At 56.9% G+C, this 57,671-nt stretch carries 53 protein-coding genes, 1 tRNA gene and 1 pseudogene (1 of these 55 cut by a window edge); 37 read left to right on the forward strand and 18 right to left on the reverse strand.

The window, feature by feature from the left end:
* Positions 1-247 precede the first annotated feature (247 nt).
* On the forward strand, positions 248-1,009 hold the full coding sequence (locus ACR0ER_RS09070; RefSeq protein WP_480768632.1) for a hypothetical protein: 762 nt from the start codon (positions 248-250) through the stop codon (positions 1,007-1,009).
* Here ACR0ER_RS09070 and uvrB read toward each other — a convergent pair whose 3' ends face one another.
* Complete coding sequence (uvrB, locus tag ACR0ER_RS09075) at positions 1,010-3,196, reverse strand: excinuclease ABC subunit UvrB (RefSeq protein WP_480768633.1); 2,187 nt, start codon at positions 3,194-3,196, stop codon at positions 1,010-1,012.
* 153 nt (positions 3,197-3,349) lie between these two features.
* Between uvrB and ACR0ER_RS09080 the strand changes: the two genes are divergently transcribed.
* The 5 genes from ACR0ER_RS09080 to ACR0ER_RS09100 all read left to right on the forward strand — a co-directional run bounded on the left by ACR0ER_RS09080 (position 3,350) and on the right by ACR0ER_RS09100 (position 6,046).
* Positions 3,350-3,661, forward strand: coding sequence for an ETC complex I subunit (locus ACR0ER_RS09080; protein WP_480768634.1), 312 nt, complete (start codon positions 3,350-3,352; stop codon positions 3,659-3,661).
* A 1-nt stretch (position 3,662) separates the two neighbouring features.
* Positions 3,663-4,139, forward strand: coding sequence for a GNAT family N-acetyltransferase (locus tag ACR0ER_RS09085; RefSeq protein ID WP_480768635.1), 477 nt, complete (start codon positions 3,663-3,665; stop codon positions 4,137-4,139).
* 181 nt (positions 4,140-4,320) lie between these two features.
* Positions 4,321-4,398 (forward strand) — tRNA-Arg (locus ACR0ER_RS09090).
* Positions 4,399-4,613: 215 nt separating this feature from the next.
* Complete coding sequence (locus ACR0ER_RS09095) at positions 4,614-5,006, forward strand: sugar phosphate isomerase/epimerase family protein (RefSeq protein ID WP_480768707.1); 393 nt, start codon at positions 4,614-4,616, stop codon at positions 5,004-5,006.
* A 65-nt stretch (positions 5,007-5,071) separates the two neighbouring features.
* Complete coding sequence (locus ACR0ER_RS09100; RefSeq protein ID WP_480768636.1) at positions 5,072-6,046, forward strand: Gfo/Idh/MocA family protein; 975 nt, start codon at positions 5,072-5,074, stop codon at positions 6,044-6,046.
* Between the two features lie 450 nt (positions 6,047-6,496).
* On the opposite strand, the gene ACR0ER_RS09105 is transcribed toward ACR0ER_RS09100, so the two are convergent.
* From ACR0ER_RS09105 to ACR0ER_RS09115, 3 genes are read right to left on the reverse strand one after another with little or no spacing between them, the layout of a single operon-like run.
* Positions 6,497-7,519, reverse strand: a complete 1,023-nt coding sequence (locus ACR0ER_RS09105; RefSeq protein WP_480768637.1) for a CobW family GTP-binding protein — start codon at positions 7,517-7,519, stop codon at positions 6,497-6,499.
* Positions 7,482-8,954, reverse strand: a complete 1,473-nt coding sequence (gene gntH / locus ACR0ER_RS09110; RefSeq protein ID WP_480768638.1) for a guanitoxin biosynthesis MBL fold metallo-hydrolase GntH — start codon at positions 8,952-8,954, stop codon at positions 7,482-7,484. The genes ACR0ER_RS09105 and gntH overlap by 38 nt, the downstream gene beginning before the upstream one ends.
* 10 nt (positions 8,955-8,964) lie before the next feature.
* Positions 8,965-9,198 carry a hypothetical protein gene (locus tag ACR0ER_RS09115; protein ID WP_480768639.1) on the reverse strand — a complete coding sequence of 78 codons (234 nt, stop codon included), beginning with the start codon at positions 9,196-9,198 and terminating at the stop codon, positions 8,965-8,967.
* A 46-nt stretch (positions 9,199-9,244) separates the two neighbouring features.
* Between ACR0ER_RS09115 and ACR0ER_RS09120 the strand changes: the two genes are divergently transcribed.
* The gene (locus ACR0ER_RS09120; RefSeq protein WP_480768640.1) at positions 9,245-10,633 is read left to right on the forward strand and encodes a tetratricopeptide repeat protein; all 1,389 of its coding nucleotides are present in this window, start codon (positions 9,245-9,247) and stop codon (positions 10,631-10,633) included.
* Positions 10,634-10,872: 239 nt separating this feature from the next.
* On the opposite strand, the gene ACR0ER_RS09125 is transcribed toward ACR0ER_RS09120, so the two are convergent.
* From ACR0ER_RS09125 to ACR0ER_RS09135, 3 genes and pseudogenes are all read right to left on the reverse strand, one after another.
* The gene (locus tag ACR0ER_RS09125) at positions 10,873-11,148 is read right to left on the reverse strand and encodes an antitoxin VbhA family protein (protein WP_480768641.1); all 276 of its coding nucleotides are present in this window, start codon (positions 11,146-11,148) and stop codon (positions 10,873-10,875) included.
* Between the two features lie 314 nt (positions 11,149-11,462).
* Positions 11,463-12,155, reverse strand: coding sequence for a substrate-binding domain-containing protein (locus ACR0ER_RS09130; RefSeq protein ID WP_480768708.1), 693 nt, complete (start codon positions 12,153-12,155; stop codon positions 11,463-11,465).
* A gap of 15 nt (positions 12,156-12,170) precedes the next feature.
* Positions 12,171-12,329, reverse strand: a pseudogene (locus ACR0ER_RS09135) (helix-turn-helix domain-containing protein); the annotation flags it as partial.
* Between the two features lie 120 nt (positions 12,330-12,449).
* Between ACR0ER_RS09135 and ACR0ER_RS09140 the strand changes: the two are divergent.
* The 6 genes from ACR0ER_RS09140 to ACR0ER_RS09165 all read left to right on the forward strand — a co-directional run bounded on the left by ACR0ER_RS09140 (position 12,450) and on the right by ACR0ER_RS09165 (position 20,093).
* A complete protein-coding gene (locus tag ACR0ER_RS09140) occupies positions 12,450-13,892 on the forward strand; it encodes an aldehyde dehydrogenase family protein (RefSeq protein ID WP_480768642.1) in 1,443 nt (480 codons plus the stop codon).
* Entirely contained in the window at positions 13,892-14,869 is a 978-nt protein-coding gene (locus ACR0ER_RS09145; protein ID WP_480768643.1) for a membrane dipeptidase, read from the forward strand. Before ACR0ER_RS09140 ends, ACR0ER_RS09145 begins: the two co-directional genes overlap by 1 nt.
* On the forward strand, positions 14,866-16,551 hold the full coding sequence (locus ACR0ER_RS09150) for a hypothetical protein (protein WP_480768644.1): 1,686 nt from the start codon (positions 14,866-14,868) through the stop codon (positions 16,549-16,551). Before ACR0ER_RS09145 ends, ACR0ER_RS09150 begins: the two co-directional genes overlap by 4 nt.
* Positions 16,548-17,177: a DUF3726 domain-containing protein gene (locus ACR0ER_RS09155; RefSeq protein WP_480768645.1), complete on the forward strand. Its 630-nt coding sequence runs from the start codon at positions 16,548-16,550 to the stop codon at positions 17,175-17,177. Before ACR0ER_RS09150 ends, ACR0ER_RS09155 begins: the two co-directional genes overlap by 4 nt.
* A gap of 12 nt (positions 17,178-17,189) precedes the next feature.
* Positions 17,190-18,200, forward strand: coding sequence for an Ldh family oxidoreductase (locus ACR0ER_RS09160; protein WP_480768646.1), 1,011 nt, complete (start codon positions 17,190-17,192; stop codon positions 18,198-18,200).
* Positions 18,201-18,278: 78 nt separating this feature from the next.
* Complete coding sequence (locus tag ACR0ER_RS09165; protein ID WP_480768647.1) at positions 18,279-20,093, forward strand: BCCT family transporter; 1,815 nt, start codon at positions 18,279-18,281, stop codon at positions 20,091-20,093.
* A 368-nt stretch (positions 20,094-20,461) separates the two neighbouring features.
* On the opposite strand, the gene ACR0ER_RS09170 is transcribed toward ACR0ER_RS09165, so the two are convergent.
* Positions 20,462-21,115 (reverse strand): GntR family transcriptional regulator, encoded by a 654-nt coding sequence (locus ACR0ER_RS09170; protein ID WP_170328650.1) that lies wholly within the window; start codon positions 21,113-21,115, stop codon positions 20,462-20,464.
* Between ACR0ER_RS09170 and ACR0ER_RS09175 the strand changes: the two genes are divergently transcribed.
* From ACR0ER_RS09175 to ACR0ER_RS09280, 22 genes are all read left to right on the forward strand, one after another.
* Complete coding sequence (locus tag ACR0ER_RS09175; protein WP_480768648.1) at positions 21,114-22,415, forward strand: Gfo/Idh/MocA family protein; 1,302 nt, start codon at positions 21,114-21,116, stop codon at positions 22,413-22,415. The genes ACR0ER_RS09170 and ACR0ER_RS09175 overlap by 2 nt on opposite strands.
* 88 nt (positions 22,416-22,503) lie before the next feature.
* Entirely contained in the window at positions 22,504-23,514 is a 1,011-nt protein-coding gene (dctP, locus tag ACR0ER_RS09180) for a TRAP transporter substrate-binding protein DctP (RefSeq protein WP_480768649.1), read from the forward strand.
* 30 nt (positions 23,515-23,544) lie between these two features.
* A complete protein-coding gene (locus ACR0ER_RS09185) occupies positions 23,545-24,120 on the forward strand; it encodes a TRAP transporter small permease (RefSeq protein ID WP_480768650.1) in 576 nt (191 codons plus the stop codon).
* Complete coding sequence (locus ACR0ER_RS09190; protein ID WP_170400693.1) at positions 24,117-25,412, forward strand: TRAP transporter large permease; 1,296 nt, start codon at positions 24,117-24,119, stop codon at positions 25,410-25,412. The genes ACR0ER_RS09185 and ACR0ER_RS09190 overlap by 4 nt, the downstream gene beginning before the upstream one ends.
* The gene (locus ACR0ER_RS09195) at positions 25,412-27,304 is read left to right on the forward strand and encodes a bifunctional sugar phosphate isomerase/epimerase/4-hydroxyphenylpyruvate dioxygenase family protein (RefSeq protein WP_480768651.1); all 1,893 of its coding nucleotides are present in this window, start codon (positions 25,412-25,414) and stop codon (positions 27,302-27,304) included. The genes ACR0ER_RS09190 and ACR0ER_RS09195 overlap by 1 nt, the downstream gene beginning before the upstream one ends.
* Entirely contained in the window at positions 27,301-28,128 is an 828-nt protein-coding gene (locus tag ACR0ER_RS09200; RefSeq protein ID WP_480768652.1) for a citryl-CoA lyase, read from the forward strand. The genes ACR0ER_RS09195 and ACR0ER_RS09200 overlap by 4 nt, the downstream gene beginning before the upstream one ends.
* On the forward strand, positions 28,118-29,305 hold the full coding sequence (locus ACR0ER_RS09205; RefSeq protein ID WP_247748107.1) for a Gfo/Idh/MocA family protein: 1,188 nt from the start codon (positions 28,118-28,120) through the stop codon (positions 29,303-29,305). The genes ACR0ER_RS09200 and ACR0ER_RS09205 overlap by 11 nt, the downstream gene beginning before the upstream one ends.
* Complete coding sequence (locus tag ACR0ER_RS09210) at positions 29,295-29,969, forward strand: hypothetical protein (RefSeq protein WP_170353334.1); 675 nt, start codon at positions 29,295-29,297, stop codon at positions 29,967-29,969. Before ACR0ER_RS09205 ends, ACR0ER_RS09210 begins: the two co-directional genes overlap by 11 nt.
* Positions 29,962-31,152, forward strand: a complete 1,191-nt coding sequence (locus tag ACR0ER_RS09215; RefSeq protein WP_480768653.1) for a Gfo/Idh/MocA family protein — start codon at positions 29,962-29,964, stop codon at positions 31,150-31,152. Before ACR0ER_RS09210 ends, ACR0ER_RS09215 begins: the two co-directional genes overlap by 8 nt.
* A gap of 154 nt (positions 31,153-31,306) precedes the next feature.
* Positions 31,307-32,221: a sugar phosphate isomerase/epimerase family protein gene (locus tag ACR0ER_RS09220; protein WP_480768654.1), complete on the forward strand. Its 915-nt coding sequence runs from the start codon at positions 31,307-31,309 to the stop codon at positions 32,219-32,221.
* Positions 32,202-33,611 carry an aldehyde dehydrogenase family protein gene (locus ACR0ER_RS09225; RefSeq protein ID WP_480768655.1) on the forward strand — a complete coding sequence of 470 codons (1,410 nt, stop codon included), beginning with the start codon at positions 32,202-32,204 and terminating at the stop codon, positions 33,609-33,611. Before ACR0ER_RS09220 ends, ACR0ER_RS09225 begins: the two co-directional genes overlap by 20 nt.
* Positions 33,611-35,392 carry a thiamine pyrophosphate-binding protein gene (locus tag ACR0ER_RS09230; protein WP_480768656.1) on the forward strand — a complete coding sequence of 594 codons (1,782 nt, stop codon included), beginning with the start codon at positions 33,611-33,613 and terminating at the stop codon, positions 35,390-35,392. The genes ACR0ER_RS09225 and ACR0ER_RS09230 overlap by 1 nt, the downstream gene beginning before the upstream one ends.
* A gap of 1,369 nt (positions 35,393-36,761) precedes the next feature.
* On the forward strand, positions 36,762-37,775 hold the full coding sequence (gene iolG / locus ACR0ER_RS09235; protein WP_480768657.1) for an inositol 2-dehydrogenase: 1,014 nt from the start codon (positions 36,762-36,764) through the stop codon (positions 37,773-37,775).
* A 125-nt stretch (positions 37,776-37,900) separates the two neighbouring features.
* Complete coding sequence (locus tag ACR0ER_RS09240; RefSeq protein ID WP_480768658.1) at positions 37,901-38,821, forward strand: sugar ABC transporter substrate-binding protein; 921 nt, start codon at positions 37,901-37,903, stop codon at positions 38,819-38,821.
* A gap of 66 nt (positions 38,822-38,887) precedes the next feature.
* Entirely contained in the window at positions 38,888-39,994 is a 1,107-nt protein-coding gene (locus ACR0ER_RS09245) for an ABC transporter permease (protein WP_480768659.1), read from the forward strand.
* A gap of 1 nt (position 39,995) precedes the next feature.
* Positions 39,996-40,814 (forward strand): ATP-binding cassette domain-containing protein, encoded by an 819-nt coding sequence (locus ACR0ER_RS09250; protein ID WP_480768660.1) that lies wholly within the window; start codon positions 39,996-39,998, stop codon positions 40,812-40,814.
* Between the two features lie 87 nt (positions 40,815-40,901).
* The gene (iolD, locus tag ACR0ER_RS09255) at positions 40,902-42,734 is read left to right on the forward strand and encodes a 3D-(3,5/4)-trihydroxycyclohexane-1,2-dione acylhydrolase (decyclizing) (RefSeq protein WP_480768661.1); all 1,833 of its coding nucleotides are present in this window, start codon (positions 40,902-40,904) and stop codon (positions 42,732-42,734) included.
* Complete coding sequence (gene iolE / locus ACR0ER_RS09260) at positions 42,731-43,630, forward strand: myo-inosose-2 dehydratase (protein WP_480768662.1); 900 nt, start codon at positions 42,731-42,733, stop codon at positions 43,628-43,630. Before iolD ends, iolE begins: the two co-directional genes overlap by 4 nt.
* Positions 43,631-43,678: 48 nt before the next feature.
* Complete coding sequence (locus ACR0ER_RS09265; protein ID WP_480768663.1) at positions 43,679-44,860, forward strand: phytanoyl-CoA dioxygenase family protein; 1,182 nt, start codon at positions 43,679-43,681, stop codon at positions 44,858-44,860.
* Between the two features lie 48 nt (positions 44,861-44,908).
* The gene (gene iolB / locus ACR0ER_RS09270; protein WP_480768664.1) at positions 44,909-45,715 is read left to right on the forward strand and encodes a 5-deoxy-glucuronate isomerase; all 807 of its coding nucleotides are present in this window, start codon (positions 44,909-44,911) and stop codon (positions 45,713-45,715) included.
* Positions 45,712-46,470, forward strand: a complete 759-nt coding sequence (locus ACR0ER_RS09275; RefSeq protein WP_480768665.1) for an SDR family NAD(P)-dependent oxidoreductase — start codon at positions 45,712-45,714, stop codon at positions 46,468-46,470. Before iolB ends, ACR0ER_RS09275 begins: the two co-directional genes overlap by 4 nt.
* 24 nt (positions 46,471-46,494) lie before the next feature.
* Positions 46,495-47,274: a TIM barrel protein gene (locus ACR0ER_RS09280; protein ID WP_480768666.1), complete on the forward strand. Its 780-nt coding sequence runs from the start codon at positions 46,495-46,497 to the stop codon at positions 47,272-47,274.
* A gap of 9 nt (positions 47,275-47,283) precedes the next feature.
* On the opposite strand, the gene ACR0ER_RS09285 is transcribed toward ACR0ER_RS09280, so the two are convergent.
* From ACR0ER_RS09285 to iolC, 3 genes are read right to left on the reverse strand one after another with little or no spacing between them, the layout of a single operon-like run.
* Positions 47,284-48,123, reverse strand: a complete 840-nt coding sequence (locus tag ACR0ER_RS09285) for a class II fructose-bisphosphate aldolase (protein WP_480768667.1) — start codon at positions 48,121-48,123, stop codon at positions 47,284-47,286.
* Positions 48,120-48,956, reverse strand: coding sequence for a 5-deoxy-glucuronate isomerase (locus tag ACR0ER_RS09290; RefSeq protein ID WP_480768668.1), 837 nt, complete (start codon positions 48,954-48,956; stop codon positions 48,120-48,122). Before ACR0ER_RS09290 ends, ACR0ER_RS09285 begins: the two co-directional genes overlap by 4 nt.
* 9 nt (positions 48,957-48,965) lie before the next feature.
* Positions 48,966-49,946, reverse strand: a complete 981-nt coding sequence (gene iolC / locus ACR0ER_RS09295; RefSeq protein ID WP_480768669.1) for a 5-dehydro-2-deoxygluconokinase — start codon at positions 49,944-49,946, stop codon at positions 48,966-48,968.
* A 113-nt stretch (positions 49,947-50,059) separates the two neighbouring features.
* Between iolC and ACR0ER_RS09300 the strand changes: the two genes are divergently transcribed.
* The gene (locus tag ACR0ER_RS09300; protein ID WP_480768670.1) at positions 50,060-51,163 is read left to right on the forward strand and encodes a Gfo/Idh/MocA family protein; all 1,104 of its coding nucleotides are present in this window, start codon (positions 50,060-50,062) and stop codon (positions 51,161-51,163) included.
* Between the two features lie 36 nt (positions 51,164-51,199).
* Entirely contained in the window at positions 51,200-52,333 is a 1,134-nt protein-coding gene (locus ACR0ER_RS09305) for a Gfo/Idh/MocA family protein (RefSeq protein ID WP_480768671.1), read from the forward strand.
* On the opposite strand, the gene ACR0ER_RS09310 is transcribed toward ACR0ER_RS09305, so the two are convergent.
* The 7 genes from ACR0ER_RS09310 to ACR0ER_RS09340 all read right to left on the reverse strand — a co-directional run.
* Positions 52,334-53,332 carry a LacI family DNA-binding transcriptional regulator gene (locus ACR0ER_RS09310; RefSeq protein ID WP_480768672.1) on the reverse strand — a complete coding sequence of 333 codons (999 nt, stop codon included), beginning with the start codon at positions 53,330-53,332 and terminating at the stop codon, positions 52,334-52,336.
* A gap of 305 nt (positions 53,333-53,637) precedes the next feature.
* Positions 53,638-54,606: a DUF2971 domain-containing protein gene (locus tag ACR0ER_RS09315; RefSeq protein WP_480768673.1), complete on the reverse strand. Its 969-nt coding sequence runs from the start codon at positions 54,604-54,606 to the stop codon at positions 53,638-53,640.
* Between the two features lie 211 nt (positions 54,607-54,817).
* On the reverse strand, positions 54,818-56,362 hold the full coding sequence (locus tag ACR0ER_RS09320; protein WP_480768674.1) for a terminase large subunit: 1,545 nt from the start codon (positions 56,360-56,362) through the stop codon (positions 54,818-54,820).
* 2 nt (positions 56,363-56,364) lie between these two features.
* Complete coding sequence (locus ACR0ER_RS09325; RefSeq protein WP_480768675.1) at positions 56,365-56,754, reverse strand: P27 family phage terminase small subunit; 390 nt, start codon at positions 56,752-56,754, stop codon at positions 56,365-56,367.
* On the reverse strand, positions 56,751-57,071 hold the full coding sequence (locus tag ACR0ER_RS09330; RefSeq protein ID WP_480768709.1) for a phage head closure protein: 321 nt from the start codon (positions 57,069-57,071) through the stop codon (positions 56,751-56,753). The genes ACR0ER_RS09325 and ACR0ER_RS09330 overlap by 4 nt, the downstream gene beginning before the upstream one ends.
* 2 nt (positions 57,072-57,073) lie before the next feature.
* The gene (locus ACR0ER_RS09335; RefSeq protein ID WP_480768676.1) at positions 57,074-57,490 is read right to left on the reverse strand and encodes a DUF3168 domain-containing protein; all 417 of its coding nucleotides are present in this window, start codon (positions 57,488-57,490) and stop codon (positions 57,074-57,076) included.
* On the reverse strand, positions 57,487-57,671 hold the end of the coding sequence (locus tag ACR0ER_RS09340; RefSeq protein ID WP_480768677.1) for an HK97-gp10 family putative phage morphogenesis protein. The gene runs 250 nt beyond the window's last position; only the last 185 of its 435 coding nucleotides appear in the window; its start codon lies off the right edge, out of view; it ends in the stop codon at positions 57,487-57,489. The genes ACR0ER_RS09335 and ACR0ER_RS09340 overlap by 4 nt, the downstream gene beginning before the upstream one ends.

Raw genomic sequence — 57,671 nt, forward strand, 5'->3', positions numbered from 1 at the left:
TTAGGTCGCAAAGGATTTTTCATCATTCGCCACCCAAGTATGGTTGGCCTATTGGGGAGAAGCGGGTGGTGTTAATGCTTCTGTTACAGTACCTTTTTCCGATAAACATTCTATGGACGAGTACATTAGTGGTGCACCCGCAATAAGACTTGAACAAGAAGCGACTGTGAAAAAACGGTCGAAATTATAAATCTGCCACTAACTGTCCAAATTTCGAAGTCATGCAACTTAAATTATGGTTAGTGCAATGGAATCTAAAGATAAAATTTCCCTCGCATCGGTTGTAGTTTCCGTCGTTGGTGTTGTGGCCTCCTCAACAGCGGCCATCATGGCAACTAACGCTAAAAACACTGTGGACAGTGTCAGAAGTGAACTCAATAAAGTTGAATTGCGCGCTCAACTGTTAAGCGCCGCAACTGAACACTTAGAGCAACTTGATCCTCAGAACCCAACCTTCTTTGAAAAGTGCCGGATCGTCAGCGCTTACGCTCAGTTCGAAGCCCAGCTTTTGGGGACTGACCAGGTACCAGTGATTGCTCCTTTGCAGTTTGCGTTCTTGGGTATGGATGAAAATGATCCAGTCGTTACAATCTGCAATACCAGGTCGGCGGATGTTGTCTCAGCAACTGTAACGATTGAAGAACCTGTTGTTGAATCGGAAGTTGCAGCACCTGAGGACAACCAGCCAACAGCGTTACTGACAAATCCCGTTGTTGTGTTGGCATCCTACCGCCCGTCTAATTGCCCCATAGCTTTTGAGACAAAAGACCGTATCGCCGATCTATTGAATGACGTGGGAGTTAGCGGTTCCTTCGAAATAGCACTTTCAACAAGCAACCATTACGCTGTCACGTTTAGCCCCATAAACACGGAAGAAATTAGGCAGTTTCTTAGTGAGGCGCAACGCATAGGCTCCAATTCTGCCGATCCTACAATTTCAGCTATGCGCGGAGCGTATTTAGCGAACACAGAAGGGTGGCAGCATTTATTGTCTGTAAATGAGTGCTAATCACCTTTTTCTTCTCTTCACAATCCCACCCCGCTGCCCCGGCCTCCCAGCCGTTGACCGCCCGCGCGATTTCACCGCGTCTTCCGAGGCTTTCTCGACCGCCCATTGGCGCGCCATGGGGTCGTCGGCGACGGCCAGATCGACCGCTTCCAGACGCTTGATCTCATCCCGGATGTTGGCGGCCTCTTCGAATTCCAGGTTCTCGGCCGCTTTGCGCATTTGTTCGCGTAGGCCGTCCAGATGGGCCTCGAGGTTGGCGCCGTGCATCGGTTTGTCGATGGTGGCGGTGACGCGGTTCATGTCGACGTCGCCTTCGTAGAGACCGGCCAGAACGTCCTCGACATTCTTTTTCACCGTCTCGGGCGTGATGCCGTGTTCCTCGTTATAGGCGATCTGTTTGGCGCGGCGGCGGTTGGTTTCGTTCAACGCGCGCTCCATGGAGCCGGTGACCTTGTCGGCGTACATGATCACCCGGCCATCGGCGTTCCGCGCGGCGCGGCCGATGGTTTGGACCAGTGAGGTCTCGGACCGCAGGAAGCCTTCCTTATCCGCGTCCAGAATGGCGACCAGCCCGCATTCCGGGATGTCGAGCCCTTCGCGCAGCAGGTTGATGCCGACCAGCACGTCGAAGGCCCCCAGCCGCAGGTCGCGCAGGATTTCGATGCGTTCCAGCGTATCGATGTCCGAGTGCATGTAGCGGACCTTGATGCCCTGTTCGTGCAGGTATTCGGTCAGGTCCTCGGCCATGCGTTTGGTCAGGGTAGTGACCAGCGTGCGGAAGCCATTGGCTGCGACCTTGCGGACCTCGTCCAGCAGGTCGTCCACCTGCATCGACACCGGGCGGATTTCGACCTCGGGGTCCAGCAGGCCGGTGGGGCGGATCACCTGTTCGGTGAATACGCCGCCGGTCTGTTCGATCTCCCACTTCGCGGGGGTGGCCGAGACGAACACGGATTGCGGGCGCATGGCGTCCCATTCCTCGAACTTGAGAGGGCGGTTGTCCATGCAGGACGGCAGGCGGAACCCGTGTTCGGCCAGCGTGAATTTGCGCCGGTAGTCGCCCCGGTACATGCCGCCGATCTGCGGCACGCTGACGTGGCTTTCATCAGCAAACACGATGGCATTGTCGGGGATGAATTCGAACAGAGTTGGTGGCGGTTCGCCCGGCGCACGACCGGTCAGATAGCGCGAGTAGTTCTCGATCCCGTTGCAGACGCCGGTGGCCTCGAGCATTTCCAGATCGAAATTGGTGCGTTGTTCCAGACGCTGTGCTTCCAGCAATTTACCTTCGCCGACCAGTTGATCCAGCCGGATGCGGAGTTCCTTTTTTATCCCAATGATCGCCTGCTGCATCGTGGGTTTCGGCGTCACGTAGTGGGAATTCGCATAGACCCGAATCTGCTCCATCGTGTCGGTTTTTTCACCGGTCAGCGGGTCGAATTCGGTGATCTGCTCCAGTTCCTCGCCGAAGAAAGAAAGCTTCCACGCGCGATCCTCAAGGTGGGCGGGCCAGATTTCCAGTGAATCACCGCGCACCCGGAAAGACCCGCGCTGAAACGCCTGATCGTTGCGGCGGTACTGCTGGGCGACCAGATCGGCCATCACCTGCCGCTGGTCGTATTCATTGCCCACCTTCAGGTCCTGCGTCATTGCTCCGTAGGTCTCAACGGACCCGATACCATAGATACAGGACACCGAGGCGACGATGATCACATCATCGCGTTCCAGCAAGGCTCGCGTGGCCGAGTGGCGCATCCGGTCGATCTGTTCGTTGATCTGAGATTCTTTCTCGATGTAGGTGTCCGAGCGCGGCACATATGCCTCGGGCTGGTAATAGTCGTAGTAGGACACGAAGTATTCGACCGAGTTTTCGGGGAAGAAGCCTTTGAACTCTCCGTACAACTGCGCCGCCAGCGTCTTGTTGGGCGCAAGGATGATGGCAGGGCGCTGGGTTTCCTCGATCACCTTGGCCATGGTGAAGGTCTTCCCTGTCCCGGTCGCGCCCAGCAGAACCTGATCACGTTCACCGTCCAGAACGCCGCCGGCCAGTTCCTTGATCGCGGTCGGTTGGTCGCCCGCCGGATTAAAGTCGGTATGCATCACGAATTCTTTGCCGCCTTCCAATTTCAGACGGGCGCGCACGTCGTCGGCAGTCAGCTGGGTCTTGTCGGAATGAGCATAAGCCATAAGGGGAGATTCCTTTCGCGCCTGATTTTGATCTGTTTTTGTTCTTGTTCAAGGGGGCATTTCGAACGCTCTAAGTTGCGACAATTGCGGACTTGTCCACGCCGCGCGTCTGACGCATAAACATCCCCAGCCAAGTGAGTACGGAGAGGCGACATGCGCGCACGGATTTACCAGCCTTCGCGAAACGCGATGACCTCGGGGATGGCCAAAACCCGCAAGTGGGTGCTGGAATACGCCCCTGCCTCGTCGCGCGAGGTTGATCCGCTGATGGGCTGGACCTCGTCCAATGACACGCAGACCCAAGTGCGGCTGAAATTCGACACCAAGGAAGAGGCGTTGGATTACGCCAAGGACAACGGGATCGACGCACAGGTCAGCGAGCCGCACAAGCGCAAACCAAATCTGCGCGCTCGTGGCTATGGCGAGAATTTCGCCACCGATCGGCGCAGCCCCTGGACCCACTGAATTGATCGAAATCCGCGAGGCCGATCCTACATCGGACGCGCTGCGTCCGGTGGTTGAGGCGCATTTTGCCCATGGCGAAACCGCTGGCCCCGCGGAAAGCAATCACACGATGGATGCTGAGGCGCTGGCGGGGCCGGGGATTCGGTTCTGGGCGATGTTTGAAGCAGGCGAGCCCGTCGGCTGCGGTGCGCTCAAGGCGCTGCCGGATGGCACGGCCGAGGTGAAGTCGGTTCATATTCTGGCTCAGGTGCGCGGGCGTGGCCTGGCGCGCAGGATGATGGTTTATCTTGCCGATCTGGCCCGCTCCGAAGGGATTTCCGCATTGGTTCTGGAAACCGGCGCGGCTCATCTGCCGGAGTATGATGCAGCCCGAAAACTCTATGAGGCTCTGGGATATTCTTATTGTGGGCCAATTTACGGTTACACGGCCGATCCAAACAGTGCGTTCATGCGCTTGGGTCTTGAACCCCGCCCGTAAAAAACGCAAGAAGGGCGCAGCGGTCCCGTAGCTTAATTGGATAGAGCGCAAATAGCCCCCTAGATCCTACCAAGTCGCGATAAATTATTAAAATCGTTCCAAATAATTTGGGTATACCTCCTACTTCTGTACCAAGTTGACAATCGAAACGATTTCACCAATACAGCCTAGAGGCGCGAGTGGGCCGTTAGCTCAGCTGGATTAGAGCAGGGAACTTCTAATTCTCAGGTCGGGGGTTCGAGTCCTCCACGGCTCGCCATTTCTCCAGGCGGTTTCGAAACTAACTTGGTGTGACAGCCGTCCCTTTTGCGTTTTAATACCCTGTATAGAGTGTTCGCGAAAAGTGAAAACTATCCGAATGGTTGCTAAGGTGGCAGCGATCCATCCGCCGGAACTTAGAGCGTGAAATCGTAGAAGTTACTTGTGGTTTCATTTGCGCTGATCTGCCTCACATAATTGTTCAATTTTGATTGTTTGTGCTCGACCGGCATTTGGTCTGCCGGGACGACGGTTTCCAGTGCAGGTGAACGATACCAAACCCCAAAGCCGGTAGGCGCGGATTTCTGGCACTGCTATGTGTCGGGTGACACGCCCGAGACTGTGGCTCGGATTGACAAAGATCGTATCTATGGCGTGCATGTGTGCGATTCACTGCCATTCTCGGGGGGTATTCCGGACGAAACGGTCCTGCGAGATCTGCCCACCGGCAGTGGTGCTCTTGATCTGCGCGAAGGGTGCGACGCTGTGACGTCGACGGGATATGTGGGCTGGTGGAGCCCGGAGCTGTTCTGCCGAAAGCAACATCAGAGCAACAGCTTCCAAATGGCTGCAGAACTAAAATCACTTCTGGAAAACCTGATCCGATAGGATCAACACAAACGAAAAATGCCGTCACTTATGAGGTGATGAGGCAAACTACTAACGGGAATAACATGTCGAACACGGTCAATTGGGGTATTCTCGGTGCCGCGAACTTTGCGCTGAAACATATGGGCCCAGCAATTCACGCGGCAAGCAATGCCAAACTGGTGGCCTTGGCCACAGGCTCCAAGCACAAGGTCGCGCCATTTCAAGCCTTGTGTCCTGATCTGAAGATCCATGACAGCTATGACGCATTGTTGGCTGATCCGGACATCGACGCGGTCTATATCCCGCTACCAAATCACCTACATGTTGAGTGGTCTTCGAAGGCTCTGGAGGCTGGAAAACATGTCCTCTGTGAGAAACCGATGACCTTGCAGGCGGGCGAGTTTGATACTCTGATAGACGCTCGCGACCAAACTGGTTTGCTTGCTGCCGAGGCCTTCATGATCGTGCACCATCCGCAATGGCATTATGTACGCGAGTTGATCCAATCCGGAGAGATTGGGCGGCTGGTACATGTCAGCGGCATCTTTGCCTTCGACAGTCGGGAAGATGTCGAGAACATCCGGCATCGCCCTGAAACCGGCGGGGGAGCGTTGCGCGACATTGGCGTTTATGTGCTGGGATCGACCCGCTTTGTAACGGGTGAAGAACCTCAGGATATCTCGTCCCGCATCCGATGGGAAAATGGCGTGGACGCCTTCACCGACATCCGGGCGAGTTTCCCTGGCTTCACCAATTCGGCCTACGTGACCACGCGTCTCAACCTGTTCCAGGAAATGACTTTCCATGGTGAAGGGGGATTGATCCGTGTAACGGCGCCGTTCAACCCAAGGATCTATGGCGAGGCCAGTGTCGAGTTGCACAAAGGCGGTAGAGATGTCTCGCGTAGGCGTTTTCCGATCATTGATCAGTACAAATTGCAGGTCGAGGCATTCGGGGATTCGGTGACGACCGGGGCGCAATATCCGTGCCGGCTCGAGTTCTCGAAGGAAACGCAGGTTGCGATTGATCAAGCCTTCGAGAACAGTTGGGATATCTGAGCTGCGCAGGCGAGAGCCCTCATGCCGATGGGTTTACCCCTTGGTGATACCTGCCCCAATCCCCGTAAACCTTCTTCCGAAAAGCGATCCTGAGTATGCTGGGGGCTCGCATGGACGCATTGTATGTCCGGTTTGAGCTTTCCTTGCGATGGCCAATGGCTGCTATTCGCAGCCCGCATCCGTTCGGGAGAAGCGCAGCATTCGTTGAAATGGGCTCGCAAAAAACCTTACCTGCAGGGTACTCGGTCGACACTTCACGGACTTTACAGCTATACGAATCTTCGCTCCGGAGTGCCAAAACCTGACCGAAGCAGACCTTCACGACTGAACTTTGCAAGTCCCGCTAAGCAACAGCAATTTCCTCCTAACTTGATCTGGGGTTGTCTATCCGGGACGTGCAAACCGTAGATTCGAAGTGGTGCACAACACCGGGCTTTGCCAGCTTAACCGCTATGCTGACACCAATAACGTATCGGATAGAGCGTCTACTGAAAGGGCTCCCGGCGCGCCAATAGCGACAAGCCTTGTTTCAGGCTTTCGGTCCCCCCAAGCCCCGTCCTTCGCGATATCCATTCTTTTGCCGACGACCTGTACAAGAATACGATGATCTGGATCCTCTTCACTGAAGACAAAGCCCTTAAGACGATACACGTCTCCGGGCAGATTCCGAATTGCAGTCTTGAGAGAAGACAGGCTAATGGGGTGGTCGACTTTCATCATAGTCGTCGAAAAGCTGTCAGAGTGATCGGCGCTTTGGCAACCGCAACCGGGCCCATGTTCGTGATGATCCGGTTTTTTCGTTTCAAGTTGCTCGCTGGCAAAGCGTCCCACGGACAGCAAAATATCCAGCGGGACATCGGCATTTACGGCTTCGACCAGACGATATCGCCGGAAACGTGACCCAAGCCAATCATGAACCTTTTGAACCGTGGCCCTGTCGACAAGATCGACCTTGTTCAGAATAACCATGTCCGAAAACGCAATTTGGCGAAGCTTCAATTCCATTTGTTCAGGTGCTGCGAACAATTGCTCCGCATCGACTAAGCACATAAGGCTGTCCAAGCGGATCATGTCCCGAAACTTCTGATCGGTGAATGTCATTGCAATTGATGACGGGTCCGACACTCCGCTTGCTTCAAGGACGATGTATTCCGGTTTCTCAGGCCGGGCGAGAACAGCTTCTACCGTTTCGATCAGGTCATCTCGGATCGAGCAGCAAACGCAGCCATTCGCCAGGCTCATCACATCATCTTCCAGGCCAACAACAAGATCAGCATCGACATTAATGGACCCAAAGTCATTAACAAGAACCGCAACCCGCAACCCGTGATTGCCTGTCAGGATGCGGTTCAAAAGTGTTGTCTTACCGGCTCCGAGAAAGCCGGTAAGAATCGTTACGGGGATTGCGGATGACGACCCAAATTCGATCATGTCGTTACTCCGCCTTCTTCTTGCGGTTCGGGATGACGTCATCGACCTTGATTACGAAATCGCTGGGCCACTCGGGATCGGGAGCACGGAATACGTCAGCTGGATAGTATTCTTTAGGATCGATCTCCATATCGCGGTATTTCTGGTCCTGCTGTTCGGCACGTGATGACCGCGGTGCTGGCGGCTTGATTTCATCCGGCAACGTGATCTTGCCTTCTGCTTCCATCTTGCCCAATTCGCGGAATGGCGCGACCGAACCAGATTTTCCGGGAAGTGTCGCTTTCCGATACCAGATTGCATCTTTGGTGACGTTGACGACGGCGACGTCCAAACCCCAAGCGAACAGCCCATCATAGTGGGCGCGGATTCCCGCCAGCATTTCGGCATCGATGTCCTCGTCTTGCGTATAGTGGGTTACCATTGCAAGCCGCGGGCGCGCCTCAGCCATCATCTTACCGACCGCATAGTGCGATGTATGATGCGTATCGATTGTGTAGTTGAACAGCTCTTGCGGCAGACCGTATTTGTAGGTCATCAACTGACCGATATCCTGTCCGGACATTTCGGTCACAAACACATCGACGCCTTTTCCGTATTCAAGACTCAGTTCATCGGGGCGGCCGTCGCCGGTCCAAACAAAGCTCAGGCCATTCCAATCCAGCCGATACCCCACCGCACCGTCTTTGGCGTGGCTACGAGGCCAGGACCGAACAGTCACGCCATCTTGGTCATAAACAATGCCGCCTTCTTGGCGGAAATCGAATTCGTTAACTTCGATCTCGTAGCCGTCCCCAATCGGGAACACATCGAAGGCCTCAAGATGCCATTTGAGCATCTGCTGCATGCCTTTCACCATTCCGGCTGTCCCAAGCTCTGGTGTCCGACCAGAAGGACCGTGAATGCGTAGCGGCGTGTATCCACCAGACCAAGCCCGGAACGGGTAGATGTAAGGGATGTCTGCATAGTGATCGACATGCAGATGCGTGATGAAGATGTCGTTGATCAACTGACCTGGAACCTGCATCCCGATGATGTTGCGGACGCAGCCCGAGCCGAAATCGAAGAAGAACCGCTTTCCGTTGCCCAACTCGACCATAATACAGGTTCCAGCCTGATCTTCGCGGGGCGGAAATGGCGTCGAACCACAGAACGATATCCGCATTTCGTCGGGCCCGAGGTCCTCGGAAAGCGGGAAATAATTCGCGTTCGAGCCCGTCATGTATTTGGTAGGACGGAAGTACTCCGGCAGAGTGATGCCCCCGGCAGGCCGACCGCCGTAAGGGTTCTTTAGGCTTTCGCCCAGTGGCCCATCACCGGGGTGCGCCTGTGCAGTTCCTGTACCGTAGCTAACGGCACCGGTTGCGACCGCACCTGCTGCCAGTCCCTGCATAACGTGTCGCCGGGAAGGGTTTTTGATGTCGTCAGATTTCTGGATCTGTTCGTTCTTAAGTTCTTTGCCGTTGTCTTCTCTTGTCATGGCTGTGCCCTTAGTTGGAAATGCTACGAAGGTTGCGCTTCACCATCCGGCGAAGCTCGTTCACGAGTTCGGATCTGATGTGGGCCCATTCCGCGCGCTCTGTGGCTGTGATCGATGTGTCATCCAACAGCTCGGAAACTTTCTTCAGGTCTTCGATAACCTCTTTGAGCAACGCATCTGTTTGGATGCGCCCTGACAACGCCTCGGAAAGTTTTGGAATCTCTTCAATCAGATCCACCGTCACTGGATAAATCCCGGCTCCCACTATCTATTCTCACATCGAGATGAGTGTGGTTGACCGCGCCAGCCAAGTGAGTCACCGTGAGTGGGGGGGTGAGTTTGCCTTGAACAAAGCCAATGATTTGTCGACAGATCAAGATGTTGGACAGCCGTCGCCGGATCTTGTCCGGGAAGCACTCGAGCGCGTTGTATCGAGCGGTGAGTTCCAAGCTTCGCCCCGTCTCCAGCAGTTTCTTACATACATCGTCGAGGAAGCTATCGCGGGTCGCAGTCCCCAGATTCGAGGCAAAGCTATCGCTGTGGAGGTCTATGGGCGACGCATTGATGGCACTGGTGGTCAAAATCTCGTTCGCGTTGAAGCCAGGCGGCTGCGTCGGCTACTACATGAGTTTTATGAAGAAAAATGGGACGGCGAAGGTGTTCGTATTTTTGTTGATCCCGGCGGATACAAGCCGCGGTTTTCATACAAACCTACAATTGAAGACCGCACATCACGTGAGTGGAACAGCGATGAGCCTGAAGGGCGTCGGCATACGCTGCCACTGCTGTCAGCTGGACTGTGTGTCCTTGCAATAATCACTGTGCTTGGCATCTGGTTGAGCCAGGAAAACAGCAAGGCTTTGCCAACGACCCAATCCATCGAACAAGCCGAACGTGCAGCACTTGGTAAGCATTCGTTGTCCAGTTTGCAGGCAGCTAACCTCGCAGACCAAGCCCGCGGCATGTTTTTTCCAGTCTTTGACGCCAAACGTCAGCAAATGGCACTTGGCATGTTCCAGCATGCCACCGAGCTCGATCCAGCTTTGCCGGATGGGTACTCCGGCAAAGCTCAGGTTTTGGCGACCCTGGCTATGCTGTCCCGAGATGAAGCACAAGGAAAGAAACTCATAGGCCAGGCATCGGAAATGTCTGAACAGGCTTTGGATTTGTCCCCCACCGACGCATGGGCCAATGCCGCAAAAGGTTGGGTGTTGGCTGTCAGGGATGAGCCAGACGAGGCTTTGAAATACGCCAGAATGTCCATCACGCTTGCACCTTCGGATGGCCATTTATTGGATCTTGTTGGTATCACGGCCATTGTTGCCAATGCTCCTGACCTTGCCGCCGAAGTCAGCAACCCCCAAAGACCCAGAACAGGTTCCGGTCGATTTGGCTCAAGAAATATCTGGGGCGTCTCCCAACTGATGCTCGGGAACTACCAAGATGTCATAGACGCCTTTCAAGGAGCACCAGCTGCCGGTGCACCCGTCAGCTCTCCGTCACTACTGTTTCAAGCCGTTGCACAGGATCAGTTGGGCAATTCGGAAGCGGCAGAGCAACACGTTGACGAAATGCGAATGACTTGGCCCGATTTCCCGTCTGAGTATCTTGCCAACAGGATTTTTCACAACGACGGTAAAACGCAGAAAGCGATACTTGATACACTGACGAGATACTAAGGAAGCGAGTTTCCTTGATTTCTTACGCAAGCTTTCAAGATCGACGTCATACTCAAAGCAACAATGCCAAACCGAGTTCGAATGGTTGGTTTAGCTGCTTCGTGAGCCCAATGCGAGTACCTTTGATCGTTGGAATCTCGCCGAGGATATCGGGATTGCAGATGATGCGATCTTTCTGTGTCATGAAAAAGGTTCTTTCGAATGTGCCGCCGGTTCTTCTCGAATTACAATGTCTCATTCTACGTTAGCAGACTCTCGATCCATTGCTTCACATCTTTATCGCTGATCTCGCCGGTGATGTATCGTTCTTGAACAGCCAAAAACTCGTCGCTGATCTTTCCGCCGGAGAGTCGAACAGACGCATTCGCCTGGCGCCACACTTCGCGGCGCTTTGTTTGCTCTTGAGTATCAGGCGACGTTTCTGGGATAAAATCCGCGAAGCTTTTGCCAAGCTCTGTCAAGGCTTCGTTCGTCGCAGCCAAGGTTCTTTCAGAGTTTTCGATTTTTTTGTTCATGCGTGGTAGCATTGGTCAGAATAATGAAACTACATAGACGTTGAAGCAGAGCAAAACACTGTCCAAAATGCCGAGTCATGAACCGCATAAAGCTCGGGTGCCACTGATGCCGGGCGGCCATCTGTCCCAAAACCCCTGACGACAGACACTGGTGAGTGTGGGCGGAAAGCAGTCTTTCCCTGCAGGAGCAATTAACAAGGTCGCGATCTCACAAAGCAGACAATTACCCTGTCATCTGCGATGCCACTAATACGAGTACTTCGTTTCAAAAAGTCAGACTTTAGAGATTGCGACAGAACCAAAAAAGACTACAGCTACTCCGTTCGCCAATCATCTGTACATTCCAAAATGAATGACTTGCACGCATCGGTCTGTTCCCGAAATCGTGTTCTGTTTCTGACATATAGATAGACCTGCCTTTTGTCCGGCAGGTCCGACACGGAGCGAAACGCTGTGGTTTCCGGCATAAACCGCGAAACGGTTTGGGGCAGTATCGTGACCCATTTTCCGGTTTTGACCAATGCAATAAGCGTGTGGGTGTTGTGGAGTGTTATCGCCGCGCCCTCCATTGCGGTCACGAAGGCTTGGGATTGGATTTTGTCGCTTAGTGCGTTTCGCACGAACGGCGCAGCAACCACGTCCTCAATTGTCGGAGGGGCCGCTTGCGTGATCAGAGGATGATCTGCCGCGCATACCAATCCAAACCGATCCTCAAACAGAGCGATTGCTTCGACGCCGTTGATCGGATGGTGACCGGACGCGATCCCAATATCGGCCTCGCCTTCAGCAAGCGCATCCAGAACGTGTTGCGTGTCTGTATCGCGTATTTCGACTTTCAAGCGTGGATACCGGTTTGCCAAGTGATCAAGGACGGCCGGAAAAATCAGCGCGCCGACTGACGGAACCGATACGATCCGGATCAGGCCGTGCTCGGTCTTTGCGGCCTCTCCGATGCTACTTATGGTGTATTCGAACTGGCGGACCTGTTTCAGTGCCAGTTTAAACACTTCCTCTCCTAGCACCGTTAGCTGATTCTTGCGCTCGCCTTCGAACAGCGGCTTTCCAATGTGCTGTTCCAACTGCTTTAGAGACATTGAAACAGCAGATTGTGTGCGGCCAAGCCGTTCTGCCGCTTCCGCAAGGTTTCCGGTTTGCGCGACGATGCAGAAGCAGCGCAGCATTTCGATCTTGATTGCTATGCTTCAATTCCTCTGAAGTTCAGTCAATTTATTTGAATTTGACTGATGTGTATAAAAAAATCCATTCTTCTGTAACCCGAAATTCTGTTGGTGGGATCCAAAGTGACCAAATTGAACTTGATTGCAGGCGAGTGGCTGGCTGGTGAAAGCGAGATTGAAAATCGCAACCCGTCGGATTTGAGCGATCTGGTGGGCATGTTTGCCCAGGCCAGTGCCGATCAGCTGGACGCAACGCTGGATCAGGCCCGCATCGCACAGGCCGAATGGGCATCCTATGGGCTGGAGCGTAAACAAGCCGTGCTCATGAACATCGGTAATGAACTGATGGCGCGCGCCGAGGAACTGGGCACATTGCTCAGTCGCGAAGAGGGCAAACCGCTGGCAGAAGGCAAGGGCGAGGTTTTCCGCGCCGGTCAGTTCTTTACCTACTATGCCGCTGAATGCTTGCGTCAAATCGGTGAGAACGCTGATTCCGTCCGCCCTGACATCGAGATCGACGTGCGACGTGAGGCGGTTGGCGTTGTCGCGATCATCAGTCCATGGAACTTCCCTACTGCGACCGCCTCGTGGAAGATTGCGCCTGCGTTGTGTTATGGCAACGCGGTTGTGTGGAAGCCTGCTAACATCACGCCTGCCTCGGCTGTGGCGCTGACCGAAATCATCGAACGTCAGGATATTCCCAGGGGCCTGTTCAGCCTTGTGATGGGCTCGGGTCGTTCAATCGGGCAGCGACTGGTCGAAAGCCCGAAGGTCAACGCGATTTCCTTCACCGGCTCCGTACCGGTGGGCAAGGGTATCGCCGTTGCCGCCATTCAGAACCTGACCAAGGTACAGATGGAAATGGGCTCCAAGAACGCTCTGGCCGTCATGGATGACGCAGATCTGGATCTGGCAGTCACCTTGGCACTGGGTGGAGCCTTTGGTGGTACGGGCCAGAAATGCACGGCCTCGTCGCGCCTTGTGGTGCATGAAGGTATCCATGATGCCTTTGTCGAGAAGCTGGTCGCGGGTGCGCAGGCGATGAAAGTGGGTCATGCGTTGGAAAACGGCACCCAGATGGGACCCGTCGTCAGCCTTCAGCAACTGTCTGAGAACCTCGCCTATGCGGATCTGGGCAAATCCGAAGGTGCAGAGCTTGCCTGCGGCGGCCAGCGGCTTGAGATGCCACATGACGGGTTCTACATGTCTCCCGGCGTATTCCTGAATACTACCAATGATATGCGCATCAACCGCGAGGAAATGTTTGCGCCCCTGACCAGCGTCATCAAGGTCGGCAGCTATGACGAGGCGCTAAGCGTGGTCAATGACACTAACTTTGGTCTAACCTCGGGCATTGTGACCAAGTCGCTGGCCCGCGCCACCCATTTCCGCCGCAACGCGCGCACAGGTGTTGTCACAGTGAACCTGCCGACCGCAGGTACCGACTATCACGTGCCCTTCGGTGGCCGTGGTGACAGTTCCTATGGCCCGCGCGAGCAGGGCAAGGCTGCTGCCGAATTCTACACCACCGTCAAAACCGCCTATATCAGCGCAGGCCCGGTCTGATGCTGATCGATGGCCTGCAATATGCCAACTGGTCGGAAAAGATCTTCCGCCAACTGCGCGAAGGCGGCGTGGACGCGATCCACGTCACCATCGCCTATCATGAAAACTTCCGCGAAACTGTTCTGAACTTTGAGAAATGGAATCGCTGGTTCGAGCAATATCCGGACCTGATCATGAAAGGCCGCTGGGCCAGCGACATTGATTTAGCAAAGGAAACGGGCCGGACGGCTGTATTCTTCGGGTTCCAGAACCCGTCTCCGATAGAAGACGATATCGGGCTGGTCGAGATCCTGCACGATCTGGGTGCGCGGTTCATGCAGCTGACGTACAACAACCAGTCCCTACTGGCGACCGGCTGTTACGAGGCCGAAGACACCGGCATCACCCGCATGGGCAAGCAGGTTATCAAGGAAATGAACCGCGTCGGACTTGTGGTCGACATGAGCCATTCGGCAGACCGCTCGACCATCGAGGCGGTTGATATTTCCGAACGTCCTATCGCCATCACGCACGCCAACCCGCACGAATGGTCTCCCGCGCTGCGCAACAAGCGCGAGGATGTGATCCGCGCAGTGACACAAAACGGCGGTATGTTCGGCTTTTCGGTCTATCCGCATCACCTGAAGGGCAAATCTGACTGCACGCTGGAAAGTTTCTGCGAGATGATCGCCCGTACGGCCGACAAATATGGGGTAAAGCACCTGGGGATTGGTACGGACCTGTGTCAGGATCAATCCGACAGCGTGGTCGAATGGATGCGGGTTGGGCGCTGGACGAAAGAGATTGACTATGGCGAAGGCTCAGCCTCGGCGCCTGGCTTCCCTCCGATGCCGCACTGGTTCCGCGACAATCGCGACTTTGGCAACATCAAAGACGGGCTTTGCGCCGTTGGCATGAACGCCGAAGAGGTGGCGGGTATCATGGGTAGCAACTGGTATCGTTTCTTCGCCGATAACTTTGGATCGCAACAGCCATGACCACCACGCCACAAAATGTTGAACGTCGTGAGCCTGCCCGGGTGATGCGCCTTTCGCGTCTTGGGTCTTTGCACCAATGTCGGCTCAGCTTCATGCGCCAGCTCACCCGTCGTATGGCGGCTGAGAAATGGGTCTTTTCCCGGCCCGTTTTTGATATTGACACTAGCGGTGTGGGCCACGCGGTATATTCCGCGCAAGGACCCGATCGCACCTATTCACTGGTCGCCTTCGCCCATGACCTGCCGCCCGAGCAACGTTCGGATCGTGTGATAGCCGAGGCCTGGGATGCCACCTTTGCCTTGTTCGACGGTGTTCCCAGCAAGGACGATTTTCAACGTCTGTCCCGGAATGTACCGCTGCAAGAAGCTGGTCGAGTCAGCGAAAGCGAGTTGTCGCTGTCGCGTGCCAACCGCTCGGTTCGGTTGTGGGCCCATGTAGTAGACCGGCTGGCTGCGGGTCAGCAGCCGGATCTCGCGCAGATCTACAAGGTTGGGTATCTGATGCGCACCACAGCGGTTTACGGATCGGGCAAGTTCGGCGCGGCGGACCGGGAAAAGATCGCCGACCGGCCCGAGGTCAGCGGCCCGTTTCAGGCCGAGATGCTCTCCGTCTATCTGACCCGGATATTCGTACGTGATCTGGTGCAGCACATGGCAAAGGCCAAGGGTGGTGCACAGACCGCGCAGCTTGACCCGAATATCGCCCGCTGGCTGGGGATCGGCAACTCGACCGGGCTGGGCATGGCACCCTTCATCGTCAATCATCCGATCCTGTTCAACAATTGGATCATGGCACGTGAAGAGGCCATCGCGCGCGTTCGGTCCGTTGAGACCGCAACGGACGCCGAAGTGACCATGTTCCGCGAAGTATTCGAGCGCAGCAAATTGTCGATCTCGTGGTGGCGGTCTGAGCACCCGATCCAGATCGAAAAACTTGTCGCCCTGAATGCCGATCTGGACGCGATAGCCACGCATCTCGAACAGACAGATCTGACGAGAAGCCAGCCTTGGGAACACCTGATCCTATGGTCTCAGACCGCCCTTAGCGAAGAAGGGCAAGAGTTGCTGGCCTCTCTGATCCTTGAACCATATGGCGAACTGGTGGACGGGTTGAGCAGTTGTATGGCGGATGGCAACAGCGCGGCCTTTGCAATCGACGGTGCAATGCCGGTCAACCGGGTGCACGAGCTGATCCGCACGAGCTTTGGCTGGGCGCTTGATCTGGATTGGAACGCCGCTGAACATTGCGCGCGCGCCTGGTATGTTTCCGAAGAAAAGCTTGAACCCCGCCTGGGGGAACGGTTCGACGAACCAATTGCGGACTATGAGCAACCTCTCGCACCGGCGCGCGACGCGGCGCGTGCGTTTGACGCTCTGGACAAATGGTCGGGCGAAGACTCAGTCGCAGAGTTCCTGTTGCGCCACCCGGAACATCGCCACACGGTGCGCCGCGCGCAGATGAGCCGCGTCGCCCCCTATGGTGAAATTCGGGACAATACGATTGGCGCAGAGGTGATGCCCATCGACATGCTGCGCGCCAAACTCTCGTTTTTCGGCGCAACCCATTTCGATCCGCGCTCAGACCGATGGGTTCGCATCTGTATGTATGCAGGCGCGCCATATCCCGAAGAGCTGGGTCCGGACAATGCCGATTTGTGGGTCTATCCGGAGCTTGCGCAATGAGCTTTTCCCTTAATGAAGTCGAAGCCACCGCCAAACGTGCAACGCGCGGTGCAGGCTATGACTGGGGAGTGGCGGAAGAGGCCGGGAAGGCGACGCGCTGGCTCTGTGCACAGAGTCTTGACGGTGTAGCCGAACTAGCAGGCGTGTTGGAGCGCGGGTTTGCGAGTAATTTGGGTGAACACGTCCCTAAACATATGGAACCCGACTGGTCCGGGGGCATGGACTTATGCCCGCTGATGACCGGGGCGTTGCTGTCGGATTGCTCGCATTTTCTGCATTCCGGCCCGAACCGGATCAGAAATTTGGCCACGCCTGCTGTCTTGCTGCCATTTGCGGCCCAAGCCGCGCGTCGCCAATCCGCAATTGTTACTGTCATGGCGGGCGATTTCTTCGCAGCGACTGACGGGACGCAACTGGTACTGAAAAATGAGTGCCCAGCCCACGCGAGCGTAATCGAGGTTGCACTGGGTGATACCCTGACCAACCCGTGCGCGCAAAAGACCCGCGCGACGCCCGATCCGGCGGCATGGAACATGCTTAACCGCTTAGCGCACCGCACCTACGCCCCGGCAACGGAAGAATCCCGTTTACTCGGCGCTGGTGCCGGGCTTTCCGACAACGACTGAAAAGAGACCGCCATGATCCAAACCCGCACCCTGTCACTTGCTGAAATCGAAGAGCTGTCTTTCCGGGCACTGGTCGCTGCGGGCACAAGCGAGGAAAACGCGCGGCCTCTGGCGGTCGCAACCTCAGCGACCGAGGCAGACGGGGTTGCCAGTCATGGCCTGGCCTATATCCCGATCTACTGTGAGCACGTTCAATGCGGCAAGGTCGATGGGCAAGCCCGACCGGTTCTGGCGGAGCCACGCCCCGGTGTTATCACTGTCGATGCTGCCACCGGGTTTGCGCATGCAGCCATCGAGGCCGGCTTCAAAGCGCTGATACCGGCTGCCCGTACGCAGGGGATTGCCGCGCTGGCGATCCGCAACAGTTATAATTGCGGTGTTCTGGGGTATCACACTCACCGGCTGGCGCAGGCCGGGTTGGTCGGTCTGGGCTTCACCAACGCTCCGGCTTCAATTGCACCTTCGGGAGGCTCTAAGCCGGTGGTCGGAACCAACCCGTTCTCGATCGCTGCTCCAGGCACCGATGGGCAACCTGCACTGCTGATCGACCAGAGCGCCAGCACCATCGCAAAAAGCGAAGTTATGAAACATGCCCGGGAAGGCAAGTCGATCCCGGTTGGCTGGGCGCTGGACCCGGATGGCAACCCCACCACTGATCCGAATGTCGGGCTCAAGGGATCGATGGCCCCCTCGGGGGGCTATAAAGGCGTCGGCGTGGCCTTGCTGACTGAGGTTTTGGCTGCAGCGCTAACCGGTGCCACGCTTGGAATTCACGCCTCACCTTTTTCGGGAACGGCTGGAGGCCCACCTAAGACGGGCCAGTTCTTTATCGCGATTGACGCATCTGCAACCGCAGATGACGCTTTTTCTACCAGAATTGCCGATCTTGTTGAAGCGATCCGATATCAGGACGGCGCACATTTGCCCGGCGATGGTCGCCGGGCAAAGCGTTTGGCGGCAAATTCTGAAGGTGTAGCCGTCAACGTGGCAACGCTGGAGAAAATTGAGGCCCTACTCAAATAGGGCAGAAATGGTGAAGTTTCGGGACACCTGCAAATAATTTTCTGGAACTCAGGACACGTGCGAACAGGGAGGAAACACATGTCAATGAAGGATCCATTTACCGATCTGGAGATCAAGCGATCTTCGGGCGGCTTCTATGAAGGTCACAGCGTCGAAATTGCTTTGCTCAGCAAGTCGATCATGGTTGCGCTGGTCATCTGGGCACTGGTCTGGCCTGCAAACGCAAATGGAGTTCTGGGAAGCCTGAACTCGCGCCTACTGGAGGACTTCAACGCCTTCTATATCATCATCGTCGGCTTCTTTGCCTTTTTCCTGTTTGTCGTGGCTGCGCTGCCGCAAACTGGTAAACGACTCATGGGTCCGGAAGGTGAAAAACCAGAATTTTCGGATTTCTCGTGGTTTTCTATGATGTTCGGTGCCGGTCTGGGTGTCGGTCTGATGGTATTTGCCACCGCCGAGCCTCTGGGCCTTTGGGGTTCAAATCCGGTTGTGATCGCCGAGCAGGTTGTTGGTAATACCGAAGAGGCACTGCAGTCCGGGTATCGGTATACCTTCCTGCACTACGGGTTTCATGCCTGGGCGATTTATGTCGTGACTGGCTTGTCGCTGGCCTACTATGCCTACACGCGCAACATGCCCTTGACGATCCGCACTGCGCTGACACCGTTGTTTGGCAAGTTGATGAACGGTTTTCTTGGCCACGTCGTAGACGTTCTGGGTGTTGTTGCAACAATCCTGGGTGTCTCGGTAACGATCGGTTTTGGCGTTTCGCAGTTCATCGACGGGCTTTATGCAATTACCGGTATGGGATGGATCATGGATCTGAACGGAGAAGTTCCGACCCCAAGTACAGTTGGCCTGTTGGCGGGTCTGATCGTCATCATGGGCCTGTCGATCATATCGGCTGTTTCGGGCGTTGGACGTGGCGTTAAGTACCTGTCGAATCTGAATCTGGTGCTATCTCTAATACTGCTGCTGGTCTTTGTCGTATTCGGTTCGTTCCTGTTTGCAATGACCACCTATGCAACAGCGTTCATCGACTACATCCAGCATTTCATCTCGCTCAGTTTTGGCGCGTTCAACCCGCAGTCAGCGGCGGCATTTGAGGCAGCGTTGCCAAGCGAAGCCGCCCCATTTGCCGATGCCCTATACAGCGGTGCGACCAACCCCTGGGGTTCGTTTGACGGGTTCAAATCAGGGCTTGAAGGCGACGTCGCAGCCTTGCCCGAAACCGTTCTCGCTTCGGTCTATGCCGCTGGTGACCCGGGTCGTCAATTTGGTTGGCAGGCAGGTTGGACCACGTTCTACTGGGCCTGGTGGATCGCGTTCTCGCCCTTCGTGGGCCTGTTCCTGGCGCGGATTTCCAAAGGGCGTTCGGTTCGAGAGTTCATCGTTGGTTGTGTATTCGCACCAGCACTGGTCTGCTTTGCATGGATGACCATTCTGGGGGGCACCGCGATCGACCTTGAACTGAACGGCACGGCCGAGGGCGCCATCATCGGTGCGTCGAACACCGCCAAGCTGTTCGTCACCCTGCAAGAAATGATCTCGGGTGGGTTGCTGTCGGGTATAACAGTGATGTGTGTTGTCCTGATCATGACCTTCCTGGTCACATCGGCTGACTCGGGCATTCTGGTGATGAACACCATCATGTCTGGTGGCGATCAGAACATCGGCAACAAACACAAGATCATCTGGGGTCTGATCCTGACGGCTGTGATTGGCGCTCTGATTCTGGCTGCAGGCGAGAACAACCCAATGGATGCCTTGCGGAACGCGATGATCATCGGCGCACTGCCCTTCACGATGGTCATGGGGCTGATGTGCGTGGCTCTCGCCAAGGCCCTTTACCGCGACAGCCTACGCCAGAAACTGACTGCCCCGGCTGAGTAAGCTCGATTCCGGGCAGTTGTACCATGACTGCCCGGATTTCTGCCCAACGGGTTTTGTTCTCGAAATTTCGTGGGGCTCTCTTGCGAACACTTGGTTGAATGAAAAGCGCGCGCCGTAGCAGCGGGTCTACTCGTCGAAGATACAGTTTTTCCAATGACGGCTTGGTGCGGCCGAATCGACGTTGGGCACTTCCAGTACTGCGCGGGAGCCTAAATGACCGCTTTGACGGCCTGCATCGCAGCATTGTGACGACTCATTTAATGTCGGGAATGGGCCGTTCACTAACTTCTCGATTTAGATGCAGAATTTTGAGATATTCCCTGCCAAACCGACCTGAAGACGTCGAAGCACGCAATCAGCATTCCGCCTTACATAGCCTCCAACGTGTGGGTAAGGCCGTTTCGGATGTGATCTTCCAACAGTTTCTTGGCCGTGTCGGCGTCTCTGGCCAGCGCGGCATCGAACATGCCCTTGTGCTCCTTGACGGCCTCTTCGCCGCGATAGGTCAGCACGAGCATCTGATACCGCAGATACTTGTCGTAGATGATTGAGTGCAGAGACAGAAGGTTCTTGGAGTTGCAGGCCGCGATCATCGCCTGGTGAAACTCCCAATCATATCGTTTCCAGGTTTCTTTCTCGGACTCGTCGCCCTTGAGAAGCTGCTGTTCCATCAGGTGCAGTTTGTGGTGTGCGGCAACCAGGTTGCCTTCCCAGTCCGTGTCGCCGTTCGCAATGGACAACTCCAACGCGTGGCATTCCAACAGTACGCGCAGCTCTGAAATCTCGGTCAGGTCTTCTCGTGAAACCGGCGTGACCAGGAAACCCCGTTGCTCGGGAGCTTCGACAAACCCGTCGCTGGCGAGCCTGTTCAGCGTTTCACGAAGTGTCGAAAGGCTTGCCGAGTAGCGTTCCTTCAAGGCGTCCAGCTTCAGTTTGGAGCCGGGTTGCAGCTCCCCGAAGATGATATCCCGCTTGATGCGCTGATAGGTGCTTGCACCTATCGTAGACGGCTGTTTCGCCATGCGTTTCACCCGATATTATCAGTTTCCTCGTTCAATTAGCATTTTTCAGAGACATCAGCAATCCAAACTGATGTATGGTAAAAATAAAAATATCATACATTATTGCGGAATCGCGAAAACCCCAATACGGTCGTGGCCAAGTTGGGCAAAGCAGCCCGATCGCAATCATCGGTTTCGGGATTTTCCGGACCCTCCGGAAGGAAGCAAAGTGTCTAAGAACTTTCGCATTGCCATTGTCGGCATTGGCCTTGTTGGACGCCGCCACGCAGACGCTATACGAGCGTTGCGCCATGTTGATCTTGTCGCGGTGGTCGACCCCAGCGATGAAGGTCGTGCTTACGCCGTTGAGCATGGGGTCGTATGTTTCGAAACCCTCGAGGAAATGTTTGCAAATCAGACGCCGGACGGAGCTGTTCTTGCGACCCCGACCACGCTTCATGTTGAACAAGGCCTCACGTGTGTTCGACATGGTTGTCCCCTTCTTGTCGAAAAACCGATCGCCGTGGAAGCCACCGCTGCACTTGAGCTTGTTCGAGCAGCGGAGAAGGCCAATGTGCCACTGATGGTCGGACATCATCGTCGACACAATCCTCTGATCCGGTCGGCTAAGGAAGCCATTGTCGGTGGGAAGATTGGCGATGTGCGCGCTGTCCATGCGAATTGCTGGTTCTATAAGCCAGACGAGTATTTTGATGCTGCGCCCTGGCGAAAGAAACCAGGTGCAGGGCCCATCTCAGTCAATCTGGTCCACGACGTCGATCTTCTGCGGTATTTGGCCGGAGAAGTCGTGACCGTTCAGGCTCAGTCGGCTGCATCGCAGCGGGGCTACGACAACGAAGATGTTGCCGGTGCTCTGTTGACGTTCGAAAGCGGAGCGATAGGGACCATAAGTGTGTCCGACAGCATCGTTGCTCCATGGAGCTGGGAGATGACGTCTCAGGAATATCCAATCTATCCGTCGACCACTGAGAGTAGCTACATGATCGGTGGCTCTCATGGGTCGTTGTCCGTTCCCGATCTTCGACTGTGGAGTTACCAGAGCGAGCAAAGGGATTGGTGGACGCCAATCTCATCAACCGCGCTGAAGAAGGGTGCATCCGACCCCCTGGTCAATCAACTCAGGCACTTTGTTGAAGTCGCTCGGCGCGAAGCAGATCCGATTGTGTCTGGATGGGAAGGTTTTAGAACGCTTCAAGTTATTGAAGCTATTCAGAATTCCTGCAGGATTGGCGAGACTGTCAGGATAAGAAACCTTCGGGAAACGCAACAACAGAGATTGCAGGTAATGAAAAATATCTGATATTTTATAAAAAATCTTGCAAAATGCCCAAAATAGGTCAAAAATCAGAATCGGAAAAATGCATCATGATGTCTCAGGGAGGAGCAAAGTGATTACCAAACTTACCCGCCGGGCTGCTGTATCAGCCCTGGTTGCAACCGGTGTTCTGTTTAGCGCAACAAGCGGTGCGTTGGCGGAAGACAAAGTGCAACTTCGCCTCGCAACATCAGGATCGGAGACCGACCAGCGCTCGGTCGCTATGGCCGAGGTTTTCGCGCCCATGGTCGCTGATTTCGCAAGCTACGAGCCCAGCTATAATGGAACCATCTTCGCCCAAGGCACCGAGTTGGACGCCATCAGCCGAGGTAACCTGGAAATGTCGATCACCTCGGCGCAGGAACTGGCACAGTTCTTCCCCGAGTTTTCGATCTTTACCGCAGGCTATGTCCATCAGGACGCCGCGCACCAGGTGGCTGTCTTCAACGATCCCTTGATGGATGCCTTCAAGCAAAAGGCCGAAGAAGAACTGGGCGTCAAACTGCTGTCGGTCATGTATCTGGGCCGTCGTCAGGTGAACCTGCGCCAGCCCAAGGATGAACTGACCGTCAGCACTCCGGCTGATCTGGAGGGTGTGAACCTGCGGATGCCGGGCACAGATGCGTGGCAGTTCCTTGGCAAAGCGCTGGGTGCCGCCCCGACACCAATGGCGTTCTCAGAGGTTTACACAGCTCTGTCGACCGGTGCCGTTGACGGTCAGGACAACCCATTGCCGACCGTGGTTGATGCCAAGTTCTACGAAGTGACCAATCAGATCATCCTGACATCGCACTTGGTCGACTTGAACTATATCGCCATCGGCAAAGAGGTTTGGGACGGGCTGACACCGGAACAGCAAGCCAAGGTTCAGGAAGCTGCGGACGCAGCAGCTGAATCAGGCCGCCAGAAGCAGCTTCAGAAAGAAGAGGACCTTGTCAGTTTCCTAAAAGAGCAGGGCATGGAGGTCTACGAGCCCGACCTGGCGGCGTTCCGCGATCAGGTACAGTCGATGTATCTGGACAGCGAGTTCGCCGGATCATGGCCGGACGGCGTTCTGGAGAAGATCAACGCTCTGGGCAACTAAGTTCGTCTACACAAGGGAGGGAGAACCACAATGAAAGGCTTCATAAAGGGGTTCTCCCGACTGACCGAAGCGATTGCCGGCGGGATGCTGGCGGCAATCTTCCTGATCTTCCTTCTCCAAATTCTTCTGCGGTACTTCTTTACCCCCGCTGGCTGGACGCTTGAACTCATCGGCATCCTCTGGGTCTGGGTGATCTTTTTTAGCTGCGCCTTCATCGTGCGCGAGAGGGATCACGTGAAGTTCGACATCATCTACCTTTCGGTGCCGATGCGCGTGCGTCAGGTCTTTGCGATGCTGGCGGCCGCGGCGATTGTGGTCGGGATGCTCTACAGTTTCCTGCCGACGTGGGACTACATCGACTGGATGAAAATCCGCAAAACCTCGACTGTGCGCAATCCGTTCTCGGGTGAGAAGATACCGCTGCGCACTGTGTTTTCAATTTATGCGGTTTTTATGCTGGTCGTGGCCGCGCGGTATGGATGGCTGTTCTTTGACATCCTGCGCAATGGCCCACCTAAAACCGAGCTGGAAATGGTCGTTGGGTACAACGTTGTTGACGATCATCCCCGCGTCGACGGTGAAGACGACGAGGAAGCAGACAAATGAGCTTTGAACTTCTTTCCTGCCTTCTCGCGCTCTTTGTTTTGGCAGGCATCGGGACACCTATCGGCTATTCCATCCTTTTGGCCTCATTGGTTTATCTGGGCACGGCCGGATTGGACGTCGCCCTCGCGGGCGAGAAGATCCTGCAAGGCTTCTACAAAAGCACGATCCTGCTTGCCGTGCCTTTGTTCATCGTCGCCGCCAATATCATGAACGCGGGGTCGATCACCGACCGCCTGCTGAACTTCTGCGTCGCGGCGGTCGGGCGTTTCAAGGGCGGCCTCGGACACGTCAACGTAGTTGCGTCGTTGATTTTCTCTGGCATGTCCGGTTCTGCCGTCGCGGATGCTGCAGGGATCGGCAAGATCATCATTGAGATGATGACCAAGGATGGCCGCTACAGCCGAGGCTACGCAGCCGCAATCACGGCGGCATCGGCGACGATTGGCCCGATCATTCCGCCCTCGATCCCAATGGTTCTGTATGCGCTGGTCTCAAAGGCGTCTATCGGGTCGCTGTTCCTTGCTGGCATTCTGCCGGGTCTGATCATGGGCATCGTCCTGATGGCGATGAACTATTATCTGGCCGGAAAGCGGAACTTTGCATTGGAAGAACCTGTTCCGCTGCGCGAGTTGCCGGCTAAAACCGCCAACGCGTTCCCGGCGCTGCTGATGCCGGCGATCCTGCTGTACGGTATATATGGAGGCGTCACTACGCCGACCGAGGCCGCAGCAGTTGCTGCATTCTACGCTCTGCTACTGGCAGCGTTGTTCTACCGCGCGCTGACCTTCCGTGGCCTTTATCAAGTGTTCGTCGACAGCGCGCGCTCCTCCGCCGCCGTCGGGGTGGTCATTGGTGGCGCGTTCATTCTGAACTTCATCGTCATTCAGGAACAGATTCCACAGTCGATCTCGGCACTGCTGGAGGGTTCGGATGTTAGCCCGATTGTATTCCTGATCCTCGTAAACCTGCTGATCCTCGCGCTGGGATGCGTGTTAGACGCAACAACGATCATCCTGGTGATCGTGCCCCTGTTCATTCCAACCTGCGAAGCGCTCGGGATTGATCTGGTGCATTTCGGAGTGCTGGTCGTCGTGAACTCAATGATCGGTTTGATCACGCCGCCCTATGGCATTCTACTCTTTGTGATCAACGCCGTGACGGACATTCCGCTGCGTGAAATCATCTCGGAAATCTGGGCCTTTCTGGCGGTGCTCATATTCGCCTTGGTGATCATGATGCTGATGCCTGATCTGGTCCTGTGGTTGCCGCGTATGTTTGGATATCAGGGATAATGTGCCTCTCGGTTTCGACAACGTCGATCCCCGGTGATCTGGCTGAAAAGCTGAGTGCTATCGCTGACGCGGGATTCGGGGGTGTCGAATTACACGAACCGGATTTGACCGCTTTTGACGGGCCGCCATCGCAAATTCGGAACATTGCATCAGATCTCGGCCTGAAGATTTGCCTGCTACAACCCTTCCATAACCTTGAAGGCCAGTCTGGCAGCGGACGGGAGCGCGCCTTTGATCGACTGAAGCGCAAACTCGACCTGATGAGCGAGTTGGGAACGGAATTGCTGCTGATCGGGTCTGCCTTCGAGGTTGATGTCGCCGCGACCGAAGAACAGGTAATCGCAGATCTTGGCGAGGCGGCCAAAATCGCGAAAGAGATGGGTCTTCGTCTGGCCTTTATGGGCTTGCCATGGTCGAATCTTATTCACTCGGATGAGCAGGCGTTAGGCGTCGTTGAAGCAATCGACAGCCCTCATTTGGGGTTGGCCTTGAATTCCTTCTTCTCGCTTGCCGACGGGTCCAAACCAGCCCGCCTTCGGGACATTCCCGGAGAGCGGCTGTTCCATGTGCAACTGTCCGATGCACCCCGGCTTGAGATGGATATTCGCAGGCTCAAACGGCACTTTGGGCTTCTGCCGGGGCTTGGGTCGCTGAACCTTGCGGGCTTCGTACGGGTGCTGTCCCGTGCCGGGTACAAGGGGCCTTGGTCCATTGCGCGCGTCAACGAAGCAGCTCCTCAACCCGGTGGCCGAACACTGGCCGGAGACAGCTACAGGTCGCTGGTGAACCTCCTGGATGAGGTGTCGCGGACCGAGCCGGGAACTGATTTCGGTATCCCAGGCCTGCCGGAACGCGTTTATGCGTCAGGCTTCGAATTCGTCGAATTTACAGCTGATGAGGTAAGCGGCGCGCAGCTGGCAGACATGCTGTCAGCAATGTGCTTTCGAATGGAGCGAAAACACGTCACCAAGTCCGTCGAGCTGTGGCGGCAGGGCGCGATAAACATCGTTGTGAACACCGAAAAGGAAGGCTTTGCCCATTCGGCGTTCCTGGGTCACGGCCCCTCCGTTTGTGACATGGGGTTGCGTGTCAAAGATGCGGATCAGACGGTTCAGCGGGCGACCGCGTTGGGCGCGCCGGATTTCTCACAACCGGTGGGAACAGGGGAACTGGATATCCCGGCCATCCGAGGTGTCGGTGGCAATGTCGTTCATTTCATCGATGAGAAATCCGATCTGCACCGGGTATGGGATATCGAGTTCGAGCCGGTTGCGAAAACCAAAGTGACCCAGCCTGCCGGCCTGCGCCGCATCGATCATTTGGCTCAGACGATGCGTCACGATGAGATGCAAAGCTGGCTGCTCTACTACATTTCGACTTTCGAGATGGCAAAATCCCCTATCGTGAACGTCGCCGACCCGTCTGGTGTCGTGCAAAGTCAGGCTATCGAAAGTCCCGAAGGCGAAGTGCGCTTAAACCTGAATGGGGCAGTTGGGCGTCGAACACTGGCGGCGTCATTCCTTGAAGATGGCTTTGGGGCTGGTGTTCAGCACATTGCCTTCCAGTCGGATGATATTTTTGAAACTTCAGCCCAGTTGCTCAAGTCTGGCTTTCCCAGCCTGTCCATCCCGGAGAACTACTACGCTGATCTTCAAGCGACATTCGGATTGGATGACGATTTGGTCGCCCAATTGCGCAGGGGGAACATTCTCTACGATCGGGCGGCGGGTGCTGAGTATTTTCAGATATACAGCTGCCCCATCTTTACCGGCTTCTTCTTCGAAATTGTTGAACGCCGTATGGGCTATGCCGGTTATGGCGCGCGCAATGCACCCATTCGCCTTGCTGCGCAAAGCAAAACCCAGCCGGTGAAAGAGGTGCAGACGCAATGACCGCGCAGATGACAGACGATGAGCGCGCCGTTCGCCAATGGTGGCGTACCTCCATCATCGACATGAAGCCCGGACAGATCTCTTTTCGTGGCAACGCCGTAGAGGACCTGATCGGAAACGTATCTTTCCCGCAGATGATCTGGCTTATGGTGCGGGGCGATCTACCCAGCGACGCGCAAGCGCGCCTGTTCGAAGCCGCTTTGGTCGCAGGCGTGGATCACGGTCCGCAGGCCCCCTCGATTGCGGCTGCGCGTATGGCCGCCACCTGCGGGGTAGGTCTCAATAACGCGATGGCGACTGCGGTGAACATGCTGGGCGACGTGCACGGCGGGGCAGGAGAGCAGTGTGCAGAGCTGTACTATGATATCGCAGCTCGCATGGATTGCGGAGCATCGTTGAATGACGCAGTGAAGGACGGTCTGGACAGCTGGCGCGAGACCTATGGCAAGATCGTCTCGGGCTTTGGTCACAGGTTTCACAAACCTGTCGATCCACGCGCACCCCGATTGATGCAACTTGTTCGAGATGCGGCGGCAGAAGGCACAGTTTCTGGCCGGTTTGCCGATATCGGAGAAGAGGTTCAAGCCGAACTCGGTCGTCAACGAGGCGGTCGGCCAATTGCCATGAATATTGACGGCGCGACAGCTGTGATCTTCTGCGAACTTGGCTTTCCTGCGCCCTTGTCGCGAGGGCTGTTCTGCCTGTCCCGCTCGGTCGGAATACTCGCCCACGCTTGGGAACAGATGAACCAGGGTGGCCGCAACAAAGGGCCGATGCCCCCTAATTACTTACCCCTCTACGAAGACAGGAATGATGACACGTGAGACATCGAAATCCTTCCGGGTCGGCCTTATCGGCTGTGGTCGTATCAGCGATATTTATCTAAAAACACTATCCAAGTTCTCAAACGTTGAGGTCGTGGCTTGCGCAAGCCTTGACCCTTCGGAAAGCCGCACCAAGGCAGATCAATACGGTATCGCCAAGGCCTGTGCGCCAGATGGGGTGTTTGACGATCCGACGATTGACTGCGTTCTGAATCTGACAATTCCGGCGGCGCATGCCGAAATCAGCCTGCGTGCGTTGGAGGCGGGCAAGCACGTCTATTCCGAGAAGCCGCTGGTTATGGATCGAACGGATGGTAAGACGATTCTGCACATGGCCTCTGAAAAGGGGCTACTGGTCGGTTGCGCACCCGACACATTTCTGGGCGGTCGTTGGCAAACCGTTCGGCGCTTGATCGATGAGGGTGCCATTGGCAAACCGACAGGGGTTTTTGCCCATGTCGGTACCCACGGGACGGAACGCCACCATCCCAACCCGGATTTCTACTACCAGGCCGGTGGCGGGCCCTTGCTGGACCTTGGGCCATATTACCTGACCGCCATGGTTTGCTGCCTTGGTCCGGTTGACCGGGTCGCCGGAATGGCTCGGCGCACGTTCGACAAAAGGATGATCGAAAACGGCCCTCGCAACGGTGAATGGATGGATGTCGAGGTCGACACGCATTCCCTAAGCCTGCTGCAGTTCTCTTCCGGGGCTATAGGGTCGATGACCATGAGCTTTGACGTCTGGGATAGCGAAACGCCGCGGTTCGAGATCTACGGTGAAAAAGGCACCATCAGCATCCCAGACCCTGACCCGGTACATGGTGCCAACATCTTTCAGGGGGATGTCTGGCTGAAAACGCGGGAGACCTCGCGCTGGTCTCATCAGCCGCGCCCATCCGGTCGCGAAGGCTGGCAGGTGGTCGTCAACAAACACGGGTTCAATGAGGACAGCCGTGGTCTCGGCCTTTTGGATCTGGCCCTGGCGGCGCAAGAAGGACGCCAACCCCGTGCAAGTGGAGCGCTCGCCTACCACGTTTTCGAGGTCATGGACGCGATCGAACGGGCACCAAAATTTGGCGCCTATCAGACGATAGAAAGCCGTTGCGCGGCTCCGGAGCCTTTGCCGGTCGATTTCCTTAACGATGAGAGGAAGGAATTGGTTCATGCCGATTGAGACACTCGACTTTGCGCAGCCATTCTTTCGCGTCCAGCACATAACTGACGAGCGCAGAATTTCTATCGAGGGTCGCGCCATCGTCCTTAACCTTGGGGGGCGAAATCTCTCTGTCGAGGATCAGACCATTGCACCGCTTTCCTCTGTGATCGTGCAAGACAGCACGCTTAGCGGCGTGGAACGTGCAGTCATTGTCCACGATTTCGACGCCCATGCCGATGACAACGAGTTGTTCGCATGGGTGAAAGATACATGGCCATCTGCTTTTGATGTTCGCCAAGAGGAGCGTTTACGCGGTGTCAGCCACTACATGTCGCCAAAGGTCTTTGTGGGTAACGTTGGGCTGACCATGTACCATTCCGGCTCGGTGCCGCTGAATGTCGGATTGCACAAGGATCATCCGTTCTGCCCGGTACCGGGGTTTCGCGAAGTGCATACACAAATCGTAGGCTTTGGGAAAATGCAGCAATGCCGTGAGCGGGATGTTGAATCCCTTTACCTCGAAGAATTCATGGCCCCCGGCACGACGCACAAACCGATGTATGACGCCGAAGGCAACTATCCCTGGCATCAGTACGAGACGATTACCCCCAGCATTTTCATGGCGGTGGAAATGCTGCCGGAAGGCGTACGGGTCCCGGAAATGGAGATTCAGAATGGCTGAGAGACTTTTTTCCGAAGACCTGAACTTTGACGGACCTTTCCCCCGATTGTCTCGCCGTTTGCGGCTGGGTGTTGTTGGCGGCGGACGTATCTCTGTCACGCAGGCAACGGCCGCGCGGATGACCGACCGGTGGGAGGTCGTCGCAGGAGCGCTCAGTTCTGACGCCATGCGAAGCAAGGCGCGCGGGGCCGAGTGGTTCCTGCCGGCCGACCGGTGCTATGCGTCCTTCGACGAGATGGCAAAGGCCGAGGCGGCACGCCCGGATGGCGTAGATGCCGTCATGATCACCACCCCGAACCACGTTCATTTCGAAGCGGCCAAAGCCTTTCTGGAGGCGGGCATTGACGTGCTGTGCGATAAGCCCCTGACCAACGAAGTCGCGGAGGCCGAAGGGATTGAGGAGATTACCGCGCGCACGGGACACATCTTTGCTGTCGGCTATGCGATGTCATGTTTTCCAGTAATCCGTCAGGCCAAACAAATCGTGGCGGAAGGCGGCATCGGTAAAATCAACCAAATCCACGTCGAGTTCATGCAAGACTGGATGACGCCCGATGATGTGGCTGATGCGCCCCACGTCAAATGGCGGCTGGACCCAAAGATTTCTGGTCCGACCAGCTGTGTCGGCGATATCGGCACCCATGCCGCGCATCTCGCCAGTTTTGTCTCGGGCCTGCCCTTGACCGACCTTCGGGCTGAGTTTCATGTCTGCGGCGCGCCAAAGCCTTTGGAAGACACAGCATTCATGTTCACCCGTTACCAAAATGAAGTTCCGGGAACCCTGATGGCGACGCGCCTTGCCCCCGGAAATCGGGGTGGGTTGCGGTTGCGGATATTCGGTAGCGAAGGAGGCCTCGAGTGGGATTTGGAGAATTCGGAGCAGCTGAAGTTCAATCGGTTTGGTGAGCCGGATCGTATCATCAGCCGAGGTCACGGGCATGGTATCGGACCCGGTGCGGAACGTTTGATCCGAACCGCGCGCGGCTTCCCCGAAGGGATTATTGAAGCCTGGGCTAGTCTTTATACTGAGTTCGCAATGGCAGTGGCCGCGCGCCGGGATGGTGTCGCGATTCCGGCCGATTGGCTGACCTATCCCAGTGTCAATCAAGGCGCAGACGGTGTCCGATTCATTGATGCCTCCGTGCGCTCTCACCAGTCCGGAGGTGACTGGGTCACTCTCTAAGGCTTTGCCAACACGAATGTAAAACACGCCCGGGCAGTTGCCCGGGCGCTTTCATTTCCTGTTCAGCATTAAATGTTGATATTTTTAAAAATATCAGATATTTTTTACTACGTGTGATGAATTTAAGATTCGCAGACACGTGGAGCTGTCGTTCATGGTGAAACCCGAAGAGACTGGCGCAAGCCCCTCTCTCTATTCCTTGGCGCATCTGACGCTGATCGGCTGTACGCCGCCCGAGTTGGTCTATATCGCCGCGCGGGCCAGGTACGATGCCGTCAGCCCCCGATTCATTCCGATGCATGTGCCCGGTGAATTCTCTCAATCTCCGATCGACAAGGCACAGGTGCAAGCCACCAAAACTGCTCTCTCTACCACTGGCTTGAAAGTCCTCGATGTCGAACTTGCGCGCATCACGGAAGATGTCGATCCGCGCAGTTTTGAACCTTCTCTCGAGATCGGTGGGGAATTGGGCGCTAAACGCATGATCATGAGCGCGTGGACCAATACCCGCGATGATCGTGACTTCCTGATCGACGTCTATTCGGAAACCTGCGAACTGGCGGCGCCCTACGGGCTAACAGTGGACTTGGAATTCCCAAGCTTCTCTCGCTTGCGCACTCTGGATGAGGCCCTGGATATTGTCCGCGCCTCTGATCAACCGAATGGCGGTATTCTGGTCGATACGCTTTATCTGCACCTCAGTCGCGTTGATCTGGGAGAGTTGCTACACGTCCCCTCGGAGTTGTTTCACTTCCTGCATATCTCCGATTGCCTGCCCGGGATCGCTGATACGCGAGAGGGTATGATCCAACTGGCCCGCGATGCGCGGCTCTATCCCGGCGAAGGCTGGATTGACTTCACCGGCATCATCGAACGGATGCCGCCCGTCGACTACTCCATTGAATTACCCAACCAAAGTCGCGTTGCCGAGTTGGGGTATGAAGAACACGCGCGTCGCTGCCTCAGCCACGCCAAACGAACATTCGGCGAGGCGCGGTCACAGCGTCGTATGCCCGATGCTGCAATTCCAAAACACCAAGAGGATCATCATGGGCAAAGAGCTCACTGAAAACGACCGACAACTCGCGGCCGATATGCTGGCGCGCGCCCGCGCTGCCATGGCCGAAATCGAGGATTGGGATCAGGGCAGGCTGGACCGCCTGTCTCAGGCCATTGCGTGGTATGCGGGTAATGAGAAAACCTTCACCCGTCTGGCCCAGCAAGGTGTGGACGAGAGCGGCATCGGAGATCGTGAAGGGCGCCCTGCGAAGCGCTTCAAGATTCACATGGTACTGCGTGATGTCTTGCGTACGCCCTCGACGGGGATCGTCGAAGTCGACGAAGAAAAGGGGCTCGTGAAATACGCCAAACCTGCTGGTGTCATCGCGTCCCTGATTCCCATGACCAATCCGGCAATGACACCACCCGTGACCGGTGTTTCCGCCGCAAACGCCCGGAATGCGGTCATCTTCAGCCCGCATCCGCGAACCGCCCATACCACCTTCGAAATGGTTGAAGTCATGCGCGCGGCCTGCCGCGCCGCCGGTGCCCCCGAGGACTTGTTTCAATCCATTCGCAAACCGTCGATCCCATTGACGCAACATCTGATGGAGATTTGTGACCTGACGCTGGCGACGGGTGGCAAGCCGATGGTCAAAGCAGCCTACAGTTCAGGGCGACCGGCGTATGGCGTCGGCGCGGGCAATTCGTCCATCGTCATCGATGAGACCGCCGACCTGGACATTGCCGCGCAGAACACTCGTATTTCCAAGACCTCCGACTTTGGCTCGGGCTGCTCGGCCGACGGCAACATCATCATCCAGCGCTCAGTTTACGACGATATGGTCAAGGCGCTTCAAGCCGAGGGCGGCTACCTGTGTTCGGACGAAGAGAAGGCCATGCTCGAAGCGGCCATGTGGGATGAGAAGGGAAACCGCACGTTCCCGACCATCGCCTGTCCGCCGCAGCAAACGGCCAAAGTCGCCGGTTTTAGCATCCCCGAAGATCGCAAGTTTCTGATGGTTGAAAATCAGGGGCAAATCGGCCCGCAACACAAGTTCTCTAGGGAAAAACTGACCACGCTGATGGCGCTATATCACTTCGACACATTCGATGACGCGCTGGAAACGGTCAGCCAGATCTACAACACCGGAGGTAAGGGCCATTCCTGCGGCATCTACAGCCACAATGACGATCACATCGACCGGCTCGCGCGTCTGGCTCCGGTCAGCCGCATGATGGTTCGACAGCCTCAGTCCAAGGCCAATGCGGGTGCCTGGACCAATGGCATGCCTATGACCAGTAGCCTGGGCTGTGGCATCTGGGGCGGCAACATCACCAACGAAAACGTCACCATGAAACACATGATGAACTACACTTGGGTCAGCCGTCCCATCCCAGAGGATCGCCCCTCGGAGCCGGACCTGTTCGGGGAGTTCTACGGACAGGAGGTCGCGTGATGGACGGAGCGAAACTGGACGGCAAAACCGTTGCCGAGCATATCGTCGATTTTCTCGAACGTCGTGAGGTCAAGCATGTATTTGGCCTTTGCGGGCACACGAACATCGCGGTTCTGGCTGCGCTGGCGGAAAGTTCCATCGATTTCGTCACCGTGCGGCACGAACAAATAGCCAGCCACGCGGCGGACGCTTATGCCCGCGTGTCGGGCAAGGCCTCGGTGGTGCTGTCCCATCTCTCCCCAGGGCTGACCAACTGCGCCACCGGGGTCGCAAATGCTGCATTGGACTGTATCCCGATGGTCGTGATCGCGGGCGATATTCCTACGCACTACTATGGCAAACATCCGCATCAGGAAGTGAACCTGCACGCAGACGCTGCCCAGTGGGAGATTTATCGGCCCTTTGTCAAACGTGCATGGCGCGTAGATCGGGCGGAACTGATGGCCGAGATTCTGGAAAAGGCGTTTCATCTCGCTGAAAGCGGCCAGCCTGGGCCGGTACTGGTCAATGTCCCCATGGACATCTTTTCAGAGGTGATCCCCTCGGACAGTTTCGACCGTATTCGCGACAACACGCGCGCGCTCAAGAAACCGTCGATTGACGACGAGACAGCGCGTGAAATCATTGAGACACTCGCGCAGGCCGAAAACCCGGTCGCTTATGTCGGCGGCGGTATCCTGTTGGCGCAGGCCAGCGAAGAGCTGCGCGACTTCGTGGAGCATATGGGCTTGCCCGTCGCACATTCGCTGATGGGCAAAGGCGCGTTGCGGGACGACCATCCGCTTGTGTTGGGTATGACTGGGTTTTGGGGCACAGAACTGGTCAACCAGTCCTGCCTGAATTCGGACTATATCTTTGCCTTGGGAACTCGGTTCAAAGAGGCAGATTGTTCCAGTTGGTATCCCGGCTATACGTTCAACATTCCCGGATCGAAGGTCATTCATATCGACATTGAGCCGCAGGAGATCGGCCGGAATTATCCCACTGAGATCGGCGTGGTCGCGGATGCCAAGGCCGCGTTACGTGTCCTCAACCGGGTTGCCCGCAAGATGTATCCGGACGGCTTCAACCGCCCCGCGCTGGAACAGAAGATTAAGGATTTCCGGACAGAATTCAAAGCGCGCAACGTGGAAATAGTGACCTCGTCGGCTTTTCCGATGATGCCCGAGCGTATTCTGGCAGATACCCGCAAGGCACTGCCTGAGGATGCCATCATCACCACGGACGTCGGGTGGAACAAGAACGGTGTCGGACAGCAATTCGATATCCTGACCCCCGGCTCAATACTGACCCCGGGCGGGTTCGCCACGATGGGTTTTGGCCCGCCGGGAGCGATCGGCGCAAAACTGGCAGCCCCTGACCGTGTGGTGATAAGTCTTGTTGGCGATGGGGGGTTCGGTCAAAACCCGTCGATGCTGGCAACAGCGGTCGAACTTGATCTGGGTATCATCTGGCTGGTTATGAACAACAATGCCTTCGGAACTATCGCCGGCTTACAAAAAGCGCATTACGGTCTGACCTATGGAACCACGTTCCCCGGATCAGCCGCCGCACCCGCAAACGGACCGGGCTATGCCGACATAGCGCGAGCCTACGGCGCGGAAGGGCACAGACTCAGCGCTGCCGACGAACTGCTGCCCGCACTGGAAGCGGCAATCGCCAGTGGCAAGCCAACCGTGCTCGATGTGCCAATGATCAACAACCCAACCCCAACGACCGGACATTGGAACATCTTGGACATATACTCGCCGGACAAAGAGGTGTCTCACGTCGCGACTTGACGAAACTGGGCGCGTTCAGACGCGCCCAGTTTCTTGTGTCAATGCTCATCCGTGTTCTAGCAAATATCAACAGCTTCGTCGCGGCGCAGGCTTCGTTTTTGTGTCTGAACTTTTTTGTTGGTTAGCTACTTTCACCGAAGCACGTGAGACAACGTCAAATTGCAATAACACTGAATTATGCGTGTTCTTAGCGTTCAAGTTTTCGCTCCCGCAGCGAATGGCAGGTTTGACGGGATGCGTCGCAGCATCACCAACAGGCAGCCAACGGCAGCTACGCGCGACTTTCGGCTCAACCTCGTTGCCTCAGTCTCCTCGTCTTTTAGATGTTTCATGCAGCTACGAGACGACTGTGCTTTGGCAGCCATTAAAAAAAAACCACCATTTCGGCTTGATTTGAAGGGACAGCGGAGAACCGTCGATACAACGATCTGAGCGGATGGCCCTCCTCAAGTTCTTTCAAACTGTGGTGTGTATATTGAACGAATTGATCGAGATGTCTGGCCGTTTCAGCCACTGAGTTAGCTGACATTGGAGCCCAGTAGCGGCCCGACTCATCGATTCCGTCTTTCGGGATTGTGCCCCTTTGAATTGCTTCGATAAATGCGTGAAGGGTAGCAGAGTGAACATTTCGAACGCTGTTTGGTCCATCAAATTGGAATGCTAAACAGAAATCATAAAAAAGGCGCACAGATCGAGCGGCTTTTCGTTTCCATCCAAGTCGTTTGCGGCTTCGGTCTGCAAAGTAATCAATGAGGGGTTGAAATATCTTGGGACCGTCTTCCGTAAACAGCCAAAGCACTGGCAGCGCACTGTCGGGCTGGCGGTCTTTATTGATGCAATAGCACCATGTGATAACGACCGTTAATCTGAGTCAATTCCATCTTGAAACTCCAGATTAGGTAGTTTTGTGAAGGGAGATTTTTTCGAATAGCAAGCGTGGTTATGAGGCTTGACTTCGCGCCGCGGGCAAGAGTGGTCCTTCGCTGCATCAGTGTATTGGTTGATTGGATAGGGGATCAATTGGCCCCCCGCAGGCTGGGCCAAGCTTGAGCTATTTGAGGCCTCCGCGTGACCCAGCCTGCTTATCTCTTAAGTGGCCTTAAGCTGGACTGTTCGAGCGGAGCAATTTTGATCTCTTCCTAATGAGTAGATTTAGGCAGGGTAATTTTGGGTGTTAATTGAGCAGCTGACTTCTAATTTGCAGGTTGAGGGTTCGAGTCCTTCCGGGATCGCCAGTCATCTTTTCAAGCCCAACAAATCCCGCTGATCCGCAAGATTTTACGTCGTGCCTGTTTGTGTTGAAAAAATTATTGCAACCGGTTGCAAAAAGAAACATTGTATCGCCAAGTTAGAGATTCGGGAGAACCGTATGCTGAGAATCGGACTGCTTGGCGCCGGGCGGATTGGCCGGGTGCACGCACAGGCCATCGCCGCGCATCCTCAAAGTCAGCTTTGCGCGGTTTCCGATGCGATTTCCGAGGCAGCTGAAAGCCTTGCTACGGAACAGGGGGCAACGGCCCGCGAGTCTTCGGATATCATCGCCGACCCGTCCATCGATGCGGTGCTGATCGCGACGCCGACGGATACCCATTCTGACCTGATCGAAGCCGCTACGCAGGCCGGTAAGGCAGTTCTGTGCGAAAAACCCGTTGACCTGAGCCTTGAACGAGCGCTGGCGTGCCAGATGGTTGCGGCGGAAACTGGCCAGCCGGTGATGGTCGGGTTCAACCGCCGGTTTGACCCCAGCTTCTCGACCCTGAAAGCGGCCTCCGATCAGGGTGAGATTGGCACGACCGAGATGCTGTCGATCACCTCTTTCGATCCGGCCCCGCCGCCGATCAGCTATGTCAAGGTTTCGGGCGGCCTGTTCCGGGACATGATGATCCATGATTTCGACATGGCGAACTATCTGATGGGCCAGTTGCCGGAACGGATCACCGCTGTTGGTACCTCGATCGTCGACCCCGAGATCGGGCGCGCGGGAGATGTGGATACTGCCGTGGTCACAATGACTTATGCGGATGGCAAAATCGCGGTGATCAAGAACTCACGCCGGGCGGTCTACGGCTATGACCAGCGGATCGAGATGCTGGGCTCGGGCGGGTTGCTGCAGGCCCATAACATTCTTGAAAACGCCGTGGTCAAATCGACGGCCGATGGCGTTACCGGCGCCAAGCCGACATATTTCTTTCTGGAACGCTACATGTCTGCCTATCGCGCGGAATGGGACGCGTTTGTTCAGGCTGTGCTGAGTGGCTCGGCTATGCCAGTGACGCTGGAGGATGGCGTCGCCGCGTTGGCGATGGCCGAGGCCGCGACCCGCTCGGCTCGATCCGGGCAACCGGTCGCAATGGCTGACGTTTTGAAACCGGTTGCAAAATGACCCGATATCCGGAAACTGGGCAAAGCTCCGCCAGATTCCCGGAGCGGAGGAGATTCGGTGAATCCGAATGATTGGGGCTGGAGCCCCGGCAATAAAGACAAACTATTCTAATGGGAGGAGACCAAATGAATAAGTTCGTGAAAGGCGCACTTGCCGCTGGCGCACTGGCCCTGGCCACACCTGCATTTGCGCAGGAAATTGTGGTTGTTTCGCACGGCCAGGCAAATGACGCGTTCTGGAACGTCGTCAAGAACGGCGTTGAACAGGCGGGCAAGGATGTTGGTGTCAACGTGGAATACCGTGCGCCGGAAACCTTCGACATGGTGGCCATGTCGCAGCTGATCGACGCCGCCGTGAACCAAGAACCGGACGGGCTGATCGTTTCGATCCCCGATGCGGACGCGCTTGGCCCGTCAATTGAACGCGCGGTTGCAGCCGGTATCCCAGTAATCTCGATCAACTCGGGTGCCGAAGTTGCTAAAGACCTGGGTGCCCTGCTGCATGTCGGTCAGGATGAATACGACGCCGGCAAGGCCGCTGGCGAAGCGTTGGCATCCATGGGCGGTAGCAACGCGATCTGTGTAAACCACGAAGTAGGCAACGTGTCGCTGGACCTGCGCTGTGAAGGGTTCACCGAAGGCTTTGGCGGTAACGTGACCGTCTTGCCGACCTCGAATGACCCGTCCGAGATTGAATCGAAAGTGGCCGCTGCGTTGGCATCGGATGAGAGTGTCGATACCGTCATGGCTTTGGGTGCCAGCTCAGCGGGTGAGCCCGCCGTTGCAGCCGTCAAAGCCTCGGGTCGGGACGTAAATGTTGCCTCCTTCGACCTGTCTGCCAACTTCCTGCAGTCGGTTGTTGACGGTGACGCGGCCTTTGCCATCGACCAGCAGCAGTATCTGCAGGGCTACCTGGCGGTGAACTTCATGGGGCTGCACGCCAAGTACGGTCTGATGCCGGGTGGCGACGTTCCCTCGGGTCCGAACCTGGTGACCGCTGAAAAGGCCGGTCAAGTGATCGATCTTTCGTCGCAAGGCATCCGCTAAGCCTACCGGACTCTGACAATAGAAGCGGCGCCCAGCGCGCCGTTTCAACCGAATAGGGAGGAAAACATGAGCCAGTCAGCGCCCGTCGCGGCCGACGAAAGGGTCAAAAACGAACCGTTTCTGACCAAGTTAATGAAACGCCCCGAACTTGGTGCCATGGCCGGTGTCGTTCTGGTGTTCATCTTCTTCGCGATCACCGCGGACAGCTCGATGTTCACTCTGGCCGGGGTCATGAACTTCATGACGCCTGCGGCTCAGTTGGGTATTCTGGCCATCGGCGCCGCGCTGTTGATGATCGGCGGAGAGTTCGACCTGTCGATTGGTTCGATGGTCGCATTTTCCGGCCTGTTCTTCGGCGTCTGCGTGGTCACCTGGCAATTGCCACTGATTGCCGCGATCCCGATGACCTTTGTTTTTGCGGCCATGGTCGGTGCGATCAACGGTAATATCGTGATCCGTTCAGGCCTGCCGTCCTTTATCGTGACGCTGGCCTTTCTGTTCATCCTGCGGGGGCTGTCTCTGGTCGGGCTTAAAATGGCGACCGGGGGATCAACCCAATTGCGCGGCGTGCGCGACGCGACGGAAAATGATTGGCTGGCCCCGTTCTTTTCGGGCGAGGCCTTTGGCAGCCTTTTCGCCTGGCTGGCCGAAAAGGGCGTGATCGATACGTTCAAAAGCGGCGCCCCAAAAGTGCCGGGTATCCCGGTCGAGATTCTGTGGTTCATCGTGATGGCGCTGGCCGCGACCTATGTGTTGCTGCGCACCCCGGCGGGGAACTGGATTTTCGCGTCGGGCGGCGACAAGACTGCTGCGTCCAACTCGGGTGTGCCGGTGAACCGCGTCAAGGTCTCGCTGTTTATGCTGACGGCTTGTTGCGCCGCGCTGGTGGCGATCATCACGGTGATGGATGCCGGTTCGACCGATGCCCGCCGCGGCTTCCAAAAGGAATTCGAGGCCATCATCGCGGCCGTGATCGGGGGCTGTCTGCTGACTGGCGGTTATGGCTCGGCTATCGGGGCGTTCTTCGGCTCGATCATCTTTGGCATGGTTGTCATCGGTCTGACCTATACCGACTTTGATCAGGATTGGTTCCAGGTCTTCCTGGGCGCCATGCTGCTGATCGCCGTTCTGTTCAACAACGCGATCCGCAAACGCGTAACCGGGGAGCGCTGATATGACCGAGGATACCAAGTTCCACCACGGCGACGCGACCGACGCGGCCCCCATCGTGGAAATGAAGAACATCGAAAAGCACTTTGGCAACATTATCGCTCTAGCCGGTGTCAGCTTTGACGTCAAACCGGGCGAGTGCCACTGTCTGCTGGGTGATAACGGTGCGGGCAAATCGACCTTCATCAAGACAATGTCCGGGGTGCATAAACCCACTAAGGGCGAAATCTATTTCGAAGGCAAACCACTGCATTTCGACACCCCGCGCGATGCGATGGAGGCGGGCATTGCGACCGTGTTCCAGGACCTTGCGATGATCCCGCTGATGAGTGTGACGCGGAACTTCTTCATGGGGCGCGAGCCAACCAAAGGAAAAGGGCTGCTCAAGCGGTTCGATGTGGAACAGGCCAACGACGTTTGCATGGAAGAGATGCGCAAGATGGGCATCAACCTGCGCGGGCCGGATCAGGCCGTCGGCACCCTGTCGGGCGGGGAACGCCAGACCGTTGCGATTGCGCGCGCGGTCTATTTCGGCGCCAAAATTCTGATCCTGGACGAACCGACCTCGGCCCTTGGTGTGCGCCAAACGTCAAATGTTCTGGCGACCATTGACCGAGTGCGCAGTCAGGGCGTGGGCGTTGTCTTCATCAGCCACAACGTGCGTCACGCGCTGGCTGTGGGCGATCGGTTTACCGTGCTGAACCGGGGCAAGACACTGGGCACCGCAAAACGGGGTGAGATCACGCCCGAGCAGTTGCAGGACCTGATGGCAGGTGGTCAGGAAATGGCCGAGCTGGAAGGCTCGCTGGGTGGAACGGTTTAACACCGTTCCCTCCTCTTTGGGTCCAAGGGTCCAACCTATCGAAATTGCAAGAATGGCCAAAATGGCCTTGTGTTGAAAGGGATCACAATGGGCAAGACAGTCCGACTGACCGCAGCGCAAGCTTTGGTGCGCTATCTGGGCGCGCAAATGAATGAGGCCGGAGAGCCCTTCATCGCAGGGGTTTGGGCCATTTTTGGCCATGGCAACGTGGCCGGGCTGGGTGAGGCATTGCACGCTGTCAAAGACACGCTACCGACCTATCGCGGTCATAATGAACAGACCATGGCGCATTGTGCGATCGCTTATGCCAAACAGATGCGTCGTACGCGAACCATGGCGGTGACCTCCTCGATCGGGCCGGGGGCCACGAACATAGTCACGGCAGCGGCGCTGGCACATGTAAACCGCCTGCCGGTTCTGTTCCTGCCGGGTGATGTTTTCGCAACCCGCGGCCCCGACCCGGTGTTGCAACAGATCGAAAGTTTCGGTGACGGCACGCTCAGCGCCAATGACTGTTTCAAACCCGTCAGCCGCTATTTCGACCGCATTTCCCGGCCCGAACACCTGCTGACTGCATTGCCGCGTGCCTTCCGCACGATGACCGACCCGGCCGATTGCGGACCGGTAACGCTGGCCTTCTGTCAGGACGTGCAGGCCGAGGCTTATGACTATCCCGAAAGCTTCTTTGAGCCGCGCGTCTGGTATCAGCGCCGCATCCGCCCCGATGAAGGCGAACTGGCCCGCGCGGTGGCCGCCATCAAGGCGGCAAAACGCCCGGTCATCGTTGCAGGGGGCGGGGTGCACTACTCGGGCGCAACTGATGCACTGCAGAGCTTTGTTGAAACGCATAACATTCCGATCACCGAGACGCAGGCCGGTAAATCCGCGCTGGCGTGGGATCATCCTCTGAACCTTGGCCCCATCGGCGTGACCGGAGGTGAACCCGCCAACGATGTCTGCGGCGAGGCCGATCTGGTGCTGGGCGTCGGCACGCGCTTTCAGGATTTCACAACCGGCTCGTGGGGTCTGTTCTCGAACCCTGAACGCGAGATGATCAGCCTGAACACCGCCGCCTATGACGCCGAGAAACACGGTGCCATGCCGCTGCAATCCGACGCGCGTGTCGGGCTTGAAGAGTTGGGCGTTGCCCTCCAGGGATACCGTGCCGATCCGGTGGCCGACACGCTGAAGGCAGAATGGTACGGCAAGGTCGACACGCTGACCGACGCGCCGGGTGACGGCAACGCGCTGCCCACCGATATGCAGGTGGTAGGCGCGGTGCAGCGCGCCTCGCATGACGATACAGTTGTGATGTGCGCCGCGGGCACCATGCCGGGTGAATTGCACAAGCTGTGGAAAGCGCCGCGTCCCGGGGCCTATCACATGGAATACGGTTTTAGCTGTATGGGGTATGAGATCGCGGGCGCAATGGGCATCAAGATGGCCCAGCCGGATCGCGACGTGATCTGCTTTACCGGCGACGGCACCTATATGATGGCAAACTCGGAGATGGCCACAGCGGCGATGATGGGGATTTCCTTCACCGTTGTCATCACCGACAACCGGGGCTTTGGATGCATCAACCGGTTGCAGATGGGTACCGGCGGGGCCGAGTTTAACAACCTGCTGGATCATACCGTGCACGAAACTGCGTCAAATATCGACTTTGCCGCCCATGCGGCAGCGATGGGGGCGACTTCGGTCAAGGTCAGCTCGATTGCCGAGCTTGAAGATGCGCTGGCCAAGCGCGGCGACATCAAGGGCCCGTACGTGGTGGTCATCGACACCGATCCCTATCCGTCGACCGAATACGGCGGCACGTGGTGGGAAGTGGCCGTGCCCGAAGTCAGCATCCGCCCCGAAGTGAATGAAAAACGCGCGGCCTATGAAGTTGCACTGAAGGAAAGAAACACCAAATGAGCGTGAAAATCGGCATCTCGCCCATCGCCTGGCAGAATGACGACCTACCGGATTTGACGGCGGCCTATACCATGGAGCAGGCACTGAAAGAGGCGCGCGAGATCGGCTATACCGGCGTCGAACGCGGCCAGCGGATGCCCAGTGACACCGAAGGGCTGCGCGCCTATCTGGACGGCAACGATATTGCGCTGTGTGGCGGCTGGTGCTCGGGTAACACGCTGGTCAATGACTTTGCCACAGAACGCGAGGCTGTACGCGAGCAGGTCGAACAGTTCGTGGCGCTGAACAGCCCCTGCATCGTTTATGCCGAATGCTCCAACACCGTGCAGGGTCAGATCGGAACGCCGGTCAACAATCGCCCGAAACTGTCCAAGGATGAGGTTCTGGCCTACGCGGTCAAGCTGACCGAACTGGCGAAATGGATGGCCGATCAGGGTATGCCGATGGCCTATCACCATCACATGGGCACGATCATCGAAAGCGAGGATGACGTGAACTGGCTGATGGAGGGGGCGGGTCCCGAGGTGAAGCTGTGTTTCGACACCGGCCACCTGTTGTTCGGCGGAGGTGACGTGATGGCGACACTGAACCGCTGGGGTGACCGGGTGCATCACGTGCATTTCAAGGATATCCGCCCGCCGATGGTGCAGGACACGCGCGAGAAAAATCGAAGTTTCCTGGACGCAGTGATCGCCGGAGCCTTTACCGTTCCCAGCGATGGTTGCATCGATTTCCAGGCGGTGGCGAATGCGCTCAAGGCGATGGATTACGAGGGCTGGATCGTGGTCGAGGCCGAACAGGACCCGGCCAAAGCGCCGCCCTATGAATACTCCAAAATGGGCTACGACCACATTGTCGATGTCTGCGGACAAGCAGGATTGGAGATCACGGCGTAACCTATCGCTCGAGGGCACAACACCAAAACCATGAGAAAGGAGCATGTCATGGTGCATCAAGACCTTGGATATGTCGGCTATTTCGACCGGGAATCCTGTGATCTGGATGAATTCAAGGTGTTGACCTCTCAGAACCTGCCGGTCGATGCAGTGCCTCATGCAATGTCGGTTGAAAAGAACGTCCCGATCTATGACATGCAGGCCCTGCGCCCGGTGCTGGAGGACGCCGACCAGCGTCGCGCCCTGTTGTCGGAATGGGGCTGGGTCTTAAGCAAATCGGCGGGTGTGATCGTTTTGAGAGAGGCGTACCCGGATACTTCGGTGATTGACCGGGCCACTGAGGTATTCCGCCAGATCATCGACGAAGAACGCCAAGGCGGGGCGGGAGAGGGCGATCACTTTGCCGCTTCGGGTGCCAATGATCGCGTCTGGAATGCGCTGCAAAAGCAATGCCTGCGCGACCCGGAAGGCTTTGCGCTGTATTTCGGAAACACCGCGATTGCGGCCGCCTGTGAGGCATGGTTGGGCCCCAACTATCAAGTAACCGCGCAGGTCAATCAGGTGCGCCCCGGAGGCAAAGCACAGCAGGCGCACAGAGACTACCACCTGGGGTTTCAAAGCGCCGACAGTGCCGCTCGTTTTCCTGCCCATGCCCATCACCTGACTGCTGCGCTGACTCTGCAGGGGGCCGTTGCCCATTGCGACATGCCGGTGGAAAGCGGCCCGACCCAGTTGCTGCCGTTCTCGCAGCTCTACTCATCGGGCTATCTGGCGTTTCACGATTCCGCGCATCGGGACCATTTTGAAGACGCCTATATTCAACTGCCCTTGGCAAAAGGCGACGCGGTGTTTTTCAACCCGGCGCTGTTCCATGCGGCTGGTGAAAACAGCAGCGCCGATATCGACCGTATGGCGAACTTGCTGCAAATTTCCTCGGCCTTCGGGCGCGCGATGGAAGCGCTGGATCGCCGCGCCATGTCGCAGGCAGTATTCCCCCATCTGATCGCACTGAAACAGCGTGGAGATCTGTCCCAGTCAGAACTGGACGCGGCGATTGCGGCCACCGCCGAAGGCTATCCTTTCCCGACCAATCTGGATACGGACCCTCCGACCGGGGGCAATGCGCCGGAAAGCCAGGCCGATATTCTGCGCCGTGCGGTTTCGGAAAATTGGACCGAGGCGCAACTGGCCGAGACGCTTTCGGCCTTGCGGGCAAGGCAAGCTGCCTGAACCAATATAGGGGTGTGGCATCCGCGCGCCCATCAAGGAGACGACACTATGGCAGACCTGCTCAAGAAACCGTTCGGAACCCGCGGCAAGGTCCACGACATCACCCCTACCAGTGCCGGGTGGCGCTACGTCGGCTTTGGCCTCTACCACCTGCGTGCGGGCGATAGGGCTGCCGAAGTCACCGGTGATCGCGAGATCATTCTCGTCATGGTCGAAGGCAAGGCGCAGATCACCGGGGCCGGGCAGGATTGGGGCGTTCTGGGCGACCGGATGAATGTGTTCGAAAAGACGCCGCCGCATTGCCTGTACCTGCCGAACGGAACCGAATGGGAGGCCGTCGCCGAAACCGATTGCGTCATCGCCGTTTGCTCGGCCCCCGGCAAGGGCGGGCATCAGGCCCGGCGTATCGGCCCGGATGGCATCACCCTGACCGAGCGCGGTAAGGGCGTGAACACGCGCTATATCAACAACATCGCGATGGAGGCCGAAGACTATGCCGACAGCCTGCTGGTGACCGAGGTGTTCACGCCAAACGGCCACTGGTCGTCCTACCCCAGCCACCGTCATGACGAGGATGACTATCCCCGGATCACCTATCTGGAGGAAACCTATTACCACCGCCTCAACCCGGCCAACGGTTTTGGCATCCAGCGGGTCTATACTGATGACGGCCAGTTGGACGAGACAATGGCCGTGTCCGATGGTGATGTTGTGACTGTCCCGCGAGGCCATCACCCTTGCGGTGCGCCATATGGGTTTGAGATGTATTACCTGAACGTCATGGCCGGTCCGCTGCGGAAATGGCGATTTGTACCGGCCCCCGAGGTCGAGTGGATCATGGAGCGTGACGGATGACCCGGGACTTTGCCACCTATCCCAGCCTGAACGGCCAGACAGTCTTCATCACCGGCGGGGCAGGGGGTATCGGGGCAGAAACGGTCCGTGCTTTTGCAGCCCAAGGGGCCAAGGTAGGCTTTCTGGATATCAACGCCGACGCCGGGCATGCTTTGTTGGCGGAGGTGGACGGAGAACACGCCTTCGCCCAATGCGACCTGCGAGACATCGAGGCACTACGTATCGCGTTGACGGAACTTGCGGACGAGCTTGGCGCGGCGCATGTATTGGTCAACAACGCCGCCCATGATGATCGTCACGACTGGCGTGAGGTGACGCCCGAGTATTGGGACGAACGAATGGCAACCAATATCCGCCACATGTTCTTTGCCATCCAATCTGTCGCGCCTGCGATGATCGAACGGGGCGGTGGAGCTATCGTCAACCTCGGGTCAAACTCGTGGTGGGAGGCCGGCGCGGGCTTCCCGGCATACGCCACCGCCAAATCAGCTGTGCATGGCCTGACCCGAACCATGGCGCGCGAGCTGGGCGATCACCGCATCCGCGTGAACACTGTAGTGCCCGGCTGGATCATGACCGAACGCCAGAAGGACCTCTGGGTCACCCCCGAAGCGCTGTCCAAACAAGTTGACCGCCAATGCCTGCCTGATCCGATTGACCCGGTCTATGTGGCGCGGATGGTGGTGTTTTTGGCGTCTGACGATGCCGCCATGTGCAGCGCGGGGAATTTTATGGTCGAAGGCGGATCAATCTGAAAATCTAAATTCCGGAGAGCTGGCATGCCCCAACCGTTCCAACTTTCGGCTTGTGCCGAAATGCTGTGGCTCGACAAGCCAATGAGCTGGCGCGCGGCGCGCCTGACGGAAATGGGGTTTGGCGTTGGCTTGTGGAATTGGCCTGAACTGGATCTTGAAAAACTCAAAGGTATAGGTGCGAATTACACGATCATGAACGGCTACCTTGAGGGCCGTCTTGCAGATGACGAAGGCGCCGAGATACTGCTGAATTCTGCGCGAGAGACGGTGCAGATTGGCAAAAGGCTGGGCGTGGACCGCCTGAACCTGCATGGCACGGGATTGGGTGACGGTGGAGTTCCAATCTGGCAACATGAAACCGTGACCGGAAATATGTGGCTCAGGGCACAGGACACTCTGAACCGTATCTGCGATCTGGCGGAAGATGAAGGCGTTGTATTCACGTTGGAGAATCTGAACCTGCTGGACCACCCCGGTTGTCCATTTGGCTCCACTGAAGATGTTCTGGCGTTGGTTTCTGCAATCGATCGCCCCCAACTACGCATCAGTCTGGATCTGTATCACACGCAGGTGGGAGAGGGCGACCTGATCCGCTGGTGCGAGAAATGCCTGCCTTGGATCGGGGAATTGCAGGTTGCCGATAACCCACGCAGATGCGAACCCGGAACCGGCGAAATCAACTATGCTGCGGTTGCGCGTGCGTTGAATGATATGGGCTACCGTGGACCTGTAGGGATGGAGGCATTCGCGTCGGGCGAACCGGAAGCCGCCCTTGCGGCCTTTCGGGATGCGTTTACCATTTGACTTTTGTCTTTACCTCTGCGGTGGCGCTCCAAATGCACGAATAACGGTGCGGGCGGAGGCTTCGACCGGGTCATGGGTCTCTTTCAGGATGGTGACGCGGTCGAACCTGTCGGGGTCGCGGTTCACTGCTTCGCGTAGCGCGGCGCCGAAGGCCATGCGCAACTCGGTTCCGATGTTGAACTTGCAGATCGAGGTCTCGCGGGCGAGGCGTTTGCGTTGCTCGACCGGCACGCCAGAGCCGCCATGGATCACCAGTGGTACCTCGGTCATTGCGTCGATCTTGCGGATGCGGTCTTCGTCCAGACCACCCTCCTTGTTCTGCTGCAGATGGACGTTGCCGACCGAAATCGCCATTGCATCGACACCACTTTCACGCGCGAATTGCGCCGCCTCGGTCGGGTCGGTACCGTTCGAGCCTTCGCCACCGGAATAGCCGACAAAACCAATCTCGCCTTCGCAGGAGATCCCAGCCGCGTGAGCCATTTCGGCAATCGCCGCCGTTTCGTCAATGTTCTGCTGCAGCGGCTTGCGCGAGCCGTCGAACATCAGCGACGTGAACCCGCTGTCCAGCGCGATCTTGCATTCCTCAAACGTATAGCCGTGGTCCAAATGGGCGACTATGGGGACTGAGGCAGCCTCGGCCAGATGCCGGAACATCTTGCCCAAGACGGGAAGCGGGGTGTGCTCGCGACAACTGGGGCCGGCCTGCAGGATCACGGGGGCGTTTTCCGCCTCGGCTGCGGCCACATAGGCGCGCATATCTTCCCAGCCCAGGGTGACAAGGCCACCAACGGCATAGCCTTGCTCATAAGCCGGAGCCAGAACGTCTTTCAGCGTGACAAGAGTCATTTGAATTTCGCGATCATGTCTTTGATGCCCGGGATCGTTTCGATCTGATAGGCATGGGTCGGTTGGAAATACTGCACCAGCGAGCGCTGACTGAGGCCACCGAGGATGGTGAAGTAGTACATCTCGTACCCCGGCAGGACGCAGCAGGGGTGATAGCCCTTGTCGATGCAGATCGTCGAGCCATCGACGATGTGATAGGCATCGCCCGGTTCGTTGTCTTCGCGCTGCAACATCTGCAGGCCCGACCCCCAGTTGGGTTTGAAGCGGAAGTTGTAGGTCTCATCGTGGCGGCTCTCATCCGGCAGGCGGTTGGTGTCGTGCTTGTGGCTGGGGAAACCGGACCAGCCGCCCTGACCAACGGTGAACAACTCACTGACCAGCAGGCGTCCGACTTTGTCGTGCTGTTTCTGGCCGAGGATGTGCTTGATCTTGCGATGCGTTTTGGTGTCGTCGCTGCCATATTGTACTAGGTCATGCTGGCGGACGTCGAAGGGGTCGAGCACCTTGTCGTATTTAGCACCCGCGATGAAGACTTCGGTCTCGTCGGACACGCAAACCATCTGCGCCTTGGCGCCGACCGGGACGTAAACGCCTTCGGGCTCGCCATCCCAGACATCCTCGCCCCGGTTGCCCAGTTTTGGGAACCGCACGCCTTCGACGTCAACGTCCACACTGCCGGTGGCGGGGACGACGCAGGTTTCGTAGCCCGGTACTTGATACTCGAAAGCCTCGCCGCGGCGCAGTTTAACGATGTTGAAATAGTTCAGCGGCACCTTGGGGTCGTCGGCATCGACGATGGGTTTGTTCTGATTGTCATAGGGCGCGATATGCATAAGAGCCTCCTATGTGGCCGGGCCGGGATGACCGGCAAGGAATGTGTCCAGTTGCTGCGTCGTCGGCATGGCCTGGGCGCAACCGGGTTGCGACACCACGATCGAGGCACAGGCCGAACCGCGCATTACCGCGTCTTTCAGCGCATGCCCTGCTGCGACCGACGCCAGCAAACCAGCCATGAAACTGTCGCCTGCGCCATTGGGTTTGACGGCGGTGACAGGATAGATCCCAGTGCGGATTTCCTGACCGTCCACCAGTGTCACCGCGCCCTGCTCACCCATCTTGTAGATGACGATCCGGCCTGGCGTTTCGGCCAGTTCTTTGGCTTTGGCGAAACCTTTTTCGATGCTTCCGGCCATAAAACCGAACTCTTCATCATTGCCAACGATCAGGTCGCTGGCTTCACCGGCGCGTGACAGCACTTCGGCAGCCACCTCGGGTGAGGGCCAGCTATAGGGGCGATAATCGATGTCGAAGATCACGGGCAATCCAGCTGCGCGGGCGTTGTCAAAAGCGCGGAAAGTGGCGCTGCGCGATGGTTCAGCGGCAAAGACGGTGCCTGCCGAGATCACTGCGGAGAAGGCGGAATAATCGACCTTGTCCATGTCCTCTTCTGTGACCTGAAAATCGACGGCTCCGTTGCGATAGATGACGTTCTGGAAGTTCTCGATCCGGCTTTCATAGACCGCCAGCGACATGCGGTATTCGCCGCCGACAACGCGGATATTCGACGTGTCGACGCCATAGTGGCGCAAGCGATTCAGGCAGAATCGGCCAATTGCATCATCCGAGACCGAGGTGACCAGTGACGCCTGACTGCCCAGCTTGACCAGACCCGCGCAGATATTGGCCGACGACCCGCCCAGATCGGCGTGGAACGTATCGGCGTCTTCGCTTTTGACGCCAATGGGATCGGCAAACATGTCCATACCCGCGCGTCCAAACACGGCGAACCGGTTTCCTTTGATACCGTCTATCAAAGCGCTCACGTCATGTTCCTCCGGCAAGCTGAGGTCGGCAAAGTTTGGACCTTGCGTTGAATCGATTCACACGATACTCATTTTGCAACCGGTTGCAAATGATATGTTCGGAGCCGTGACAGATGCCTGAAATCGGAATTGGAATCGTAGGTGGCGGCTATATGGGCAAGGCCCATTCGGTTGCCATGTCAGCCGTTGGAGCGGTGTTTAATACGGCATTGCGCCCGCGGCTTGAGATGATCTGCGCCTCAAGCTCCGCAAGCGCCGAACGGTATCGTGCGGCCTATGGGTTTAACCGCGCGACCGACGATTGGCGGGTGCTGGTTAACGACCCGGCGGTCGAGGCCATCGTCATCGCCTCGCCCCAGAACACGCACCGCCAGATCGCCGAAGCGGCCTTTGCCCTGGGCAAGCCAGTGCTGTGCGAAAAGCCTCTGGGCGCGTCGATGGCGGATGGTGCGGCGATGGTGGCGGCAGCCGAGGCGGCTGGTGTCGCCAACATGGTCGGCTTCAACTATGCCCGCACACCCGCCACGCAATATGCGCGGAACCTGATCGCCGAGGGGGAATTGGGCGACATCACATGGTTCCGCGGCGAGCATACTGAAGATTTCTATGCTGACCCCGAGGCCCCGGCGACGTGGCGCACAACCGGCATGGCTAACGGTACGATGGGCGATCTGGCGCCGCACATGATCAACGGCGCGCTGGCGTTGATGGGGCCGATTGCCGAGGTCATGGCTGAGGTCGAAACCGTTCACCACACCCGCCCCGGCGGCACCGTGGACAATGACGACCAAGCGCAGATCATGTGCCGGTTTGAAAACGGCGCGATGGGTAACATCCATGTCAGCCGCGTCGCGACGGGCCGCAAAATGGGCTACGCCTACGAAATTTCGGGCACCAAAGGCGCGCTGCGGTTTGATCAGGAAGACCAGAACGCCCTGCGGTTCTATCGCCACGAAGGCCCCGAGGCGCAACGTGGTTTCACCAAGATCCTGACCGGTCCGGCGCATCCGGACTACGAACCCTTCTGTCAGGGTCCGGGCCACGGAACCGGCTATCAGGACCAGATCATCATCGAGGCCAAGGATTTCCTGCAGGCGATCCATACCGGGCAACCCATCTGGCCAACCTTTCACGACGGGCACGAGGTTAACCGTGTCGTCGCTGCTGCGCTGGCGTCATCCCAGCAGCGGCAATGGCAAAATATCCGCGATTTCTGATCGCAAACGGCAAAACACGTAAGAGAGACGAATACCATGGCAAAGCTGAAATGGGGCATGATTGGTGGTGGCGAAGGCAGCCAGATCGGGCCCGCACACCGTCTTGGGGCTCAGGCGGACGGCATGTTCGAATTCGCAGCCGGAGCGTTGGACCACCGCCCCGAAGCAGGCCGGGAATACGCGCAGCGGCTTGGAGTTGCCGCCGACCGCGCCTATGGCAATTGGCAAGAGATGCTGGCCGGTGAAAAAGACCGCACTGACCGCATTGATCTGGTGACGATTGCCACGCCGAACTCGACCCATTTCGAAATCGCCAAGGCCTTCCTAGAGGCCGGGTTTAACGTGCTGTGTGAAAAACCGATGACCATGACTGTGGAAGAGGGCGAAGAGATTGTCCGCGTTGCCGAAGCCTCGGGCAAAATCTGCGCGGTGAACTATTGCTACTCTGCCTATCCGATGGTGCGGCAGGCGCGCGCGATGGTACGGTCGGGCGACATCGGCAAGGTGCGGCTGGTCGTCACCAATTTCAGCCATGGTCATCATGGTGACGCCACCGATGCCGACAATCCGCGCGTGCGCTGGCGCTATGACCCGGCGATGGCCGGGGTCTCGGGCCAGTTCGCCGATTGCGGTATTCACGCGCTACACATGGCCAGCTTCATTTGCGATGATGAGGTCAAGACCCTGTCCGCTGACATGGCCTCGACCATTTCCAGCCGCGAGTTGGAAGACGACGCCATGATCAATTTCCGCATGGAGTGTGGCACGGTGGGCCGTCTGTGGACCTCATCCGTGGCCATCGGGCGGCAGCATGGGTTCGATATCCAGGTGTTTGGTGAAACCGGCGGTCTGCGGTGGGCTTCAGAACAACCCAACCAGTTGATCTTTACCCCGGTCGGCGGGCGCACTCAGATCATCGAAAAAGGCGAGGGTGGCCTGCATGATGAGGTGCAGCGTTTGTCCCGCGTGGCCATTGCGCATCCCGAAGGTTTTCCGCTGGCCGTCGCGAACATCTATTGCGATCTGGCCGATGCGATCCGGGGCGAGGTCCGTGACGGTCTGCCCGGCGCGTCTGACGGTGTTCGCTCGATTGCAGCTGTGCACGCGGCCGTGGCGTCGGGCAAGGAAGACGGCGCCTGGAAAGACGCGCGCCCGCCGATGTTCCGTTGATCAGGTGCGGGGCCGCAGCGTGCCCCTCTCAATCACCCGGCAGGGGAAAATCCGCGCTTCGGGATAGCGTTTGGGGTCTTTCAGCATTTCTTCGACCAGATCGACGGAAGAGGTAATTATTTGCTTGATTGGCTGGTGAATGGTGGTCAAGTCGATGTTTTCCCAACGCGACATCTCCATATCGTTCAGGCCGATAATGCCGATGTCCGCGCCCGGTTTCAGCCCGTGGTCGCGCAGGGCTGACAGCGCGCCGATCGACAGAATATCGTCCCCGCAGAAGTATCCTTCGGCCGGGGTGCCAACCAGCAGGCGCAGCATCTCGGTGCGCCCGGCCTCAAAGGAATAGGCCCCGGCGAAGGAATGCGAGACCTTAAGGCCGGGATACTTTTCAACCTCTTCCATAAAGCCGCGATACCGGTCCATGGCCGAGGTTGCATCCTGCGGCCCGCCCAGATACCCAACGCGCCGGTAGCCGCGCGCCAGCAGTTCCCGCGCGGCCATGCGTCCGCATTCCACATTGTCGATTCCCACCACGTGCACCTCGGGCGAGGTGGCCGATCGACCGAAGGTATGCACCACAGGTACGCCCGCGTCATGAAACGCCTTGGCAAAGCTGGGCGGTAAGGTCGATGAGGCAACGATGGCCGCATCCACCGAATACTGCCGCAGCATCCGCACCGAATTGGCCGGTTCGGTTTCGTCCGTCAGGTTTACGATCAGCGGTCGCAACCCGCGTTCCTGCAGGGCGCGGGTAAATTGGTCGAACACCTCAAGGAATATCGGGTTATGGAAGTTGTTCGAGATTAGCCCGATCAGCTTGGTCCGCCCGGTGGTCAGCGACGAGGCGAGAGCGTTCGGGCTGTAGCCCAGCTCTTTTGCGGCTTTTTCGACCTTGCTGCGGGTCTTGGCGGATACCGAGGCACCCTCGGTAAAGGTGCGCGACACGGCCGAGCGGGACACGCCGGCCAATGCGGCGACGTCTTTCAGGGTGACACTCATGGATGGCTCCCACGAGTTATGGGAAAGCTGACAAGCGATTTCATGAAAGAAATACTACGCCTCCATGATCGAAACTTGCAATCGGTTGCAAAATCAATCTGCAATTTGCCCAGACACCGTGTCTTTTGCGTGGTTTGAGAGGAGGTGGTGGGTGATGAGGGACTCGAACTCCCGACGCATCGTTAAAAATCAATGGCTTACGGATGTGTTTGTAACCATGTAACCGGCCCTAAAATGGGCCGGATGACGTTGCGTAAAGGTGGTCGCTCTGAGCGTCTAATATCTATTAACAAGGTTTAAGCGGCCTAACGCCTAAGCGGGATGCTAGAAATTCTCACACGCGAGAACCCGTCGCTTACCCCGGCTTGAGTCAACGCACCGCCCAGAGCGTCATAAATCGTATATGCAGCATTAGTTGGGCCGATAATTATCTCTTCCAGTAGATCAGGAATAGTTGCGCCGACAAATCCCTCGTCGGGATAGTCCATCAAGGGAAATTTGTAGACCCTCTGCGGAACTCCATTAACTACTTCCAAATCAAACTTCACCTTATCGGTAGGAAACATAGTGGGCGACAGAATTACGCGCCATTCCCTCTCTTCTGCGAACCCCGGATGCTTTGTCGACAGCGCTGAAAAATGAAAGATGTTCTCAAATATTATCTTAACTTGTTCGCCGCCTAGTTGGCGCGCTAGTTCCATATTTTGTTCAAACGCATCCACCACTTTGGAGAACTCTTGAACAAACCGATCATGGTCCCCATAGAAAACCGGGCTTGTAAAAGCATTAGTTGCAGTCGACTCTCTGAGAAAAGGGCCGTTGTTCATGACTAGCGCGACATTCGTGTTTCCACCGTAAGCTCGCCACATAGAGAGGCGACCGTATTTGTCCTCATCAATGGTTCCATTTCCATGCTCGCTTACTGAGATTATGAAGCTCTCTCTTTCGCGATCGAATCCACGTTCATCGAATGACTTCGCCAATCGGTCTACCAGCCCAGCTTCTATCCCTTCCAACAGTCCCTTGAATCTTGCCCCCTGCGTCTTGTCATTCCAAGCGGCTGCCAAACATGATTGACCATGCTGAACTTCCGAGAAGTCGTTCATTTCGGACGCATTGCGCATCCAGACCTTTTGATTCTGAATAATGCTCAATGCGTTTGATGCACTTGTGTAATGCACAAATTTAGTTCCGCTCGACTTGACTTGATTCATCTTTTGAACGGTGTATGGGGAGACTTTTTCCCAAAAATCTCTGATTAGTTCTTCGCTCATTATCGCGCCTAGTTTAGCCTTATGAATTTCATTGCCGTAGTGCTCTTCTATGCCCCGTCACGTCAACATATAGGCAGTGTTTTGGGTTTCTTTTGCAACGGGATTGAGGTTCGATGTCGGTGTTATTTGGGCAATAGGTCAATGAGAAAAGCTGCTTTTTCTTTAGCTATTTCTGCCGCGCCCCAAGCTTTATCTGTCCAATACACAGCGTTTATTGTGCGGTCGGCAACTCCAAGCAACTCCTTCCAGAATGGATACGTTTCCGGCTTGCGACCACGCTATCGAAGTGGTGCCGCAAGACAGGGTGGCCGCTGTGCCGGATCAGGCGGCCATTGACGGCCCGTTCCAAGTCACCAATCGCTACACCCATCGAAAGGGGCGCTTGGCGCAGTTCGATCACCGGTAATCCGTCGTCGTGCAAGTGCTGCATGATCTGGCGGGCAAGGTGGGGGTCAAAGGCGATTTCTTGCACGTCATGGCGCGCTGCCAGTTCGCGCAGGTGATCTTCCACGGCTTCAGGGTCGATGATCGGGCCGGGTGTGGCTGTGACCAAACCGTCATCACGCCAACGCTCATAGGGAACGCGGTCACGGTCACTGCGCTCTTTGAGGTCTTCACCGGGCACAAAGAACCAAGGCTTGATTGTGATTTGATCATCGTCGTGCCGCCACGCTGCCACCACGGCAGCCGTGTCGCCATTCTTGGCCATGTCCACACCAACCCAGCACGGCAGAGCTTCAAGGTCGGTCTCATCGTCATCGAATTGCCGGGCGTCGTAGGTCGCCATGCTGAACAGCGGATCACGGCTGTTACCGTGCCAGATGTTCAGGTTGTATTGCTGAAAACTGTAGCGCTCTGCCGGGTGATCTTTAGCTTCCTTCGCCAATGAGCGCAGACCGGACAGGCTGGGAAACCCATGTTTCAGGCCGGGGTTAACCCGGTGCCATACGTCTTCATCCTGCCAATCGTCATCAGGTTCCGCGGCAAAGATGATTGGCAAAAACTCGGGGTTGTCGATCTCACCCAGAGCGACGCGCCGGGCATAGTCATATTGCTCTGCAGCAAGCGTTTCATGACCGCGACCTGCCGTGGTGGCGATGACCAACAGGCTATCGTCAGTCTTAGCGAGACCCGACTTCAGAGCTTCCCACAGATCCCGCCCTTTCCATGCGTGAATTTCATCAGCCAGGACGAAAGCCGGGGTGGTGCCGTGCTGGGCGCGGCCATCACTGGACACTGCGCGCAATCGGGCGCGGCTTTTTAGATCGGTTATCTGTTTCGCGCCAAACATCGCGTCATGGATTTTTGTTGCTGCGATAAGGCGATTGTCTTCACGGATAATGTCTGCGGCTTCCCGAAAGCCGATACTGGCCTGATCTCGATCACACGCGGCAAAGATCACCTGACCAGCAGGCACCTTTTCAGGGCCGATCACATGCAGCAGCGACAAGGCACCAGCCAAGCTCGTTTTCCGATTGCCACGGGGCAGCATCAGAAACACCGTTTTGACGATCCGGCGGCCATCAGCGTGGCGAGGCCCATAGATGCGCCGCACAATCCGTTCCTGAAACGGTGCAAGCTGAAACGCTCGGGGGTGTCTGTTCACGTTTGCGGCTTTGGGCGCGCGGTTGTCATTCACCGCAGCCGGGTGGCGCAAGCGCTTCAAGAAAGTGACGTTCTGTTCACCGCAGCCCAAAGGGTCCGGTATCGGGCTGTTGTCAAAGACCCAGTGCGGATAGGTGCTGGCTACGCTCATGGTCACACCAACAACGGGTTATCGTCGTCATCGTAATCAGATTGAACAGCACCGATCCGGGCGCGGCTGGTCGGAGTGAGGCCGTATTCGGCGGCAAGTTGTTTAGCGGTCTGTATGTAGCGGATTTGAAGCCCGCCCAATTTCAGATCAGGCAAGACGCCTGCGCTCATCGTGTCTGCTATCAATCTCGATGCACCAACGGCAACGCAATAAGCCTCAACCCCGGCCATGTCTGCCTTAGTGATAACACGCCGGGCGATGAGCTGGGGCATGATGCGCTTCCACTCTGCCTTGGCGTGCGCAGACAGGTATTTCGGCACCGGCGGCGCTTTCGTCAGAGCTTCGGCATCAGGGGAAAGGGGCGGTTTCACACCGCGCGAATGCACGCTCATGTCGCCACCACAGAACAGCGCAGCTCAAGGCCGCGTTTCCGGCCCAGCTCGGCAATCTCGTCAATGTCAAAGGTGATGCCGTCATAGGTCACTCGGTCAGCCGTGGTGATCCCGCTCAGATACCGGATGCGGAATACCGCGCCGCCTGCATCACCTTCACCGAACCCGGTCAGGTATTCTTCGGCGCTGAACTGCACAAGTTCTGCCCGGACGGTTGCAATGGGTGCCCATGTTCTCCTTGCAGTCCCAGACGCCGCCACAGTCTTTGTGCCGCGCTCAATAGCGATCTGCCGATCTAGTTTGCCCGCTCGAATCATGCTCACGGCCTCCACCGAACAACGCCCGAAACCGTAGCAACGCCGTGGCAGTATGCCTTGTCGGGATCAGGATCGCGCATGTAGTTGAAGCTGGGGCGTTCGTAAGCATTGATATCGTTTTCAACGCATTCGGGTGCATCCCACAGTGTATGAGCGATACCGGCACCGACCTGCCGGGCTTTATCTGCTCCGTCTTCAATCGCCCATACATGCAGGTCAAGATAAACCCGGGTCAGATACCACTCACCGCAACGGCCAAGATTTACCGTTTGCGGCGGGGCGATCATGATACAAGGCAGATCGTCGGGGCGAGTTGAGCCAGCTTCTATATGATCAGCGGGAACGAGGTCGGTCACATCCGAATTGGCGATCAGGGCCGATCTGATTTGTGTCTGAAATTCAATGTCAGGGCTGATCACGATTTGCCCTCCGCAGCTTTCTTGATTGCCTGACCGATCACACGGTTGATGCGCCGTTGCGCCCGGGGTTTTGCCAGTCGGGCACCGGGCCGCATGAACGGCTGTGCCTCCTGTTTGACGGTTCCAAATTCCTGCAAGTGGCCGTGCCGCACGTCTTCATTGCCAACCGTCACAAGTGCCT

Source organism: Ruegeria sp. CH8 (assembly GCF_056536985.1).

Bases quoted from the DNA above. Each gene is read 5' to 3' on its own strand.
- ACR0ER_RS09070 (WP_480768632.1), top strand. From the start codon at position 248: ATGGAATCTAAAGATAAAATTTCCCTCGCATCGGTTGTAGTTTCCGTC.
- uvrB (WP_480768633.1), bottom strand. From the start codon at position 3,196: ATGGCTTATGCTCATTCCGACAAGACCCAGCTGACTGCCGACGACGTG.
- ACR0ER_RS09080 (WP_480768634.1), top strand. From the start codon at position 3,350: ATGCGCGCACGGATTTACCAGCCTTCGCGAAACGCGATGACCTCGGGG.
- ACR0ER_RS09100 (WP_480768636.1), top strand. From the start codon at position 5,072: ATGTCGAACACGGTCAATTGGGGTATTCTCGGTGCCGCGAACTTTGCG.
- ACR0ER_RS09105 (WP_480768637.1), bottom strand. From the start codon at position 7,519: ATGACGTCATCCCGAACCGCAAGAAGAAGGCGGAGTAACGACATGATC.
- gntH (WP_480768638.1), bottom strand. From the start codon at position 8,954: ATGACAAGAGAAGACAACGGCAAAGAACTTAAGAACGAACAGATCCAG.
- ACR0ER_RS09125 (WP_480768641.1), bottom strand. From the start codon at position 11,148: ATGAACAAAAAAATCGAAAACTCTGAAAGAACCTTGGCTGCGACGAAC.
- ACR0ER_RS09145 (WP_480768643.1), top strand. From the start codon at position 13,892: ATGCTGATCGATGGCCTGCAATATGCCAACTGGTCGGAAAAGATCTTC.
- ACR0ER_RS09150 (WP_480768644.1), top strand. From the start codon at position 14,866: ATGACCACCACGCCACAAAATGTTGAACGTCGTGAGCCTGCCCGGGTG.
- ACR0ER_RS09155 (WP_480768645.1), top strand. From the start codon at position 16,548: ATGAGCTTTTCCCTTAATGAAGTCGAAGCCACCGCCAAACGTGCAACG.
- ACR0ER_RS09160 (WP_480768646.1), top strand. From the start codon at position 17,190: ATGATCCAAACCCGCACCCTGTCACTTGCTGAAATCGAAGAGCTGTCT.
- ACR0ER_RS09165 (WP_480768647.1), top strand. From the start codon at position 18,279: ATGTCAATGAAGGATCCATTTACCGATCTGGAGATCAAGCGATCTTCG.
- ACR0ER_RS09175 (WP_480768648.1), top strand. From the start codon at position 21,114: ATGCGTTTCACCCGATATTATCAGTTTCCTCGTTCAATTAGCATTTTT.
- ACR0ER_RS09170 (WP_170328650.1), bottom strand. From the start codon at position 21,115: ATGGCGAAACAGCCGTCTACGATAGGTGCAAGCACCTATCAGCGCATC.
- ACR0ER_RS09185 (WP_480768650.1), top strand. From the start codon at position 23,545: ATGAAAGGCTTCATAAAGGGGTTCTCCCGACTGACCGAAGCGATTGCC.
- ACR0ER_RS09190 (WP_170400693.1), top strand. From the start codon at position 24,117: ATGAGCTTTGAACTTCTTTCCTGCCTTCTCGCGCTCTTTGTTTTGGCA.
- ACR0ER_RS09195 (WP_480768651.1), top strand. From the start codon at position 25,412: ATGTGCCTCTCGGTTTCGACAACGTCGATCCCCGGTGATCTGGCTGAA.
- ACR0ER_RS09200 (WP_480768652.1), top strand. From the start codon at position 27,301: ATGACCGCGCAGATGACAGACGATGAGCGCGCCGTTCGCCAATGGTGG.
- ACR0ER_RS09205 (WP_247748107.1), top strand. From the start codon at position 28,118: ATGACACGTGAGACATCGAAATCCTTCCGGGTCGGCCTTATCGGCTGT.
- ACR0ER_RS09210 (WP_170353334.1), top strand. From the start codon at position 29,295: ATGCCGATTGAGACACTCGACTTTGCGCAGCCATTCTTTCGCGTCCAG.
- ACR0ER_RS09215 (WP_480768653.1), top strand. From the start codon at position 29,962: ATGGCTGAGAGACTTTTTTCCGAAGACCTGAACTTTGACGGACCTTTC.
- ACR0ER_RS09220 (WP_480768654.1), top strand. From the start codon at position 31,307: ATGGTGAAACCCGAAGAGACTGGCGCAAGCCCCTCTCTCTATTCCTTG.
- ACR0ER_RS09225 (WP_480768655.1), top strand. From the start codon at position 32,202: ATGGGCAAAGAGCTCACTGAAAACGACCGACAACTCGCGGCCGATATG.
- ACR0ER_RS09230 (WP_480768656.1), top strand. From the start codon at position 33,611: ATGGACGGAGCGAAACTGGACGGCAAAACCGTTGCCGAGCATATCGTC.
- iolG (WP_480768657.1), top strand. From the start codon at position 36,762: ATGCTGAGAATCGGACTGCTTGGCGCCGGGCGGATTGGCCGGGTGCAC.
- ACR0ER_RS09240 (WP_480768658.1), top strand. From the start codon at position 37,901: ATGAATAAGTTCGTGAAAGGCGCACTTGCCGCTGGCGCACTGGCCCTG.
- ACR0ER_RS09245 (WP_480768659.1), top strand. From the start codon at position 38,888: ATGAGCCAGTCAGCGCCCGTCGCGGCCGACGAAAGGGTCAAAAACGAA.
- ACR0ER_RS09250 (WP_480768660.1), top strand. From the start codon at position 39,996: ATGACCGAGGATACCAAGTTCCACCACGGCGACGCGACCGACGCGGCC.
- iolD (WP_480768661.1), top strand. From the start codon at position 40,902: ATGGGCAAGACAGTCCGACTGACCGCAGCGCAAGCTTTGGTGCGCTAT.
- iolE (WP_480768662.1), top strand. From the start codon at position 42,731: ATGAGCGTGAAAATCGGCATCTCGCCCATCGCCTGGCAGAATGACGAC.
- ACR0ER_RS09265 (WP_480768663.1), top strand. From the start codon at position 43,679: ATGGTGCATCAAGACCTTGGATATGTCGGCTATTTCGACCGGGAATCC.
- iolB (WP_480768664.1), top strand. From the start codon at position 44,909: ATGGCAGACCTGCTCAAGAAACCGTTCGGAACCCGCGGCAAGGTCCAC.
- ACR0ER_RS09275 (WP_480768665.1), top strand. From the start codon at position 45,712: ATGACCCGGGACTTTGCCACCTATCCCAGCCTGAACGGCCAGACAGTC.
- ACR0ER_RS09280 (WP_480768666.1), top strand. From the start codon at position 46,495: ATGCCCCAACCGTTCCAACTTTCGGCTTGTGCCGAAATGCTGTGGCTC.
- ACR0ER_RS09285 (WP_480768667.1), bottom strand. From the start codon at position 48,123: ATGACTCTTGTCACGCTGAAAGACGTTCTGGCTCCGGCTTATGAGCAA.
- ACR0ER_RS09290 (WP_480768668.1), bottom strand. From the start codon at position 48,956: ATGCATATCGCGCCCTATGACAATCAGAACAAACCCATCGTCGATGCC.
- ACR0ER_RS09300 (WP_480768670.1), top strand. From the start codon at position 50,060: ATGCCTGAAATCGGAATTGGAATCGTAGGTGGCGGCTATATGGGCAAG.
- ACR0ER_RS09305 (WP_480768671.1), top strand. From the start codon at position 51,200: ATGGCAAAGCTGAAATGGGGCATGATTGGTGGTGGCGAAGGCAGCCAG.
- ACR0ER_RS09310 (WP_480768672.1), bottom strand. From the start codon at position 53,332: ATGAGTGTCACCCTGAAAGACGTCGCCGCATTGGCCGGCGTGTCCCGC.
- ACR0ER_RS09315 (WP_480768673.1), bottom strand. From the start codon at position 54,606: ATGAGCGAAGAACTAATCAGAGATTTTTGGGAAAAAGTCTCCCCATAC.
- ACR0ER_RS09320 (WP_480768674.1), bottom strand. From the start codon at position 56,362: ATGAGCGTAGCCAGCACCTATCCGCACTGGGTCTTTGACAACAGCCCG.
- ACR0ER_RS09325 (WP_480768675.1), bottom strand. From the start codon at position 56,754: ATGAGCGTGCATTCGCGCGGTGTGAAACCGCCCCTTTCCCCTGATGCC.
- ACR0ER_RS09330 (WP_480768709.1), bottom strand. From the start codon at position 57,071: ATGATTCGAGCGGGCAAACTAGATCGGCAGATCGCTATTGAGCGCGGC.